Source organism: Microlunatus sp. YIM B11417, assembly GCF_059617205.1.
Genome location: NZ_JCAMPJ010000008.1, coordinates 56,315 through 113,139 on the forward strand (window position 1 = coordinate 56,315; position 56,825 = coordinate 113,139).

Genomic DNA, 56,825 nt, shown 5'->3' on the forward strand with positions numbered 1-56,825 from the left:
CAGCATCGACTCCTCCGGTCACGCCGTACGGCTCCAGATCTCAGATCGACACGTACGGTACGGCACTCCCCGAGCCGACGGAACGTTTCCCGCTTCCCGGCTTTACGAAGGCCGGCGATGCGGCGTCGGGGCCGAGGAAGGTCTGCGGACGATGGGTTGCTGTCGCGTGGACGTACCCGCTCGTGCTGATCATCACCCACCGGCGGCCGGCCGTCGCGAGCAAGGCTCTACTGACCATGATCGCGATCCTGAACGCGTCGTTCGGGCTCCCTCCCCCGGAACCGCCCGCGGGACCCTCGGCCTGAACGCCTGGTTCCGGAGAGCTGCCCTCGTCGCCGGCCCGAAGCCTCCGTGGACGGACCCGACGCCCGGTCTCCAGAGGCCAGCGTCGGGGCGCTGTTGATCCGCGACCGGATCCGTCAGTTCCCGGATGCTGGCGTGACCGGCACTTACCACGCGGTCCCCTGGTCCAACCTGATCCTGTGTGCGGATTCCACCACACCGCCGTCCAGGAGAGCGGCATGAACATCCGCACCGTCGGAGGCGGCGAGGGCTTCAACCTGCGCCGCCTCCGACGCGGCACCTCCGCTCAGGCGCGAGCCCAACCTCCCTTGCGGGCCCAGTTGAGGTAGCCGATCCCCAGGGCGTGGGAGCCCTGGTTGGGCACGAGCTGCACGGCGTCGTAGACGCGCAGGCACTGCGCGTAGATCTCCTGGTCATAGCGGGCGTACGGCATCCAGCGGGCCGCCTGGACGGCGTTGCCGGGCACCGCGTCGGCGGTCCCGTCAACCCGGAACCAGACCTCGGTGGCGGACCTGATCACGTTCTTCACGAAGGTCCGGGCGATCGCGGTGAGATCAAGATCAGGATGCCGGATCCCGGCTCGTTCGGCGGCTTCCAGGAACTCGATGGTGATCGCCGCGTGGCTGATGTCCTCGATCGAGCGCACCGCCGAGTAGGCCGGGGTGTAGCTGGACAGGTCGTCGGCCTTGGTGTAGCCCGAGTAGAGCTCGCTGTGCACCGGCCAGTAGTTCCAGACGTACGCGCCGTCGGCATCGGTCCGGACACCGTGGGCGTAGCTGTTGATCATGGCCGCGACCCGGTCCCGGTAGCCCGGGTCGCCGGTGACCCGGTAGAGCTCGACCATCGCCTGGCCGGGGCCGTGGCTCTGGTTGTACGGCTGGATCAGGCCGTCGAACGGGATCGGAGCGTTGCGCGGCCAGACGTAGTCGCCGAGGCCGGCGTCGTTGATCACGAACTCGTCGTCGTGGAAGGCGATCGCGGCCGCGGCGGCTGCGGCAGCCCGCTTCCCCGCGGCGCCGTACTTCTTCTGCAGTCCCTTCGTCTTCGCGACGACCCGGGCGAACAGGGCCAGCGGGTAGGCCACCATGCCGGTGTGCACGGCGAACACGTAGTACTGCGAGGCGAACGCGATGGTGCCCGCGGGCGGCGGGTCGGCCGGGCCGGGTTGGTCGCGCAGGTCGACCGCGGTCCAGCGCAGGCCGGTGGTGTAGGCGGCGTTGATCACCGATACGGCGTAGTTCGCCGCCGCCGGGTCGAGGGACAGTCCGGTCCGGGTGATCACCGTCGCGGTGGCGGGATTGCGCAGGGTGAGCGTGAAGGTGCCGCCCGTCGACTCGGTGATCACCGCCGTCGACTCCGCCCCGCGGGTGCCGGCCCACCGGACCTGGATCGCGGGCGTTCCGGCGGCGTCGGTGATCACTCCGTGCGCCGCCGTGTAGTTGCCGGCCGTCCGCCAGACCGGACCGGACCGGCCGAGGTAGTCGGTCACACCGCGGCCCTGGTCGGTGGTCGCGATCAGGTGATCGAGCCGGTCCACCAACGTGTCCAGGTAGCTGGTCTCGCCGTACGCCTGGTACATCCGGACCAGGCCGAGCAGGAAGTACGACTCGCCCCAGGCATAGCCGCCGGCCTCGTTGTGCTCGAAGCCGATGGCGAGGTAGGCCTGTTGTGCCTCCGTGAACGCCGGCGGCAGGTCGTAGCCCCCGGCCGCGCCGGCCCGGGCCGCCGGCAGGGTCAGCGCGGCGGCGATCCCCGCCGCGCCGGCCAGTGCGGTCCGGCGGCCGAACGTCGGTCCACCATGTGTGATCATTCTCTTCTCCTCCATGCCCTGCGACGGGCTCAGGACGCCGGTCAGCCTTTGACCGCGCCACTCATGCTGGCCAGGATGTGCCGTTGCAAGATCAGGAAGACGATGATCACCGGCACCAGGGAGATCACCGTTCCGGCCGCGAGCCCGCGCACGTCGGTGCCGCTGACGCCGGTCAGGTACGCGATGCCGAGCGCGATCGGGAACTTGGACTGGCTGGTCAGCACCACCAGCGGCCAGATGAAGCTGTTCCAGACCGAGATGAAGCCGAGGATCGCGAGCACGGCCATGGTCGGCGCGGCGATCGGGACAGCGATCCGGGCGAAGATCATGAACTCGTTCGCACCGTCCACCCGGGCCGCCTCGATCACTTCGTCCGGGATCTGCAGGAACGTCTGCCGGAGCAGGAAGATGCCCAGCGAGGACAGGATCGCCGGCAGGATCACCGCGGTGTAGCTGTCGGTGAGCTGCAGCTGGCTCATCACCAGGAACCGCGGGATCAGCATCAGCTCACCGGGCAGGAACATGATCGACAGGAAGAGCAGGAAGAAGAATCCCCGGCCCCGGAAGTCGATCCGGGCCAGCGGGTACGCCACCAGGGCGCTCACCACCAGGTAGACCGGCACGATGATCACCACGTAGATCACGGAGTTGATCAGGAACTGCCCGTACGGGATCGTCGTCCACGCCTCGACGAAGTAGTCGGCCACCGGCGGCCGCGGCAGCAGGTCCGGCGGGAACGAGAACACGTCCTGGGTGGCCGGCTTGGTGGCCGCCGAGAGCAGGATCAGGAACGGCCCGATGAAGACCGCGGCCAGTGCGAGCAGCAGGACGTACAGCAGCACCCGGCGCACGTGGAAGCCGGTACTCCTGGCCCGCCTCTTCGACAGGCTCGGGGCGCGTCCGCCCGCGGCGCTCATCGGTCCCGCCGACGGGTCATCAGCAGATTGGCCATGGCCAGAATGATCATGATGGCCCAGAGAATCAGGCCCATCGCGCTCGCGTACCCCATGTCGTAGTCCTGGAAGGCCTTGGACCAGATGTAGTACCCGAGAGTCAGGGTCGAGTCGAGCGGTCCGCCGCGGGTGAGCACGTAGACCGACTCGAATGCCCGCATCCCCTCCAGCATGCTCAGGGTCAGGGTGACCGCGAAGGTCGGCAGCAGGCCCGGGATGATCACGTGCCACAGCCGGCGGACCGCCGAGGCCCCGTCCACCCGGGCCGCCTCGATCAGCTCCCGCGGCACCGCCTGCAGCCCGGCCAGGTAGATCATCATGAACAGCCCGGCGCTCTTCCAGGCCTCCAGCAGCACCACGGTCGGCAGCGCCCAGGCGGTGTCCAGCAGGAAGTCGATCGGCCCCAGCCCGACCAGGCTGAGCAGCCAGTTGACCACGCCCTCCCGGTTGAACACGTACCGCCAGCCGACGGCGACCGCCACCATCGACGTGATCACCGGCAGGTAGTAGGCCATCCGGAACGCCTGGATCCCCCGCAGCGGGATGTTCACCAGCAGCGCCAGCAACAGCGGAACCACCACCGAGAGCGGCAGGAACATGATCAGGAACAGCAGCGAGTTGCCCAGCGCGTGCCAGAACCGCGGATCGGCACCCATCGCCTGGAAGTTCTGCAGGCCGACGAACGCGATCGGGTTGATGATCGTGTAGCGGGAGAACGCCAGCTGGATCGCGATCACTGCCGGCCAGGCGAACATCGCCGCGTAGAGCACCAGCCCGACCGCCAGGAACAGGTAGGGCGTCCACCATCGCTGGCCGACCACCCGACCAGGTCCGCCACTGCGCCGGGCCAGCCCTGCCGCGGTCAATGCCATGCGCACTCTCCCGATCTTTGTTACGTGCCCGAAACATATGGTTCAGGAATGACCGAAACGCTAGGTAGCCCGGTCGCCCGGTGTCAAGAGTCGTGCAGGTAAATACACATTCGGCCTTGACTTCGCTACGGGCTCGGTTCAACACTGTGTCCGTAACCTATCTTGAGGACATCACTCACAACCAGGAGGGACGCCATGTCCGCGCCCACCGCCATCTCCCGCCGCCGCTTCTCCGCGGCCGCTGCCCTGCTGCCCCTGTTGGGCGCGGCGGGCTGCCTGTCCGGGAACCCGGCCACCGGTCCGCAGGCTCCGGCCGGCGACAAGTTCGCGGGTGACGTCGAGTGGTGGACGATCAACCTGCAGAAGAACTACGCCGACTACCTGAACGGCATGATCAACAGCTACACCTCCGAGCACGGCGAGGTGAAGATCAACTGGGTCGACGTGCCGGGCCAGGACATCACCACCAAACTGCTCGCGGCGATCGCCTCCGGCAAGGTGCCGGACGCGGTCAACTTCACGTCGGCCACCACCGGGCTGTTCGCCGGCCAGATGCGTGATCTCGGCGAGTTCTTCAGTGCCGAGGACCTGGCCGCCTACGCGCCCGGCCTCACCGAGCCGCTGAAGAACGCCCAGGGTCAGCAGATCGCGATCCCCTGGTACAACGGCGGCACCTCGCTCGGCTTCTACAACACCGCGTTGCTGGAGCCGACCGGCTTCGATCCGGAGCAGCCGCCCAAGACGTTCACCGAGGCGCTGACGCTGGCCACCGAGTACCACAAGGCGACCGGCAAGTCGGCCACCAACCTGATCCCGACCAGCGCCGTCCTGCAGCAGAACGACATCCAACTGCTCAGCGAGGACAAGAAGACCGCCGCGTTCAACACCGACGAGGCCCGCGAGTTCATCGCCACCTTCAAGCCGCTGTACGAGTCCGGCGCCATCGCACCGGGCGCGATCAGTTCGGACGTACGGAACCTGCCGCAGAACCTGGAGAACCAGCTGATCGCGTTCTCCCCGATCACCGTGTCGTCCAACCTGCTCAACGTGCAGAAGAACGCACCGCAGGTCTACCAGAAGATCGCGGTCACCCCGCCGGTGACCGGCGCCTCGGGCAAGTACATGATGCCCGGCCAGCAGATCTTCGGCATCCCGGCCAAGTCGGACAACCCGGCGGCCGCGGCCGAGTGGCTGAAGTTCGTCACCTCCGCGGCCAATCAGGTCGCGTTCTGCAAGCTGGTCGCGATCTACCCGTCGGCGTCGAAGGCGCTCGAGGACCCGTTCTTCACAGCGAAGACGACCGACGCCACCGAGCCGGCCGACGCCGCCATCGCGACCTTGATCAAGACGTTCCCGAACAGCGCCGACGCGTCGCTCGGCTCCGGCAACGACGAGCAGTTGCGGTTGATCTTCGACACCGAGATCGTCGCCTTCCTGACCGGGAAGAAGTCCGCCGACCAGGCTCTGGCCGACGCCGAGAAGTCCTGGAACACCGAACTGGCCAAGCCCCGGTGACCGCGCCACTGCGGGCCGAGCCGCTGCGGATCGGGATCATCGGCGCCGGGATCATGGGCCGCGGCAATGCCGTCGCCCTGTCGCGCGAGCCCGGCGTCACGATCACCGCCTGCGTGTCCCGGACCCGGGCCAGCGCGGACCGGCTGGCCGATGAGATCGCCGGACGCGGTGCGCCCCGACCGCGGGTCCATGATCATCCGGACGCGCTGCTCGCCGATGACGAGGTCGACGCGGTCGTGATCACGACGCCCGATCACCAGCACGCCGACCTGGTGGTGGCCGCCGCCGAGGCAGGTCGCCATGTGCTGGTGGAGAAGCCGTTCGCGACCTCGGTCGAGGACGCGGACCGGGCGCTCGCCGCCGTCCGCTCGGCCGGCGTGATCGGGATGTGCCTGTTCAACCACCGTTGGGTTCCCGCCTACGCCCAGGCGTACGACGAGCTCGGTACGATGGGTGACGCTGCGGTGGCGTACGCCCGCAAGAACGACACGATCAGCATCTCCACCGAGATGATCAACTGGGCCGGCCACACGACGTCGGCCTGGTTCCTGTCCAGCCACGACATCGACCTGGTCTCCTGGCTGATCCGGGACCGGGTGGTCCGGGTGTACGCGACCGGGCGCTGGGGTGTGCTGCGCGCACGCGGCATCGACACGCCGGACGCGATCCAGATCCACGCCGAGTACGCACGCGGCACGGTCGCCACCTTCGAGTCGGCCTGGATCTCGCCGGCCAGCTTCCCCACCCCGGTCGACTCCTACATCGGGATCGTCGCCGACGGCGGCGTGATCCAGCTGGACCGGCAGGCCGAGAACCTCGTGGTCTCCCGGCCGGAGGGGCTCACGTACCCGCGGACGCTGCTGCAGCGGGTCGTCCACGGAGTGCCGGCCGGTGCCTACCGGGACGCGATCGTGCACTGGATCGATTGTTGCCGGACCGGCGCCGAACCCCTGGTCAGCCTCGAGAGCAGCCGGGACGTGACCGCCGTGCTGGCCGCCGCGCACGAATCGCTGCGGACCCGGCAGCCGGTCGACGTACCGCCGCCCGCGGAGGCGGGCCGATGACCACCGCGCCGGTGCGGGGACCGGAGAAGCCGCGCCACATCGACGCCAGGATCACCACGCTGACCGACGACGACCTGATCGCCGCGTTCGGCCGGCCGGACGGTGTCGTCGACGTGGCGACGCTGCGTTCCTGGGTCGGCACACGGTTGCGCCCGGTCGCCTGGCCGTTGTCCGAGTGGGCCGACCGGGTCCGCGGCAGCGACGAGGCCACCAAGATCATCACCGCGGCCGACCGGCTGCTGGACGACCATCTTGACGTGACGGGAGCCGACCAGGGCCGCTCGCAGCGGTACGGCTGGCACTATCTCGGCTGGCTCGCCGAGGGCATCCAGGCCTGGCTGCTCAGCGGTGATCAACAACGGCTGCGCGCCGTGGACCGGCATCTGGTCCGCTGGGCCGAGACCCGGGACGCGGTGGTCGGCGAATGGCCCGGCCTGGATGTGATCTGGTACTCGCTCGGCACCTGGGCCCGCTGCCGCAACCTGCTCCCGGCACTCGAGGTGCTGACCCCGGCGGCGCTCTCCGATCAGGCCTGGCGGGATCTGGTGGCGGCATTGATCGGCGGGGCTCGCTGGGCGTACGACGAGCATGATCGTTTCCGGCACGGCAACTGGCAGCTGGTCTCGGCCACCCAGCTGATCCAGCTGGCCGCCGTCCTGCCGGACCTGACCGAGGCCGCCGACTGGGACCGGCGCGGCCGGGAACGGCTGCTGGAACACCTCGAGCTCGACGTCTATCCGGACGGAGGCCACTACGAGCGCTCCCCCGGCTATCACGTGATGTGCCTGGACGCGGTCCAGCTCGCGGCCAAGATCGACCGGGAGTACGGCGACGGCTCGATCCTCCGGCATCCCCGAGTGCGGGCGATGCACGACTGGCTGGTGACGCTGACCAGTTCCGGCGGCTGGGTGCCGCACCTGCAGGACAGCGGGATCGTCTGGCCGGCCGACTGGCTCCGGCGCGGCGGCGAGCTGCTCGACGCCCCCGAGTTGATCACCGCCGCCGAAGCGGTTCCGGTGCCCGGCCCGGCGATCGACCTGCTGCCGGACTCCGGCTACGCCGTGCTCCGCGCGGCGGATGATCTTCGGGCTGTGATCAACGTCGGGCCGCACATCGAGCACGAGCTGGAGTCACACTCGCATCGCGCGGTGCTGGATCTGGTGCTGGACGGCTGGGGCGGGCCGCTGCTCTGGGAGGCCGGCGGGCCGGCCAGCTACGACGTGCCGGACTACCTGACCTGGTACCAGGCCGGGCGCGGCCACAACACGGTCACCGTGGACGACACGGATCTCGCCGACGACCGCGGTGCGCGGCTGCTCGGCTCCTGGACCGCCGGCCCGGTGCTCGCGTTGTCCGCCGAACACCACGGCTACGGAACATCTCAGCGCCGGGACGTGATCATGGCCGGCGTCGACCCGGCGGTGATCGTCGTCCGGGACCGGGCCGAGGAGACGGCACCGCGGCAGTTCCGCTGCCACTGGCACGCGGTGGAACCGTGGGCGGCGTCCGGGACGGGCTTCCGTTCCGGAACGCCGGGCGGGCCGGGACTGGCGATCACCGTGCTGCCGAGTCCGGACGAGACCGTACGGTTCACCGAGGGTGTCGCCCGGCGGCCCGCTCCGGCCACCGGAACCGCCGACCCGGCACCGCTGTACGGGCTCGTGGTGGAACGTTCGACGGGGGCCTTCACCACCGTGCTCCGACCCGGACGCGACACGGATGATCTTGAGCTTTCGGCCACTGCCGACGAGCTCGGCCGGGTCGTGGTGCAGACTGCCGACGTGGTGGACACGATCGAGGAGACCCGCTGGGTCCGTCGGGGCGCCTCGGGGGCGCTGCACTGGGCGGCTGCCTGGGCCGGTGCCGATCTCGACCTGCCCGAACTGTCGGTACGGCAGCGGGACCCGCGGGCCGGCACGCTGGCCTCGATCGGACTGACCGCCGGGGCCGACGGGATCACCGTCGATGTGATCAGCACCGGGCGCTCCGGCCTCCGGATCGCCGGGCTGGCAGCGGCGGCCGAACTCCGGCTGAACGGGATCGGGATCGACCCGCACCGGGACGGCGACGTGATCATGATCGGCCTGCCGATGGCGGGACGGTGGCGCATCGACGGGCTGAGCCGATGAGCGCCCGGTCCGAGCAGACCGGCTGGTTCGACGCACACGTCCGGTCCGGCCGGCATCCCGAGCGCCCGTTCGGCCGCGGCGACGCCGCCGCCATCCGTGATCATCTGACCCGGTTCGGCCTCGCCGGCGCCCTGGTCGGCTCCAACCTGTCCTGGCTGCACGATCCGCTGACCGGCAACGCCGAGGCGTCCGCGATCGCCGCCGAGCTCGCCGACCACGGCGTGCTGGCCTGCTGGACCGCCGTGCCCGCGACGCCGGGCGAGTCGGCGGACCCGGCAGCCCTGGTCGACCGGGCCGTCGCCGAGGGCGTGGCCGCGTTCCGGCTGTTCCCCGACACTCACCGGTTCACGCTGACCGATCCCGGGCTGGACGGCTTCTACGACGCACTGGTACGGCAGCGGCTGCCGCTCTGGCTCGACCTGGACGAGACCGGCTGGGCCGCCGTGGACACCCTGCTGAGCCGCCGCCCGGAGTTGGTCGTCGTGATCAGCCAGGCCGGCTATCGCGAGCTGCGGTACGCGGCGCCGCTGCTCGCCCGCCACCCCGGGCTGCGGCTCGATCTGGTCAACCTGGCCACCCACCAGGCGCTGGAATGGCTGTACCAGAACGGTTTCGGCGATCGGATGATCTTCGGCAGCGGCCTCGGGCTGCGGGATCCGGCCGAGGCCGTGTTCCGGTTGGTCGGTGCCGGACTGGACGACGACACGATCACCACCATCGGCCGCGAGAATGCAGAACGGCTGTTTCCGCAACGATCCCTGAGCTCGTCGAAGGGCGAGCCGGATCGGGCCCTGCCCTTCGACAGGCTCAGGGATCGTCGAGCCGTGGACGTGGTGGATGCGCACGCGCACCTGGGCCCGTACTCGCGGTTCTTCATCCCCGATCCCGACGCCGGCACCATGGTCGCCGTGATGGACCGGGTCGGCACCTCGGTCGCCGTCCTGTCCTCGAACCTGGCCATCCAGCTGGACGCCGAACGCGGCAACGACGCGACCCTGGCCGCGGTCGACGCGCACCCGGACCGGCTCGCGGGCTACGCGGTGATCAACCCGTGGCAGGACCCGGATGATCAACTGGCCCGGGTCGAGTCGGACCGGCGGTTCGTGGGGATCAAGCTGCATCCCAGCCTGCATGCATATCCGGTGACCGGCCGGCGCTACGCCGCCGTGTGGGAGTTCGCCGACCGCACCGGCTGCCCGGTCCTCTCGCACACCGCGCAGGGCTCGCCCTGGGACGCTCCGGCGGCCTTCGACGAGGTGGCCTCGGCCCATCCGCGAGCCAAGATCATTCTCGGCCACTCCGGCATCACCCCGGCCGGCATCGACGAGTCGATCATGGTCGCCGGGCGCCACCCCGGGCTGCACCTCGAGCTCTGTGGATCCCAGCTGGTCGGCGAGCTGATCATGGACCTGCTCGCCGCGCTGGGACCGGACCGGGTGCTGTTCGGCTCCGACTTCCCGTTCATCGACCACCGGCTCTCGCTCGGTCGCGTCCTCGGCCTGCCGGCCCCGGACGACGTCAAGCGCGCGGTGCTGGGCGGTTCGGCCCGCCGGCTGTTCGGCTGGCGTCCGCTACCCGGATCGGGAGGATGCTCATGAGCGAAGAGCCGAAACGGCCGCAGAACGGTCCCGACGTCACGGTCGGGCTGGTGGGCCAGCGCCGGCTGCTGCGGGAGATGCAGTCCTGTGCCCAGCAGGTGGTCGAGCGGTACGCGCCGCAGCGGCTCAAGTTCGTCACGGCGCCGACCGACGACGCCGACGAGGAGTCCGCGATCGAGCGGATCGCCGACCGGATCGACGCTGCGGTGTTCCCGGGTCCCTGGCTGTACGACCGGATCCGGAGGACCGGCTGGCTCACGGTCCCGGCCACCCACGTGGCGCTGAGCGGTTCGGCGCTCTACTCCGCCCTGCTCCGGGCCCGGCTGGCCGACCCCGCGGTCGATCTGACCCGGCTCAGCATCGACTCGCTGCGCCGGTCCGACGTCACCGAGGCGTACGAGGAACTCGGGCTGTCCGCGGACCGGGTCCGCTGCCTGGCCTACACCGGGCCGGAGTCGGTCGGCCAGTTCGCCTCCTTCCACGCCGCGGCGCTCGAGTCCGGCGAGGCAAGCCTGGCCCTGACCACGATCCTCTCGGTCGAGCGAGAGCTGCGTGCCGCCGGGCACCCGGTGCTGCGGCTCTCCCCCACCCGGGCCACGGTCCGGGACGCGATCGAGACCGCGGTCCTGCTCGGCCAGGGCACCCGGCTCGGCGCGAACCGGATCGCCATGATCGCGGTCCGGTTGATCACCGCCCCCCGCTCGGCGGCCCAGGACACCGACTACTGGCAGCAGGAACTGGCCCTCGCCGCCCAGCAGCGGCTGCTCACCCACGGCCGGCGGGCCGGTGCCACGGTGACCCGGCGGTCGGACACGCTCTTCCTGGTCACCACCACCCACGAGGGTCTGGATCTGCTCACCGAACGGCTGCAGGTGGCGCCCTTCATGTCCATGATCACCGCCTCGCTCGGCGTACCGGTCGCGGTCGGCGTCGGCGTCGGCCCGACGGCGCGCAGCGCCGAGGCCAACGCCCTGGGGGCGGTCGAGGAATCCCTGGCCGGCAAGGGAACCTACGCCGTCTACCGGGACTCCGGCGGCGACCGGATCGACCTGCCGCCGGGCTCGTCCGACACCGCCCGGGACGAGTCCGTCCCCGACAACGGGTCGAGCCTGGACGACCGGCTGCGGGCGATCATGGACCGGCTGGTCGAACGTGCCGACGAAGATCAACCGGTGATCGCCGACGTCGAGACGGTCGCCGCGGCCATGTCGGTGACGCCGAGGACCGGCCGCCGGATGTTGAAGGATCTGGTCGCGGCCGGTCTCGCCTGGCCGCTGCCGTCGGCACCGTCCGCGGGCGGCGGCCGGCCGCGGCAACTGTTCCGCCTGCTCACCGAGAAACTGGAGTGATCATGAATGCCACGCCCGCACCGGAACGGCCCTCGCCCGGCCAGCGATCGGTCTCGGCGTACGAACGCGCCCGCCGGGTGATCGCCGGCGGCGTGTCCAGCGACGCGCGGCGCAGCGCCGGCGTCCCCCTGTTCGTCGACCACGCCGCCGGCGCCGAGCTGTGGGACGTCGACGGCCGGCGCTACCTCGACTACGTGCTCGGCCAGGGCCCGAACCTGCTCGGCCACGCCGCCCCGCTGGTCGCCGAGGCCGTCGCCGCCCAGGCGAAGCGCGGCGTCGCGTACGCCGCGCAGCACGAGCTCGAGGCGTCGGTCGCGGAACGGCTCTGCGCGATGATCCCGTGCGCCGAACTGGTGCGGTTCAACAGCGTCGGTTCCGAGGCCGTGCACGGCGCGATCCGGCTGGCCCGCGGGCACACCGGCCGTTCCTTGATCGTCAAGTTCGAGGGCAACTACCACGGCTGGCTGGATCCGGTGCTCTACAGCGTGCACCCGGATCTGGCCGCCGCCGGCGACGCCCGCCATCCGGCCACGGTCGGCGGCACCGCCGGCCTGCCACCGGAAGGCGCGAACGGCCTGCTCGTGCTGCCGTACAACGATCTCGAGGTGCTCGCCGAGACCTTCGCGTCCCGCGGTGCCGAGGTGGCGGCGGTGATCATGGAGCCGGTCCTCTGCAACACCGGCTGCATCACCCCGGACCCCGATTTCGTCGAGGGAGCCCGGGAGCTGACCGCGGAGCACGGTGCGTTGTTGATCTTTGACGAGATCATCACCGGCTTCCGGGTGGCTCCCGGCGGCGGCCAGGAACTCATCGGCGTGACGCCCGACCTGGCCACCTTCGGCAAGGCGCTGGCCGGCGGCATGCAGGTCTCGGCCCTGGTCGGCACCCGTACCGTCATGGACACGATCAGCAACGGCACCGTGGCCCACGCCGGCACCTTCAATTCGCATCCGGTCGCCATGGCCGCGGCCGATGCCGTCCTCGGCCATCTCGCCGACCATGCCGACACGCTCTACCCGCGGCTCCGGTCCGTGGGCCGCACGCTGATGGACGGCCTGCGCGAGATCGCCGGCCGGCACGGCGTGCCGCTCCTGGTCGACGGACCCGGCCCGGTCTTCCAGACCTACATCACCGACCGGCCGGCCGTCCGCGACTACCGCGACTTCGCCGCCTGCGACCGGGCCGCGATGGCTCGGCTGCACGAACTGCTGCTGGCCGGCGGGATCAACATCGTGCCGCGCGGCCTCTGGTTCCTCTCCACCGAACACACCGAGCAGCACGTCGCCGAGACGCTGGAGGTCGCCGAGACCGCCTTCGCCCGCCTCTGACGAGGGACGGCGGCGCAGGACGCCGGCTCCGAGCCCGATCTCACGATGCGGCCCCAGGGCTGTGATCGGGCTCCGGCGTTCCGTAGGTTAAGCGCTTAGATGCCTCAAGGCGGAGGCTCGTTCTCGACCTTCGGGGAAGTCGGGGACGAGGTGAGCAACGCGTTCCGTCGCCGAGGACGACAACGACGTTGGAGGCCCCGATGTACGACCCGACGATCTCTCGACGCAGACTCCTCTACGGCTCCGCCCTGTTCGCCGGCGCCGCCGCCCTGAGCGGCTGTTCCGGCGGGGACCCGAACACCGGAAGCTCCGACCAGCCCCGCTCGGAAGCCCAGGGTTCGGTGACCGAGCCGCTGCCCGCCCCGGACTCGTACCGCCAAGCACCGGCGCTGGAGGGCCAGGACCTGCCGCCGGTGCAGGAGCGACTCCCCGAGCAGCCGTACGTGATCCCGCACCGCTGGGTGACTCCGGGAAAGTACGGCGGCCGGCTCAACATGAACGTCTTCGCCACCACGGGTGCGGCCGGCGCGGTCTCCGACTTCGAGTTCTTCTACGGCAACTCGCTGCTGCGTTACCTCAACGACGGCCAGGATGTCGGCCCGGGCCTGGTCGAGTCGTGGGAGTCCAACGACGACGCCTCCGAGTGGACCTTCCATTTCCGCAAGGGACTGAAGTGGTCCGACGGCGAGCCCTGGACCACCGCCGACGTGATGTTCTGGTGGGAGGAGTTCGTCCTCGAACAGAAGATGGCCGTCACTCCCCCGGACGAAGCACGTTCGGGCCGGGGCACGCTGGCCACCTTCACCGCCGTGGACGAGACCACGCTCAAGATCAGCTTCGACACCCCGGCACCGCTGACGCCCGACCGGATCGCGATGTGGGTGAACGGGCCACGGGTCGGGCCCTTCTGGTCCATGCCGAGCCACTACCTCAAGCAGTTCCATCCCAAGTACAACAAGAGTGTCGCGGCCGACTGGGACGCGGTCGGCGGGCTGATGGCGACCCGCTCCGACTGGCACCGCAACCCCGAGTGCCCGACCATGACCGGCTACCGGTGCAAGTCGTTCGACAATGCGCGGGGCGTCGTCCTGGAGCGCAACCCGTACTACTGGGCCGTCATGCCGAACGGTGATCAACTTCCCTACATCGACGAGATCCAGATCAGTGTCGTCACCGATGATCAAGTCGGCAAACTCCAGCTCCAGCAGGGATCCGTCGACTACTGCCACGGCCCGTTCAACCGCGTCACGCTGAACGACATCCAAGGCCTGAGGGACGCCGCCGCCAAGTCCGGCACCGAGATCATCCTCTGGGACAGCGGCTCCGGCACCGGGTCGATCTTCTTCTTCAACTACGACTACATCGACGATGATCTTCGAGAACTGATCCGCACGCCGAAGTTCCGGCAGGCGATCTCGTACGCGTTCGACCGCGAGGCGGTCCGCAAGTCGGTCTACTTCAACACCGGCGAACCGACCACCGGCACACTCAGCCCGAAGGCGATCGAATACCTGGTCAACGACACCGGCCGGCAGGCCTACACGGGCTGGCGCGACTCCTACGTCGTCCACGATCCGGAGCGGGCCAAGCAGCTGCTGGACGAGCTCGGGGTGGTGGACTCCGACGGCGACGGGCTCCGGGAACTGCCCGGTGGCAAGAAGCTGCGGCTGCGGATCGACAGCCAGGCCGACTCCTCGCCCGAGCACTCCACCAAGGACAACCAGCTGGTGACCGACCTGAAGGCGGTCGGGCTGGACATGACGATCAACCCGATCCCACCGCAGAGCTTCGACGATCAGTGGAAGACCGGCAAGCTGATGTCGCGCAGCAACTGGGAGGCGAGCGACGGGCCGAACCTGCTGGTCAACCCCACCTGGATGGTCCCGATCGAACCGACCCGGTGGGCTCCGCTGGAGGGTCAGTGGTACCAGCAGACCGGCACCAAGACCGCCGGCACCGAACTGGACCTGGACCCGTGGCAGCGGCACCCGCCGCGACTGGAGCCCGACCCTGACGGACCGATCCAGAAGATCTGGGATCTCTACAACGCCAGCAAGATCGAGCCGGACGAGCTCAAGCGGCACGAGCTGGTCTGGGAGATGATCAAGATCCATGTCTCCGACGGACCGTTCTTCATGGGCTGCGTGGCCAACTATCCGCAGATCACGGTGATCAAGAACGACCTCCGCAACGTGCCGCGCAAGGAGAATCTGACGCTCGGCGGTTTCGTCAACACCTGGATCCACCCGACCCCGGCGGTCTACGACCCGGAATGCTACTTCTGGGAGCACCCCGATCAGCACGGGTGACCGGGCTACGACTCCCAGGGATTGATCACCCGACGCGCGACCCGGGACAGGTGCTTCTCGTTCCGGGTCACGACGGTCATCTTGTGATGATCGGCGATCGCGCCGATCATGCAGTCCTTCATGTCGATGTTGGTCCGCTTGTGTGCCCCGGCGGCTTCGGCAGCGGCCAGTGCGTCCAAAGGCAGCACTCGATCCCGGAACCTCTCCATGACCTGGCGGAACCAGTGCTCAAAGGCCTCCGTCTGGCGGCGATCCCGACCGGGAATGTTCAGGATCCCGAGCTTGATCTCGAAGATGGTCAACGCCGTGGTGTAGACGGCTTCCTCGTCCTGGTTGCTCAACCATCGGACTACCGAGGGATCGGCGTCGTCCTTCTTCCTAATCTCGGAGATGACATTCGTGTCGAGCACGAACATCAGAACGTGGCTCCCTTGATATCGATCTTCACCGGGGGAAGCTCCACATCGTGATACTCGTCCATTTGGAGGGCCGTGACCAGGTCCGACTTGGGTTCGCCCTTGAGCCTCCGGTACTCGTCGATGCTGATCACCACATACGCGGGCTTCCCGTGCTCGGTCACGTACACGGGCCCCTCGTCGGCCTTACGCTTGGCCGAGGTGGGGTTGCGGTTGAACTCCTGCGATGACATGGTGCTCATGGCCACCTCCAAGTAGTTAGCTAACTACCAGTGTAGGCCCTCGACTCCCCAGCGTGCCATTGAGTGTTGTGCATATGTTCAGTCCACCATGCGCATCACGCATTGCCAACGTGTGCATGCTGGCCTTACCTTCTCCGCCATGGGGGAATCAACGAAGTTCACCGCCCGCACCTCGTTCCGCCGGCTCGACAGCGAAAGTCGCCGGCGCTTCCTTGCTCTCGCCGGTGGCGGCGCCGCCGGCCTGGCCTTCGCGCTCCGCCGGCCCGACCCGGCCCAGGCGGAGACGACCACCAAGATCAACTCCTATCCGTTCCGGGCCGGCGTGGCCTCCGGCGACCCGCTGCCGGACTCCGTGGTCCTCTGGACGCGGCTGATCACCGATCCGTTCGACTACACCGGCGGGCTGCCGGCCACCGGCCGCTACCGGCTGGACTGGCAGGTCGCCACCGACGAGAGATTCACCAAGATCGCCCGTAGTGGGACGGTCACCGCCTTCGCCGAGAACAGCTACGCGGTGCACGTCGAGGCCGGCGGACTGCAGCCGTCCCGGCGCTACTGGTACCGCTTCCGGATCGGTGACCACGTCTCCGAACCCGCCAGCACCCAGACCGCACCGGCACCGAACGAGTCCCGGGCCCTGCGCTTCGGCTTCGCGTCCTGCCAGAACTACCGGGCGGGCTACTTCAACGCGATGCGCGACGCGGCCAGTGCCGACCTGGACGCGATGCTCTTCCTCGGCGACTTCATCTACGAGTACGGCATCGTCCAGATCAACGGCGGCCGGCCGGTCAGCGGCATCCCGTCGGAGGCCGAGGTCACGGCGACCGACCTCGCCGACTACCGGTTCCGCTACGGCCTCTACCGCAGCGAGGACGACCTGCTGGCGGTCAGCCAGAACACGCCGTTCATCTCCACCTGGGATGATCATGAACTGGCCAACGACTACGAGTCCAGCCCGCTCGACCTCGATCGGCGCGCGGCCGCGTACCGGGCGTTCTGGGAGAACATGCCGCTGCGCCGACCGCAGCAGCCGCGCGGCTCCGACGCCCGGATGTATCGCCGGCTGCGGTACGGAACGATGGCCCAACTCGACGTGCTGGACACCCGGCAGTATCGCGATCCGATGGTCGGCGGGACCGTGCCCGACGAGGGCGGCCGGCGGGATCCCGACCTGGTCATGCTCGGGGCGGAGCAGGAGCAGTGGCTGCTGGACGGGCTCGGGGCCAAGCGGGTGCGCTGGAACCTGATTCCGCAGCAACTGCTGCTGGCCCGGCTCAACACGGCCTCCGGCCCGGACCAGCCGACCCAGTTCTCGGGCGGCACCTGGGACGGCTACCAGGCCACACAGCAGCGCGTCTTCGGTGCGATCGGCGATGCCCTGGACGCCGGCCGGGTGCGCAACTTCGTTGCGCTCGGCGGCGACGTGCACCGTTGCTACGCCTCCACGGTGCCGCGCGACACGCTCGATCCGGAAGGCCCGACGATCGGGGTCGAGGTGACCAGCCCGTCCATCTCGAGTGCGCTCGACTTCGATCCGGAGGCCAACGAACGCGCGCAGATCCGGCGCACCATGAACCCGCTGCTGGCCTGGGCCGACCTGCATTGCGGCTACGGGATCTGCGATCTCGACTCCGACCGGATGATCATCGAGGTCCGCGGTTCCGACAAGGTCAGCGTCCGGGACGAGGTCCGCACCCTGGCCCGGTTCACGGTCGCGGACGGCGACCGACGGTTCAGCTCCGTCGATATCTGAAGATATTCATAGCCAACCCCTGTACATGCGCTATTCGCATACCTAAGGTGTACCCATGCACACGCCGCCGACGTCGTCCAGCACCCGCACGGGCCAGCTCTACGTGGCTCCGTCCGAGCCACGCCGCGATTTCCGTACCGAACAGCTCGAGGCCGGCCTCGTCGTCGTCGGTGGCGGCATGGCCGGTACCTGCGCCGCGATCACCGCGGCCCGGGCCGGTGTCCGGGTGATCTTGGTCCAGGACCGGCCGGTGCTCGGCGGCAACGCCTCCAGTGAGGTACGGCTCTGGGTGCTCGGCGCCACCGCGCACATGGGCAACAACAACCGGTGGGCCCGCGAGGGCGGCGTGGTCGACGAGATCATCGTCGAGAACACGTACCGCAACAAGGACGGCAATTCGATCATCTTCGACACCATCCTGCTGGAGAAGGTACTCGAGGAACCCAACATCACGTTGCTGCTCAACACGGCGATGGTCGGGTCCGAGGTGGCCGACGGCAAGATCAGCTCGGTCTCGGCGTTCTGCAGCCAGAACTCCACCCGGTACGAGATCACCGCTCCCCTGTTCGCCGACTGCACCGGCGACGGCGCGCTCGCCTTCTCGGCCGGCGCCGGCTTCCGGATGGGCGCCGAGGCCGCATCCGAGTTCGGCGAACTGTTCGCGCCGACGGAGGAGTACGGGCCGCTGCTGGGCCACTCGATGTACTTCTACAGCAAGGATGTCGGCCATCCGGTCACGTTCACTCCACCGTCGTACGCGCTCGCCGACCTGTCCTCGATCCCCCGCGCACGCAGCTTCAACACCAAGGAGGACGGCTGCCGGCTCTGGTGGATCGAGTGGGGCGGCCGGCTCGACACGGTGCACGACACCGAGACGATCAAGTGGGAACTGTGGAAGGTGATCTACGGGGTCTGGAACCACCTGAAGAACTCCGGCGAGTTCCCCGACGCGGAGAACCTCACGCTGGAATGGGTCGGCCATGTGCCGGGCAAGCGTGAGTCGCGCCGGTTCGACGGGCTCTACCGGCTGTTGCAGAGCGACATCCTCGAGCAACGGCAGCACCACGACGGCGTCGCGTTCGGCGGCTGGTCGATCGACCTCCACCCGGCCGACGGCGTGTTCTCCGAGCATCCGGGCAGCAATCACCTGCACGCCCGCGGCACCTACCAGATTCCGTACCGCTGCCTGGTCAGTGCCGACGTGGACAACCTGTTCCTGGCCGGCCGGCTGATCAGCGCCAGCCACGTCGCGTTCGGCTCGACCCGGGTGATGGGCACCGGCGCGCACATGGGCCAGGCGGTCGGCGTCGCCGCCGCGCTCTGCCTGCGGGACGAACTGGCGCCGGCCGCGCTCGCCGCCGAGGACCGAACGCCGGAACTGCGCCGGGAACTGCTCCGGCGCGGCCAGCACATCCCCGGCGTCCTCCTGGACGACCCGGACGACCTGACCCGCACCGCGGTGATCACCGCATCGTCGCAGGCCTCCTTGGCGGAACTCCCGGACAGCGGCGCCGCGGTCCCGCTGGATCGGTCCCGCGGCCAGTTGTTGCCGCTCGCCGCCGGCCCGGTCCCGCAGTTCCAGTTGATCTTCGACGCCGACCAGCCGGCGACGGTACGGGCCGAGCTGCGGATCGGGCAACGCCCGGACGACTACACCTGTGACGTCGTCCTGGCCGGCACCGAGATCGAGCTGGCGGCCGGGTCCGGACAGCCGGTCAAGATCGACTTCGACGCCGAGCTGGACCAGCCCGGCTACGCTCAGCTCAGCCTGCTCGCCTGCGACGGCGTCGCGGTGCACGTCAGTGATCAACTACTGACCGGCACGGTCGGCCTGCGGCACAAGGCGACCCAGGAGGAGGACGCCGCCATCGGCCGGCCTCGGCTTGAGTTCTGGACGCCGGAGCGCCGCCCCGAGGGCCGCAACCTGGCGCTGCGACTGGATCCCGCGCCGGCCAGCCACCCGGCGACCAACGTCGCACTGGGGTCGGACCGGCCGACCTCCGGCAGCAACGCCTGGGCGGCCGCCTTCGACGACCCGGCCCCGCGGCTGGATCTGGCCTGGCCCGCCGAGCAGCGGATCGGCCGGATCGAGCTGTCCTTCGACACCGATTTCGATCATCCGATGGAATCGGCGCTGTTCGGACACCCGGAGGCCGAGATGCCCTTCTGTGCCAGGGACTTCCGGGTCACCGCCGGCGACCGGGTGCTGGCCGAGGTGACCGGCAACCATCAGACCCGGCATCAGCTGGTCCTGGACCCGCCGGTCGCGACGGACCGGATCGGCGTCGAGGTGCTGGCCACCAACGGCAACGCGCCGGCCGCGATCTTCTCGGTCCGCTGCTATGCCGATCCCGACCCGCGGATCCTGCGGTCCGCCGAACCGGCATGAAGCTGAGCCATGATGCGGGGATGACCGACACTCGCGCCTCCGCGGGCGGCGTCCAGTCCCTCGCCCGTGGCCTGCAGATCCTGCGCACCCTGATCGACGAGGGTGCGCCGCTCACCGGCACCGAGATCGCCCGGCGGTTCGGGCTGCACCAGAGCTCGATCTCCCGGGTGCTCGCGACCTTGATCGATCTGGGGTACGTCCGCAAGGATCCCAGCGGCAAGTTCGTACCCGACTACGGGATCCTCACGTTCGCACCGGCCATCCCGCAGTTCCCGCTGGTGATCGAGCCTCGCGCCACCATCGAGCAGATCGCCGCCGAGCATCCCGGCTTCACCGTGCACCTCTGCCTGCTCTGGCGGACCGAGATGATCTATCTCCTGCGTACCGCCATGGGCAATCAGACGATCACGTTCTGGGGCTCCCCGTTCCCGTTGCACGTGTCCTGCCCGGCGCTGCGGCTGCTGCTGGATCTGCCGCGCGCCGAGGCCACCGAGATCCTGAACGCCTCCAAGGAGCGCCTCGGCTGGACGCTGACGACGCCCAACGTCCCGGCCACGGTGCCGGCGACGCTCACTGCGGCCCGCAAGCTGCTCGAGCACGACGTGTTGATCTTGGACGAGTGGTTCGAGCTGGGCGGGGTCGGCGGTGCGATCCCGCTGCACACCAGCGAGGACGTGCCGGTGGCCCTGGCCATCACCGGAGCCAGCGACAAGGTCGATCACGCCACCCTGCGGCTCTGGTTGCACGATGCCCGACGGAGGGTCGAGGCCACCCTGGCCTGACCCACGAGACTCAATGGGGAGAAAGAACATGATCAACACAACGACCGGCCCACTGTCCGAGCGCGCCGCGGTGCCGCGCCGCGCCGTGCTGGGCGGACTGGTGGCCGCTGCCGCCGGCGGCCTCGCCGGCTGCAACAACGGCGGCACCGGCAATCCCGGTGGCGGCGGGGGCAAGGGCGGCGTCCTCAACGTCTGGGGCGGGGTGCCGGCCGAGTCCGGCCCGGACGACCTGATCAAGGCGTTCAACGAGGAGCACCCGAACATCAAGGTGACGTACACCCGTTACGTCAACGACGACCAGGGCAACCTCAAGTTGGACACCTCCCTGCAGGGCGGTGTCCCGATCGACGTCTTCTTCTCGTACAGCCCGGCCAACGTGAAGAAGCGCAGCGGTCTCGCCCTCGATCTCACCGAGCGGATCGCCGCCGACCCGGACCTGGCCAAGTTCACCGCCGACGCGGATCCGGTCAACAACTACCCGATGGACGGGAAGCTGTTCTGCGTCCCGGCGGCACTGGCCCCGCTCAACGTGTACGTCAACGAGACCATGATCAACAACGCCGGGATCACGCTGCCGGAGAACTGGGACGTCGACGAGTTCGTCGAGATCGCCCGGAAGCTCACCGTGAAGGACAAGACCTTCGGCTCGCTGAACGCGCCCCTGCTGGCCCGGCCGACGCTCGGCTCGAACTCCAGCTACACCGAGGCCGGGAAGTCGAACTTCGGCGACCCGCTCTTCGCCAAGGAGCTCGAGCTCGCCCTCACCCTCCAGAAGGAGGGCACCACGATGCCGCAGGCCCAGATCCTGGCGGAGAAGCTCAAGACGTTCCCGCACACGCCGTTCATCGCCGGCCGGGTCGCCATGGTGATCCAGTCCGGGCACCTGGTGCGCTACATCGGCGACACCAAGGAGTACCCGCACGACTTCAAGACCATCTGCATGCCGCCGCCGGCCCCGACGAAGGGCAAGCCCTACTGGAACACCGGCGGCATCGGCGACCTGATGTCGATCAGCGCGAAGTCGAAGAACGCCGACAACGCGTGGACCTTCATCCAGTTCTGGGTCAAGAACGCGGCCAAGTACATGATCAAGGGCGGGCGGCTGCCGTCGCTGGTCGGCGACGCGAAGCCCGCCGACATGATCGCCCAGCTGCTCGGCCCGGAGCGCGACAAGCTCTACGACCCGGCCTCCTTCGAGAGCTTCCTCTTCTCGCCGGAGCTCCAGGTGGCCGTCGACACGAAATTCGCCGGCGCGACCCAGATCGCCCAGATCCAGGAGAAGCTCACCGACGAGGTGCTGCTCGGTGACCGTACCGTGGAGAGTTGGGTGACCGAGGCCGTCAAACAGGCCGACGCCGCGATCGCCACAGCACCGTGAGCACGATGACCGAAGCCACCGTCGACGGGTCGAGGACCACTCCGGCTCGGCCGGCTCCGCCGACCCGGCGCCGGGCCCGCGGCCCGGGCGGCATGTCACCCCGGGTCGGCTGGCTGTTCATCCTGCCCAACCTGCTCGGCTTCGGCCTGTTCACGCTGATCCCGCTGCTCTCCGGGCTCGCGATCGCCTTCACCGACTGGGATGTCGTGTCCGGCCTGGAGGGTCTCAGCTTCGTCGGCGTGGCCAACTTCGCCGAGCTGGCCGCCGACCCGGCCTTCTGGTCAGCGGTCCGGCGGACGATCACGTACGCGGGTCTGGGCGTCCCGCTCACCATGGCCGGCGGAATGGCACTGGCGCTCGCCCTGAACGGGGAGGTGCCCGGCCGGGCCGCGCTCCGGGTGATCTTCTTCATCCCGCACATCGTCTCGTCGATCGCGATCGGCTTCGTCTGGCTGCTGCTGCTCAACCCGTCCAGTGGCCTGATCAATCTCGGGCTGCGCGCGATCGGCATCAGCGACCCGCCGACCTGGCTGGTCTCGCAGGACTGGAGTCTGCTGTCGCTGGTCCTGATCGCGGTCTGGTCCGGCGTCGGTTTCCACGCCGTGATCTATCTGTCGGCACTGCAGAGCATGCCGGCCGATCTGCACGAGGCTGCGGCGATCGACGGAGCCGGACCGCTCCGCCGGTTCTTCACCGTGACCTGGCGGTCGCTGATGCCGACCACGACGTTCCTGTTGATCACCTCGATGATCAGCCAGTCCCAGGGCTTCGGGCTGATCGCGTTCCTGACCCAGGGTGGCCCGGGTGACTCGAGCACGACGATGTCGTACCTGATGTATCAGAACGGCTTCCAGTTCTACCGCTTCGGCTACGCGGCGGCGATCGGTGTCACCAGCTTCCTCGGCGTGTTGATCTTGAGCGTGTTGTTCTGGCGACTGCAACGAAATCAGGGGCTGTACTCATGACCGCGACCACCGCGCTCCCCCGTCCGACCGCGCCGGTCCGCCGCACCCCGGCGCGGAACCGGCCCGCCGCGCGCGCCCGGCGTTACGTCAAGACGATCGTGCTCTGGGCCCTGGCGGTGGGGTTCCTGCTGCCGTTCGTCTGGATGCTCTCGTCGTCGTTGAAGCGCAATCTCGACGTGTTCTCCATCCCGGTGCGCTGGATCCCGGATCCGGTGCAGTGGTTGAACTACGCCGACGTGTGGATCGGCGACGCGTCGATCGCCCGCTACTTCGCGAACTCGCTGATCGTCTCGCTGATCGGCGTGGTCGGCGACCTGACCACCTCCTCGATGGCCGGGTACGCGTTCGCCCGGTTGTCGTTCGCCGGCCGGGACAAGATCTTCCTGCTCTATCTCGCCACCGCGATCGTCCCGACCCAGCTGTTGTTGATCCCGCGCTTCATGTACTTCCAACAGCTGGGCCTCTACAACACGCTCTGGGCCCTGATCCTGCCGGGGATCTTCACGGTCTTCGGTACCTTCCTGATCAGACAGTTCTTCGTGGCGGCCCCGCCCGAGCTCGGCGAGGCGGCGCGGATCGACGGCGCGAACGAGTGGCAGGTCTTCTGGCGGATCTACCTGCCGTTGGCCCGCCCGGTGCTGGCGGCGCTCGCGATCATCAGCTTCGTCGGCTCCTGGAACGACTACGAGACGCCGTTGATCATGCTCTCGGACCGGACCAGCTACACCGTGCCGCTGGGGCTGACCCAGTTCATCGATTCCGACGGCGGTCTGTCGGCCGGGTTGGCGATGGCGGCCTCGGTGTCGTCGGTGGTGCCGATCATGATCGTGTTCCTGATCTTCCAGCGGAACTTCATCGCCGCCCTGGCGCACAGCGGTCTCAAGTGATCACCAGGAGCTGAGGATCTCCCGGACCCGGGCGGTCAGCTCGAGGGCGGTGCCGAGCGATGCGGCACCGTACGGGATCGGCCGGACCCGCCCGGCCCGGACCGCCGGCAGGGTCGCCCAGAGCGTCGACCCGGTCAGCGGCTTCGTGTCCTCGGCAGCGGTCCGGCCGTCCGGGCCGGCGTTGATCAACAGCAGCGAGGAGTCGGTGAGCACGTCCAGCCGTTCCAGCGAGTACTCGACCGTCGCCGTCTGCTGCGAGGCGGACGGCTCGGCCAGCCGTACCCCGCAGTCGAGCAGCACCGAGGTGTCGGTCCAGGCCGGCCCGTGGGTCCAGAACGTCGTCTCGCCGGCCATCGCGACATAGCTGACGGTGGTCGCCCGCAGCAGCTCGGCGAAGTCCCGGCCGATCGCGGCCGTCTCGGCCCGGTAGCGGGCGGTCAGCTGGTCCGCCTCGGCGATCCGGCCGAGTACGGTCCCGATCCGGTTCGCCACCTCGACCAGCGACAGCCGCTGGAACGAGATCACCACGGTCGGAGCGATCGCGGTCAGCCGCCGGTAGAGATCGGGTTCGGTGTCGATCGTGCGCAGAATCAGGTCCGGCCGCTGCGCCGCGACCCGTTCCAGGTCCGGCGCGGTGAAGTCGCCGATCGACGGCACCTCCGCCAGCCGCTTCGCGTACGTCGGGCCCGTGCCGGCATACCCGTTACTCGCCCGTTGTCGTGGTGAGCAACACGATCTGTCCGAACAGACCGCCGGGTGCAGGCTCGGCGCCGGTGACCCGGCCGAGGCCGAACTCATCGGCCACGGCCTGCAGTTGATCAGGTTCGATGATCCCGAGCGGCTCGGAGTACCTGCGCGATGCCAGGCTCATGGGATCCGACCCTGCCACGAGTCATCCCGCCACGCCTTCGAATAATCCAGTGGCCTCGGAGGACCCGACCCCCGGACCCGTCAGCGGCGGGAGGGATCCAGGGGTGCGGGCGGGATCGGCTGGTCGTTGGCGGTCAGGTCGATGCCGAAGTCCTTGGCCCAGACCATGTGGGTGTCGACCTTCACGTCGTCGCCCTGCTCGGTCAGGGTGAAGACGCGGGCACCGCGGAGCCGGTTGCGGTCGGCGCCGGACAGGCCGTAGGTGCCGAAGCCGGTGTTGCCGGCGTAGCCGAGCAGGACGCCGTAGTAGTCGCCGACGTAGGTGTTGACATGATCATGACCGCAGAAGACGCCCTTGACGTCGCCGCGGTCCAGGATCGCCGAGAACATGCCGCTGTTGATCGGGCCGGGGCACTCGTCCTCGTTCCGCTCGCCGATGATCTTGTGCCGGGCGACGGCGCGTTCATGATCGGCAGCCGTACGGCCGTCGACGCTGCCCCACCACATGAACCGGTACTCCCACAGCGGGATGTGGATGAACATCAGGGCCGGCACCAGCCGGCGAGCCTGCCGCTCCACCCGGCGCGAGGTCTCGGTGTACCAGTGGACCTGATTCATCCGGAGCCAGTCCCAGGTCGGGTAGCCCTCGAAGTCCTGCCCGGCGATCTTCTCCGGCGCGTACCGGCCGCTGTCCAGCAGGAACAGGTTGAAGGCCGGGCGACGGCCCTTCGAGCCGTTGATGATCAGGTTCATGTTGCCGGTGCCGGTGACGTCGTCCGGGCCGGGGCGGTTCAGGTTGTGGGCGTACGAACGGTAGAAGGCGAGCATGTCCGGCTCGTCCAGGCCGGTGTCCGGCGTCGAGTCCTCGTCGTGGTTGCCGAACGTCACCGCCCAGGGGATCTTCCGGCTCTCCATCGGCAGCACCACGTTGTTCATCGCCTGCCGCATCGCCAGCGCGTTCTCGCAACCGCCGGTGATGTTGTCGCCGTTCATGATCACCAGATCCGGCTGCACCGAGTCGAGCGTCTTCTCCATCAGCTCGATGGTCCGGCGATCGATCTGTTCGTCGTCCTGGGTGTCGTTGAACTGGACGATCGTGAACGTGCCGTCCTTGCCGAAGCTGAGTGGACGGGCGCTCTGCGGCTGGGCCTGAGCCGGGATCGTGTTCATCGCCGCCGCTCCGAGTCCCACCGCGGCCGCCGCGCCGCCGATCCCGATGAACCGGCGCCGATCGATGCCGGGAGCCGCCTCCACGTCAGGCAGGTCTTGATCATGGTCAGTCACAGTAGTCCCCCGTCTGGTTGTGGCTCCGTCGCGGGGACCGTAAGCAGTCAAGACCTCCGCCGCGGGTCACCCACGCGACGTCCGGGTGACCAATGGATGACCAGCGGGTTCGGCACGCAGCAGCCGCCAGCACAGGTAGAGGCAGCCCGCCATGGCCGGCAGGGCCAGCAGCGTGCTGGCGACGGCGAGCCCGACCACGCTCTCCCCCAGATACAAGGGGATCATGATCGCCGCGGCGACGCTGAACTTGATCAACCACACCCCGCTGCAGAGTTGGTACGTACGGCGCAGCCGTCGATCCCGTCGCCACGCCAGGCGCTCGCCACGTTCTCGGCCGAGTCCCTCGACGACCACACCGATGATCGGGAACCGGACCAGCATCGACGCCAGGACGACCGGCCAGAGGACCAGGTTCAGCAGGAGATCCGGGAGGTAGAACCCGACCGCCCGGCCGGTGCCACCCGCCAGGACGGCGGACAGGACGACGACGGCCAGCGGAACGGCCACCTGGTACCACTTCTTGCGGCGGGTCAGCAGCCGGACGACCGCCAGCACGAACACCAGACCCACCGCCGCCAGGACCGCCGGCACCATCTCGCCGGTGATCACCGAGACGACGACGAACACGGCGTTGGTCGCCACGGCCTCGGCGAGCGTACGCCAGCCGCCGACACGATCGAGCAGAGCCCGCACCTTGGGGGCAAGACTGCCGACCATCCGCGCCTCACCGACCCCGGGTCTCGTCGAGCGGACGTTGCCCCGACACCGGTCGGTCGACCTGCCGCACGTGATCACCGAAATCGGTCAGCGCCGGGAGCAGCGACTGCTGCCCACGGTCGACCTCGACGAGCGCGTCGCGGAGCCGGTGCGCGTCCTGCATCGCCAGATTGCCACCGAATCCGGGAGCGGCGTGCACGGCGTCACCGATCACGGTCACCGGGCCGTCCGGGAAGGCGGGCAGCGGCGGAATCTGCGCGATCCGCAGGGCGATGGTCGCCGCGGGCCAGGCCTGGTCGATGATCGACTTCAGCTGTCCCGGAAGGTCGCCGGACAGGGACCGGGCGCGCTGCCAGAGCTCGTACGGCGCCGTGGCCGCCCCGAGCTCCTGACCGCTGAGCGACAGGGCCCACATCACGTAGTCCTGGGCATCGGTGAGGGCGGACGACTGAAGATCGGGCACCCATCGATCGCGGGCCGCCGTCGGCCGGACGGTGTGGCGCAGCACGCCCAGGGCCAGCATCCTGCCGGCGGTCGCACTGGTGGGGTTGTCACCGATCAGCGCGAGCAGCCCCGTGTCGGCGGCGGCCCGCAAGGGCGCCGCTCCCATCAGCATCCGGCGGCCCGAATCGAGGACCAGCGCCTGCGGCAGGTACTGGCGGCGAACGGTCGAACCGATGCCGTCCGCACCGACCAGCACGTCGCCCGTGTCCGTACTGCCGTCACCGAACCAGGCCTGCACGGTGCCGTCGGCGCGGGTCCGGTACCTGGTGAACGGAACCTCGAACCGCACGGCGCCTTCCAGACCGTGCAACAACACGGCGCGGAGCAACGGCCGGTCCACCTGCCGGCCCGGCCGGGCCTTGCTGGTGGCGGCCGTCAGCGGTTCGGCCCGCACGAGCGTCAGCGCCCCCTCGACCTCGGCCAGGACCTGTGCCTGGACGCGCGGCCGCCCCATCGTGGCCTCGACCATCGCCAGCAACGCCGGCGGCAGGCAGCCCCGGAGCGCCGACAGTCCACGGTCGTCGACGTGCAGGCTGATCCCCTGCCGGCGCCGGCCCGCCGGATCCCGTTCGTACACCGCGACCTCGATTCCTGCCTGGCGCAGCCCCAGAGCCAGGGTCAGTCCGCCGATTCCTGCGCCGACCACGATCACGCGCACAGCACTCACCTCTTTCTTCATCGCTTGGTGAAGTTCAGAGTAGCGAGCCCCTCCGAGAAACACCATCGGCTGATGAAGAATTTGGTAGGCTCGGGCGATGACGACCCCGGAACCTCCCACCCGCCCGGGGCGCTGGCGTTCGGGGGCGGAGAGCAAGCAACGCATCCTGGACGTCGCCGGTGCCCTGTTCCGGGAGCGTGGCTATCGCGGCACCACGGTGCGCGCCATCGCCGCGGCGGCGGACGTCGATCCGGCGATGGTGTTCTACTTCTTCGACACCAAGCAAGGGCTGCTGGCGGCCACACTCGAGATCTCGCCGCACATACCGCCCGCCTTCGAGTTGATCTTCGAGGGCGGGCTGGACGGGATCGGGGAACGTATCGTCAGGGCGCTGCTCGAGGCGATGGACCAGTCCGACCGGGTACCGTTCGCGATCTTGACCCGGACCGCTACAGACCCGAACGACCAGGCCGAATCGGTGCTGCACGACTTCATCGACGGCGAGCTCACCAGCCGCCTGATCGCTTTGCTGGACGTGCCCGACGCCGCCCTGCGCGTCGCGGAGGTCAACACCTACATCCTCGGGCTGGCCGTTGCCCGCTACGTGGTCAAGCTCGAACCGATCGCCGCGGCGTCCGTCGACGAGCTGGTCGCCCGGATCGGGCCAATCCTGCAAGGGATTCTCACCGGAGAGTCCCTGGCCGGCACGACCGACCAGGGACCGTCGGCCAAGCCTTAGACGCGTTCCAGGATCCGTCCGGTACGGACCTCACGCAGGGCCGCCGACCAGGCCGTGAGCTGGTCCAGCATCCGGCCCAGCGCCGCGGTCTGCACCTCACCGGCCCGGAGCACCGTGAAGTCCTCGAAGTCGTTGTACAGCGACAGCGTGACCTGCTCGCGTACCGTCGCGATCTGGAGCTCGGCGGCGACCAGCCGCAGGTGCTCGACGGCGCGGGCCCCGCCCACCGCGCCGTAGCTGACGAAGCCCGCGGCTTTGTTGGTCCACTCCTGATACAGGTAGTCGATCGCGTTCTTCAGGACGCCGGACGTGGAGTGGTTGTACTCCGGCGTCACGAACACGTAGCCGTCGAACCGGTCGATCGTCTCGGCCCACCGGATCGTGTGCTCCCCCGCGTACTGGCCGGCGGAAGCCGGGATCGGCTCGTCGAGATGCGGCAGCGGATGGTCGAGCAGGTCGATCACCTCGTACTCGGCGTCGGTCCGGCTGGACGCCTGCTCCAGGACCCACTGGGCGACCGCCGCGCCGTTCCGCCCGGGCCTGGTGCTGCCGAGGATGATGCCAATCCTGATCATGAGTTCTCCTGAGGTCACGGGAAGAAGCCACGCCTCCTCCCTGTTGTCGTCTCCAGAACGTGGCGTACGGGTGCGCGCATTTCGGCTCGCTCATTCGCACTTTGAAGTGCGTCACGCACCTGAGCGGAAGAGAAGGGATCGAGCATGACGGAGGCGGAACAGGTCAGGCCTCGGGACTGGATTCTCTGCACCGACGAGCGGGGCCAGCAGCACGTCCGGGACCGGCTCCGGATGGTCGGCGACAAGTGGTCCCTGGTCGTCGTCTCGCTCCTGGTCCCCGGGCCGCTGCGGTTCACCGAGCTGATGCGCGAGGCCGAGGACATCTCGCACCGGATGCTGACCCAGACGCTGCGCGGGCTGCAGCGGGACGGTCTGGTCGCCCGAACGGCCTACGCCGAGGTGCCGCCGCGCGTCGTCTACGAGCTGACCGACCTCGGCCGCACCCTGCTCGTCCCGCTCAACGCGATCACGGCCTGGGTGGAGACCCACCAGGACGCCGTCGACCGGCATCGCAGGGAGTACGACTCCGACCCGACGTCGTGATCATCCGATCGCCACGAACCGCCGCAACCCGTCGGCGATCTCCGCGACCTCGATCTCGCCACGAGCCGCCGCGAGGACCAGAGTCTCGGCCGTGTCGACGTCGAGCTCCTGGTCGAGAGCGATCCCGTTGACCTCCAGAAAGACCCACGCTGCTGCCCACGCGATGCGCTTGTTCCCGTCCACGAGCCCGTGGTTGCGGACGAGCGACTGCAGCAGCGCCGCAGCCTTGGTCAACTCATCCGGGTAGGCGTCCTGCCCAAATACGGTTGTCCGCGGGCGCGCGACTGCCGCCTCGAGCAGTCCGAAGTCACGCACCTCCACCGGATGGCCGACGGCGTGACTGCCCGCGGTCAACACATCCTCGAGGTCGAGGAAATAGGTCACCGAGCGAGCCGGTCGTTGAGTTCCGCGCTGATGGCCGCGACGCGCGCGGACGCCTGCTCGACCAGGTGCTTCCGCGACGAGACGGCGTTGACCACGGCATCGTGAGCCAGCGACTTGAGCGACTTGTCCTCGCGCTCGGCGGCAGCCCGAAGGTCGGCCATTTCCTCGTCGGTGAACTGCAGGTTCAGAGCTGGCATGAAGCAATGGTACCTGATTTGGTACCAAGGACCAGGTCAGCCGGTGGAGTCGTTGTAATTGGCGATCGTGATCGCGACGTTCTCCTTGACCTGACGCATCGACGCCGCCGGGTCCTGGCCGATCAGGACACGTTCCAGGCCGTCCTCGGAGGCCTTCCGGATCTGCGGCATCGAGCCGGCCACGCAGCCCGTGCTGGCCGGCCGGACCTCGGTCGCGTTGAGCGAGTCGATGGCGACCTGGAACTGCGGGTTCTTGGCCAGGTATTCCTTCTCCACCGGGAGTTCCAGGGCTTCGGGATTCACCGGGAAGTAGCCGGTGTTGGTGTGCCAGAAGGCCTGCGACTCGGGCGTGGAGAGGAACTGGACGAACCGCCAGGCGGCCTCCTTCTCCTCCTCGGTGTGCCCGGGTCCGGAGATCCACAGGCTGGCTCCCCCGATCGACGGTCCGGCTCCCGGCTGGAGGCTGCCGGACACGACGGGGTACGGAGCGACGCCGACCTCGAACTTGCCCTCGGCGGCGGCCAGGAACGACTTCAGCGAGCCGGTCGACTCCAGCGTCATCGCGGTCTGCCCGGCCTTGAACGCGTCCTGGGCGTCCTTCGTCGCGCGGCCGGTGTTCACCGCGAGCCCGTCGTCGATCATGGACCGCCACCACCCGACCGTCTCGATCAGCAGCGGCGAGTCGAGGTTGACGCTGCTGACCCGCTCGCCGGACCGGCCGTTGTCGGCGTCGCAGTAGAGCTGATTCGCGGTCGAGGTGAACTGTTCCAGCAGCCAGCCGTAGATCGCGGCGCCGAACCCGTACTGGATCGGGCCGCCACGGGACTTGGACAGCTTCTCGGCCGCCGCCCGGATCTCGGCCAGGTTGCTCGGCGGGTCGTCCGGGTCCAGTCCGGCCTCGCGGAACGCGGTCTTGTTGAAGTACAGCAGCGGAACCGAGCTGTTCAACGGCATCGACCACTGCCGGCCGGCCACCGTGTAGTAGCCGGCGATGTTCTTCTGGATCTTGGACAGGTCGTAGTCGTCCCGTTCGGCGAAGCCGGCGATCGGCACCACCTGCTGGGAGTCGATCATGAACTGGGTGCCGATGTCGTAGATCTGCACCATGGACGGCGTGGTGTTGGATTGTACCGACGCCTTGTACTTCGTGATCGCGTCGTCGTAGGCACCCTGGAACGTGGCCTTGACCTCGATCTTGCCGCGGTGCTCGGCGTTGAACTGATCGACCAGCTTGTTCAGGGCGACGCCGTTGCTGGCATCCATCGAGTGCCAGAAGCTGATCGTGGTCACGCCGTTGGCGCGGTCCAGGACGTCCTTCGCCGGCACGTTCAGGTTGCCCTCCGGCCGACCGCCGGCACAGCCGGCCAGCAGCAGGACCATGATCAGCAGGTACGCGAGCCTCCGTTGCATGATCATCACTTCCCGGACCCGGCGGTCAGCCCGCGAACGATGAACCGTTGCCCGAACAGCACCAGCAGCAGGGTCGGGATCAAGGCCAGGACGACGCCGGCCAGCACCATGCCCGGATCGCCGGCGTCCACCGACTGCAGCTGGGTGATGCCGATCTGGATCGTCTGGTTCTCCGGCGCCTGCGTGATCAACAACGGCCAGAAGTACATGTTCCACGCGGACAGGAAGGACCAGACGCCCAGTGCGGCCAGGGTGGGCCGGGTGAGCGGGATGACGATCCGCCAGAGGAACCCGAAGTCGCTCACCCCGTCCACCTTGGCCGCGTCGCGCAGCTCCATCGGGAACGCCAGGAACGCCTGCCGGACCAGGAAGACGCCGAATCCGGCCGCCAGGTACGGCAGCGCCAGTGCCCACACCGTGTTGACCAGTCCCAGCTCCGCCATCGCCAGGTAGTTCGGGATGATGATCGCCTCCCAGGGGATCATCATCGTGCTGAGCAGCAGGAAGAACCAGAACCGCCGGGCCCGCAGCTTGAGGAAGACCAGGGCGTACGCCGCCGCGACGCTGGTGATCAACTGGCCGAGCACCACCAGGACGGCGACGGCGAACGAGTTCCCGTACTGCTGGACGAGCGGGATCACGTCCAGGGCCGAGGCGTAGTTCTGTGGCGTGAAGCCGTTGACCGGCCACAGCTTCGGCGGGAACGTGTTGATGTCGGCCGGCGACATGAAGCTGCCGATGATCACGTAGTAGACCGGGAACAGCAAGATCAGGAACAACAGGCCCAGCGCGATGTAGGTACCGACGCCGGCGCGGGTGTGCTGGGCACCGCCGCGGCGTCGGCGGCGTGGCTGGGTGGTGGTCGGCTCGACCGTCGCGATGGCCATCAGCTGTAGTACACCCGCCGTTCGAGGACGCCGAACTGGAACGCCGTGATCGCCAGAACCACGATCAGCAGCACGATCGCCTGGGCCGATCCGTACCCGAAGTTGGAGTTGTTGTTGGCGAAGGCGACGTCGTAGATCGAATAGACCAGCGTGGTCGTCGTCCGGTCCGGCCCGCCCCGGGTCAGGATGTGGATCTGGCCGAAGCTCTGCAGGGCCTGGATCGTGCCGGTGACGGCCAGGAAGAACAGCTGCGGGCTGATCAGCGGCATGATCACGCCGAACTGCAGCCGCAGCCCGTGCGCGCCGTCCAGCCGGGCCGCCTCCAGCACGTCGTCCGGCACCGCGCCGAGACCGGCCGACAGCACCAGCAGGTTGTAGCCCAGCTGCATCCAGACCGCGGTGATCGCCACCGAGATGAGGGACCAGCGCGGATCGGTGAGCCAGCCCACCGGGGCCACGTTGATCATGGACAGCAGGCCGTTGAGCACGCCGGTGGCCGGGTTGAACATCACCCCGAACAGCACCGCCGCGGTCGCCACCGAGAAGGCGAACGGCAGGGCGAACGCGGTCCGGAACAGCCGGATCGCCCTGATCTTGTCCTGCAGCAGCAGGGCCAACAGCAGTCCGATCGCCATACTCGGGATCACCGTCAGCAGGACGAAGCCGAGCGTGGTGAGCAGGATCCGGCCGAACTCCGGATTCGTGAACAGGTTCGCGTAGTGGGCGAACCCGACCAACCCGGTCGGCCGGCCGAAGATGTCGCTCCGCGTGAACGACAGGTAGATCGAGCGGCCCAACGGAATGAAGAAGAACGCGACGAACACCAGCAGCGCCGGAATCAGGTACGCGAACGCCGCCAGGTTGGTCCGCAGGCTCGATCGGGGTGCCCGGCCCACGCCGATCGGGCCAACCGCAGCGTCGGCCATGTCCCGAACCCTAGACCGAAACCTTGCCTGCGGGCGGGTGCGCACGCCGGTGTGTCGGGCCGGTTAGCATCGCAGCGTGGAGCCGATCCCCAGCACCACCCGAGCCGCGTACGTCAGCGAACCGGGACCGGCCGAGTCGATCATGGTCGGCCCGGTGCCGGTGCCGCCGGTCGGCGATGATCAGGTGCTGATCCGGGTCGAGGTGGGGGCCGTGAACCACGTGGACACCTTCATCCGCTCGGGTGCCTATCGGACTCCCCTGCCGTCGCCGTTCGTCATCGGTCGTGATCTTGCCGGTACGGTGGTCGAGGCCGGGCCGGCGGTGGCCGACCTGGCACCGGGCAGCCGGGTCTGGTGCAACAGCCTGGGGCACGGTGGCCGGCAGGGCTCGTTCGCCGAGTACGCGGTCGCCGACGCGGAGCGAGTCTATCCCTTGCCCGACGGGGTTTCCGGCGAGCGGGCCGTCGCGGTCGCCCATGCAGCCGCCACCGCCCAGCTCGGGCTGCACCGGGAGGCTCGGCTACGGCCCGGCGAGACCGTTCTGGTCGACGGCGCGGCCGGAGCGGTCGGATCGGCGGCGGTCCGGCTCGCCACCGCGGCCGGAGCCCGGACCATCGCGGTCAGCTCGGCGGGCGGCCTGACCGCCAGCACCCGGTCGGGCGCCGACCGGGTGCTGGCCCGCGATGAACTCGAGCAGCTCGACGAGGGCATCGACGTCTGGCTGGACGCCTCCGGACAACTGGACGCCGCCCGGGTGCTGCCGGCGATGAACCTCCGCGGCCGGATCGTGGTGATCTCCGGCCTGGACGTCGTCGCCTCTTTCCCGCTCGGCGCCTTGTACACCAGGGATCTGAGCGTGCACGGCTTCGCGATCAGCAACGCGTCCGTGCCCGAGCTCGCTGCTGCCGCCGAGATGATCAACGCGCTGCTGGCCGCCGGACGGCTGGACACCGACGTGTACGCGACGCTGCCGCTGGACCGGGCCGCTGAAGCGCACCGGCTGGTCGAGCAGGGTGTGCGCGGCAAGGTCCTGGTCAGCCTCGTCTAGTGGCGCAGGGTCAGCAGGGCGGCCCGGGCGATCGCGTCCGTCTCGCGCAGGAAGCGGGAGTTCGTACCGGCAATGGGGCCGAGCTGGGTACCGTAGAGGAGACCTTCCAACGGGACGCCACAGGCGAAGATCCTGGGCTGCTCGGAGCCGTCCGCGCCGATCAGCCGGTACGGGTCCGGGCCGACCTCGACCGCGCCGGAGTCGAACGGCTGGTCATGATCGGGGATCAGGTAGCTCCGCGCCAGACCATGATCACGGAGCCCGGCCAGCAGCGGATCGGCGGTGGTGCGCAGGTCCGGCGGCGGCAGGTAGGCCTCCACGAACGCCGGTGCCACGACCTCGCTGTCCAGCACCTGCGCGGACGAGGCCACGAAGCCGTCGTCCTGGTCCGCGATGATCATGCCCGGACCGACCGGCCGGATCAGGCCCGCCTCCGTGAGTGCGATCAGTTCGGCGATCCGCCGGGCCGGCGGGCCGCTGGCCAGCGAACCGGCGAAACCCTTGTACCAGCGGTCGACCTCGGAGTCGTAGGAGTGCCCGAGCAGGCCGCCGTAGCGGACCAGGGTGCGCAAGCAGGTGCGGCCCTGGCCGAACATCACCGACGCGACCTTCAGCGGGCTGTCCAGGCCCAGCTCGGCCTCGGCCAGGTCCCGCCGCAGATCACCGAGCCACCAGTCCCGGAACGATTCCGGCGAGTCGAAGCTGCGGCCGGCCAGCGGCCGGTCCCATTCGGCCAGGTCGGCCCGGTCGGCCGGGTCCGGGACCACCGACTCGAGCGTCTCGGCCAGGTCGGCGCCGTCCCAGGCGCACTCCCGGAGCGCCTTCATGATCAGCTCCGGGTCGCCGGCGAACGCCTCGGGACGGACCCGGTTCAGCGTCGCGTAGTAGACGGCGAGGGTGTCCTTGACGATCAACGGCCACAGGTCGGTCCGGAAGTCGATCCTGCCGCGGCGTTCCAGCCGGGCCACGACTTCGTCGGTCAAGAAGGCGTGCGGCAGCTTCGGCGTCATGGTGCCGAAGATCGCCTTGGCCCGGTACGGCGTGCCACGGCCGGACCCGACGGCCATGATCGGCTCGGCGCCGCTCGGGCGGTAGACCAAGCCGGCCGCGGAATCCTCGAACCGGCCGCCGCGCCCTTCGGTGAGGAGCGAGACGTAGTCGAAGAAGTTCATCCCGAGACCGCGCAGGATGACCGGCTGCCCGGCCGCCACCCCGGACAGGTCCCGGTCGATCGGATTCGTCGGCCGGCCGTAGAAGCGACCATGATCGCGGGCGTGTTCGATCCGGTGCCGCTCCCGCTCGCCGGCCACCAGGTCCGCGTGGCCCGTGGCCAGCAGCACAGCGGCGGCGTCGATCACCGTGCCGTCGGCCAGCTCCACCGTGACGCGCTCGGGCCCGGTGTGCAGTGCGACGGCCGCCTGCCGGTGCTCGGCCACCCGCATCGTCGGCGGCAGCCGCTCGAGATCGGTACGGAAGCACCAGTCCAGATAGGCGCCGAGCAGCCGGCGCGGCGGATGCGAGTGCGGCTTCATCGAGGCCGCCATCGCGGCCAGCTCCGGGTCGGCGGCGTCGAGCTCGCCGTCGACGATCCGGCGGCACCATTCGTACAGCGTCGGTCCGGGCACGATCGGGCCCTCGCACCGGACCGAGGGGTCGGTGAAGTGGGTCGCGTCGTCGCACAGGGTGTTCATCAGCAGGTGGCCCGGCTGGTCCGGCCGCCAGACCCGGCCGCCGACCGGCGCCGGGTCGACCAGGTGGATGATCACCGGCGTGGCCTCGGCCAGGGCGGCGTTCGCGATCAGGCGCTCCACCAGCGACACGCCCCGGGGCCCGGCGCCGATGATCACGATCGCGCGCGGTGTCGCGACTTCGCTAGCCATGCGCACGTTCCGCCCGACGATAGCCGCGCAGGTAGAAGTAGGCCGCCCCGGTGAGCAGGATCGCCGTACAGACGGCCAACGCGGACGCCTGGCCGATGCTCTGCGAGTCGAACGCCAGCGACCTGATCTCCAGCGGTACGGTCACGGCGGCCCGGTCCGGCCCGCCGCCGTTGGACAGCAGGAACGGCAGGTCGAAGTCGTACGCGGTCCAGATCGTGCGCAGCAGCGCGCCGGCCAGCACCACCGGGACGATCGCCGGGACGGTGACCGTGGTGAACCGGTGCCGTGCCCCGCCGCCGTCGACCGAGACCGCCTCGTACAACTCGCTCGGCACGGTCTGCAGCCGGGCCAGCACGATGATCACGAAGAACGGCGTGTACTTCCAGACGTTGACCACGATCACCGTGCCCAGCAGGGTGGACGGATCGCTGAGCCAGGACACCGGGGCGTCGATCAGGCCGATCGTCTGCAGCAGATAGTTGATCAAACCGGTGACGTCGTTGAACATGAACCGGAAGATCAACGCGACGACGATCGCCGGCACCATGTACGGGAACAGCACCAGCCCGCGAGCCAGGCCCTGGAACCGCAGCCCGGCATTCAGCAGCAGGGCCACCCCGACACCGAGCACCACCTGAAGCACCAGGTTGGCCAGCGTCCAGACCACGCTGCGGCCGATCGACGCCACGGTCTCGGGAGAAGAGAAGATCGCCACGTAGTTGCCCAACCCGGCGAAGCTGGCGGCACCCGTGTTGATGTCCACGTCGTTGAACGAGTTCCACGCAGCCATCGCGAACGGATAGAAGGCGAACACGATGATCAACACCGCGGCCGGAGCGGCCATCGCCGCCGCGAGCTGCCGATCGGACAATCCTGACCGGCGCGGCTTCTCCGGGCCCCGGCCCTCCGCCCGGGCCCGCTCCCGCGAACTGACGTAGGCGCTCATCCGCGCACCGCCCCTTCCCCGATCCCGGAGATCAGCCAGCGCTGCGCCACCAGGAACAAGATCACCACCGGTGCCACGATGGTCAGCGCGGCCGCCATCAGCAGACCCCACGACTCCGTCCCCATGTGGCCCATCAGCAGGAAGATCGCGGCGTTGGCCGGCAGCTTGGAGTTGGTCGTCATCAGCGTGGAGGCGAACAGATACTCGCTCCACGCCGCGTTGAAGGTGAAGATGCCGGTGCTGATCAACCCGGGCGCAGCCTGCGGCAGCACGACGCGGAGGAAGGCACCGAAGCGGGTGCACCGGTCGATCATGGCGGCCTCCTCGATGTCCACCGCGATGCCGGTGAAGTAGGACCGGAGGATCCACAGTGCGAACGGCAACAGCGTCGCGGTGTAGAGCACGGCCAGCGCCACCCGGTTGTCGCCGAGACCCGAGCCGAACAGGATCTGGGTCACCGGGACCAGCACCAGGATCGGCGGGATCAGGTACGCCACCAGGGAGAGCTCGCCCAGCACCCGGACCAGTCGGTAGTCGAACCGAGCCATCGCGTAGGCCGCCAGGGTGCCGAAGACCAGCGCGCCGAGCGTGGCGACGGTCGAGATCACCAGGCTGTTGATCACATAGGTGCCGAAGCCGTACAGCGTGAACAGCGACACGAAATGATCACCGGTCAGCTGCTGCGGGAACAGTGTCGGCGGGTAGGCGGCGATCTCCGAGTCGGGCCGGATCGCGTTGATCAACACCCAGACCAGCGGGCCGGCCGAGATCACCAGCACCAAGATCAACAACAGGTACTGCAGGATCCGGACCGGCCGCGGCCCGCGGCGTCGGCCCTTCGACCGGCTCAGCGCGGGCGGAGCCGCCACTACCGGCTCACCTCGGGCTTCCAGTCGGGGTTCTTGGCCCGCCAGGCGTCGGCCTTCTCCCCCATCAGCTTCGCGGTCTTCTGCCAGGCGGCGTCCACGGACTCGCCCTTCAGCAGGATGTCCTGGAACATGGTGCCGTCCAGCGGCGGCGACGGCCAGATGTCCGGCGCCCACGGGCACATGTTCAGGATCTTGCCGTCGAACGTCTTGCCGGTCACGGCACCCATCGACACCGACGACGTCATCGCGTTCGGCACCTGCTCGATGAAGGTCTGCAGCCACTCCTTGCGCTTGGCCAGGTAGCCCTCGGTCGCGCCGGCGATCTTGTCCTGCATCAGCTTCAGCACGCTCTTCATCGGCGGCAGCAGGTGGCCGGGCACGGTCAGCGCAAACGCCAGTGCGTCCTCGCCGGTGGTCAGCCGGCGCAGGAAGTCCTTGGCCAGGTCCGGATCGGAGGTGCGCGCGTAGAGGCCGTACTGCTGGCCGGAGCCGAAGTGCAACTGGCCGGTCATGAACGGCCCGGCCGGGATCGGCATCACGCCGGTGTTGTCGGCCACCTTGGCGGCCCGGTCGTCGATCGTCACGCCGAGCCGGCCCGGGAAGGTGGCGAACGCGGCCTGGCCGGCGCTGTAGATCGTCACGATGTCGCCGTACGCGGCGTTGTAGAGCGACTTCGGCGCGTACTTCATGATGTCGGTGAACCGCTGCACCGCGTCCCGGACCTCTGGCTGGTCGAAGGTGAGCTTGCCCTCGGGATCGAAGTAGTCCCAGCCGGACTGGTAGATGTACGGCGCGAAGAACTGCAGAGGCAGCTGGGCCGTCGCCCCGACCGCCATCGCGATGCCGACCTGGTTCTCACCTTCCCTTTGGTGCAAGGCCTTCACGGCGTTCAGGTACTCGTCGTACGAGGTCGGCACCGGCAGCCCGGCGGCATCCAGCAGGTCCTTGCGGTAGTAGACCAGCGACGAGTTCGACTGCAGCGGAATGCCGTAGTCGTGCCCGCCGATCACGATCCGAGTGCCCGGCAGGAAGTCGTCCTTGCCGATCTCCTCGACAAGATCATCGAGCTCGGCCAGGTGGCCGGCCTGCTGGAAGTCGGAGAACGAGCTGACCGCCGGCGAGAAGATGCCGACGTCGACGTTGTTCTGGAACGCCGTGGTCAGGTACTGCAGCTGATTCGCGTCCGCGTAGACGGTCACCTTGACCGTCTTGCCCGGATGGTCCTTCTCGAACTTGGCGATCACCATGTTGTAGAAGGCGAGCGTGGCCGGGTCGTTCTCCACGGTGTAGAGCGGGATCACGTTCGGATCGCCGTTGCGTTCCGAGGCCCCGCCGGCCGGCTGCTGGGTCAGACCGCCGCCACAGGCGGTCAGCAATGCTGCCGAGGAGAGGCCCATGGCTGCGGTCAGGAAGCCGCGCCGGCTGATGTCGCCGGCGACCAGCTGCCCGCGCAACCGCCGTAGTTGATCAAGATCATTCCGTACCGACGACATCACAATCCTTTCGAATACTGCGGGATTCGACCCGGCGCCAGGCCCAGCCACCGGCGGCGGCGACGGGTGCCGCGGCCTCCAGGAAGGGGTCGACGACCGAGGAGATTTCGGCCCGCAGCGATCGGCCGAGGAGGTCCTCGGCCGCAGTGATCACGGCATTGATCCGTGGTACGTCGATGCCGAGCCGCTCGGCCACGGCCGCATAGCCGGCCAGACCGTACGGCACGTCGTCGGTGAGGTAGCGGTAGTCCGGCGACGGTGGCGACGGCACGTCGGCGAAACCGGGGAAGCTGGCCAGGCACTCGTCGATCGAGCCGCCGGTCATGCCTTGATCACGGTAGAAGCGGAGCAGCCAGTCGGTGATCGACAACGGCTCTCCGCCCAACTGCTCGACCAGGGCCAGCCGCTCCGCGTCCGCCGCGGCCAGCCGGTCCACCAGCTCGGACAGGCGGCCGTCCCGGTAGAGCAGGAACGTCTCACCGGCGACGACCCGGTCCGCGTTGAGCAGGGTGATCACCGGGTGCAGCAGGTGGTTGGTGTTGGAGAGCGAGGTGGTGGCCAGGTCGCTCGGGACCAGGTCGGGCAGGTAGCCGCGGAGGGCGCGGTACACCTCGTCGGTCGCGGCCGCGTCGATCCCGGCCAGCGGCATCGACCGCTTGATCCCGCGCAGCGCGACGGTCCCCTCGCCGCCGCCCAGAGCCGGGAAGCCGGTCGCCTCGGCGACCACGGGAGGCTCGACGCCCCACTGCTCGAACAGCCGCCGGACCCGTACCACCGCGCCGAAGCCGCCCGGCGCGACCAGCAGGACGCGGCCGGCCAGCAGTTGGCGATGCTCGGCCAGCAAAGATTCCAGGCGCCCGCTCGTGGTGACCGCGACGTACACATCCGCGGTCGGACGGTCGACCACGCAGACGTCGACCGGACCGGAGCTGAGCCCTTCGATCCGTACCGCTCCGCGGGTGCGGCCCGGCCCGGGACCGAGCAGGACCGTACGTCCGCTGCAGTGGGACGCGAGTCCCGCGACGACAACGGCCTGGCTGTCACCGATTACGGCGAGTGGCACGCAAACCTCCCCTACAAAGGTTAAGATGCGACAGGAACGCTACTAGAATTTCAGGCCGAGGACTAGCTCCCCCGTGAGCGCGCGGCCCACAGGCACCCGCACCGAGGAGGCAGGGCGGCGCATGGAACTGTTGGCCGAGAAGGCGTACGTCACGATCAAGCAGGCCATCCTGTCCTGCACCATCGCCCCGGGCGAGGTGATCAACGAGAAGGCCTTCGCGACCCAACTCGGCACGTCCAAGACACCGATCCGGCACGCGATCAACAAGCTGGCCGCCGACGGACTGGTCGAGGTTTTCCCGCGCCAGGGCACGATCGTCCGGCACATCTCGATCCGGGACATCAAGAACGTCTATCTGGTACGGGAGCTGACCGAGCCGGGCACCTCGGCGCTGGCGGCGGCCCGGGCCACCGAGGCGGACATCCTGCGCCTGGAGCAGCTGGACGACCTGCTGCTCGCCACCGGCACCGACTCGATCGACCTCGAGCAGCACGCCGCGTTCCACGTCGCCGTCGCCGAGATCACCCGGGTCCCCCAGCTGGTCACGATCATCGCCGGGATCCATGATCAACTCCGCTGGTTCCTCGCCGCCCAGGCTGCCGATCACGGACCCAAGCCACGCAAGCGGAACCACCGCCGGCTGCTGGATGCCATCCGCGAGCACGACGCCGATCAGGCTCGCGCGATCACCGCCGAGACCATCGCGATGTCCCGCGACTGGATGCTCCAGAGCATGATCAAATACGGCGACGACTGACCCGATCTCACCCCGCCCCGGCAGCCGCGACCGTTCCTCGCATCCGCGACTCGTGCAACGGTCGCAGCTGCGTCGAACGGTCGCGGATGCGCTGGGCGCAGGGCACAAGGGGCTCGACGCGGGAGGCTCGGGGGGTCACGGCGCGCGGACACCTCGGCCTGGCAGGCACCACGCTCGGACCGATCCCGCTGCCGACCCGTCACCACTGCAGCGACACGCCGCCAAAACCGCTGCTTTTGTGCCGAGTCGGCGAGGTCTTCAGCGGAGGGCGGAGAGTTCCTGCAGGCGGGCGAACATGTCCGGGTCGGTGGTGTTGCAGCCGAGGTCGTGGTCGACCTTGCCGACGCCGTGGTAGTCGCTCGAGCCGGTCATGATCAATCCCAGCCGCGCGCCGAGCCGGCGCAGTTCCCTGCGTTCGGCCGGATCGTGATCTTGGTGGTCCACCTCGACGCCGTCCAGGCCGTGCTCGTCGACCAGGCGCTCCAGCACCTCGGGCGGTAGCAGTCGCTTCCGGCCGCGGCCCCACGGGTGGGCGATCACCGCGACCCCGCGAGCCTGGTGCACCAGGTCGATCCCGCGCTCCAGCTCGACGGTGTAGCGGGCCACGTGGGCCGGGCCGCCGTCGGCCAGGAAGCGGTCGAAAGCCTCGGTCCGGTTCGCCACGTGGCCGGCGGCGACCAGGGCGTCGGCGATGTGCGGCCGGCCGACCGACGGGCTGGTGCCGACGTGCAGCAGCACCTGCTCCTCGGTGACCGGAACGCCGAGCTCGGCGAGCTTGGCCAGCACCGGGGCCAGCCGGCCGGACCGGCCCTCCCGGATCTTGATCATCTCGGCGGTGAGCGCCGGATCCTCCTCGTCCACCCCGTACGCCAGCAGGTGCACGCTGTGACCGCCCCGGGAGGTGGACAACTCGGCTCCGCGGATCACCCGGACCCCGAGCCGCTCCCCGGCCGCGGCCGCCTCGTCCAGGCCGTCGAACGTATCGTGATCGGTCAGGGCGACCACGTCGAGGCCGGCCTCGGCGGCCCGGGCCACCAACTCGGCCGGCGCGTCGGTGCCGTCCGAGACCTTGGAATGCGTGTGCAGATCGATCCGCATGCGTCCAACCGTATTGGGCCCGCTCCGCCGCTCGGATCCGGGTGCCTGGCCGATCATTCGGCAGCGGGCAGCAGCGAGCGGACCAGCCGCAGGCCGACCGACATCCGGGCCAGGTCCGACCGGCCCTCGGTGACCAGCCGGAGCTCGCGGACCACCTCCCGGACATGCGGATTGGTCGATTCCCACTCCTCCAGCAGCGACTCCGGCTCGGCCCCACCGCTGCCCAGCACCAGAGCCGTCAACTGCGCGTGCACGGTGTGCAGGTCGTCCCGCAACGCCGCCCGGGCCATCGTCTGCCACCGGTCCGACCGGGGCAGCCGGATGATCTGGCCGAGCAGCCGGTCCAGCCCCAGCCGCTGCGCGACCAGGAAGTGCAGCCTGGCCACCCGATCAAGATCATGATCATCGCGCCGCGCGGTCTGCACGATGGTCAGCGCAGCGTAGGCCGGCGGCAGCGCCGCGATCGCCGAGGCCAGATGCTCCGGCACCCCGGCCGCGGTGTAGCTCTCCAGCCGGTCCCGGTAGGCCTTCAGCTCCCGTTCCGCCAGCAGGTCGGGCACGGCCGCGGTCACCTGCCGGACCCCCTCGCGGAGCTGGTCGACCGCCGCGGTGATGTCGACCGGCCGGCGCCGGTTGTTCACCAGCCAGCGGGTCGCCCGCTCGACCAGGGTGCGGATCTCCAGCCGCAGCGCGGTCTGGGTGGTCGCCGCGACCTTGAAGTCGAGCTCGGCGATCCCGCGCTGCAGTTCGTCGGTGCCGAAGATCGCCCGGGCCGCGATCTGGGCCCGCAGCAGGTCCGCCGCGCCGGCGCCGGTCTCGGCCGACAACCGGTGATAGCAGGTGGTGCCGGAGATGTTGACGAAGTCGTTCACCACGACGGTCGCCACGATCTCCCGGTGCAGCCGGTGCCCGGACATCTGCTCCCGGTACCGTTCCCGCAGCTCGGACGGGAAGTAGGTGATCAACTTCTCGGTCAGGTACGGGTCGTCCGGCAGGTCGGACGCCGTGATCTGCTCCTCCAGAACGATCTTGGTGTACGCCATCAGCACCGACAGCTCCGGCGCCGTGAGGCCGCGCTTGTCACCCCGCCGCTGCGCCATCTCCTCGGTCCCCGGCAGGAACTCGATGTCGCGGTCCAGGTGTCCCTCGTCGGCCAGCCGCTCCATCCAGTCCTCGTGCACGCCGGCCATCGAGTAGGCCTGGTGGACGCCGTTGGCGAGAGCCAGGTTCTGCTCGATGTTGTTGGCCAGCACCAGGTCGGCCACCTCGTCGGTCATCGAGGCCAGCAAGGGATCCCGGTCCGCCTCGGCGAGCCGGCCGGCCGCGATCTCCGCCTGCAGCAGGATCTTGATGTTGACCTCGTGGTCGGAGGTGTCCACGCCGGCCGAGTTGTCGATGAAGTCGGTGTTGATCTTGCCGTACTCGCCGGTGTGGGCGTTCTTCGTCGACGCGTACTCGATCCGGCCCAGCTGGGTCAGGCCGAGGTTGCCGCCCTCCCCGACACAGCGGGCCCGCAGCTCGGCGCCGTTCACCCGCAGCCCGTCGTTGGCCTTGTCGCCGACCTGGGCGTTGGTCTCCGAGGTCGCCTTCACATAGGTGCCGATGCCGCCGTTCCAGAGCAGGTCGACCGGCGCCCGCAGGCAGGCACTGATCAACTCGCTCGGCGTCAGGTGCTCGGTCTTGGCCTTCAGGCCGAGAGCAGCCCTGATCTCCGGCGTGATCGGGATCGACTTCATGGTGCGCGGGAAGATCCCGCCGCCCGGCGAGATCAGGGACGCGTCGTAGTCCGCCCAACTCGACCGGGGCAGCCGGAACAGCCGTTCCCGCTCGGCGAAGCTGACCGCCGGGTCCGGGTTCGGGTCGAGGAAGACGTGCCGGTGGTCGAAGGCCGCGACCAGCTTGATGTGCCGGCTGAGCAGCATGCCGTTGCCGAACACGTCGCCGCTCATGTCGCCGATGCCGACCACCGTGAAATCCTCGGCCTGGCAGTCCAGGCCCAGCTCACGGAAGTGCCGGCGGACCGACTCCCAGGCGCCGCGGGCGGTGATCCCCATCGCCTTGTGGTCGTAGCCGGCCGAGCCGCCGGAGGCGAACGCGTCGCCGAGCCAGAAGCCGCGGTCGACCGAGATCGCGTTGGCCACGTCGGAGAACGTGGCGGTGCCCTTGTCCGCGGCGACCACCAGGTACGGGTCGTCGGCGTCGTACCTGATCACGTCGCGGGGCGGCACCACGGCGCCGTCGACGATGTTGTCGGTGACGTCGAGCAGGCTGGAGATGAACAGCCGGTAGCAGGCGGTCCCCTCGGCCAGCCAGGCGTCCCGGTCCGACGGATCGGGCAGTCGCTTGCAGACGAAGCCGCCCTTGGCGCCGACCGGGACGATCACCGTGTTCTTCACCATCTGCGCCTTGACCAGGCCGAGGATCTCGGTCCGGAAGTCCTCCGAGCGATCGGACCAGCGCAACCCGCCGCGCGCGACCGCGCCGAACCGGAGATGGACGCCCTCCAGCCGCGGCGAGTAGACGAAGATCTCGTACGCGGGCCGCGGTTCGGGAAGATCGTCGATCTTGCGCGGCAGCACCTTGAACGCGAGCGCGTCCCGGTTCGGCTGGAACGCGTTCGTCCTGATCATGGCGCCGATCACGGCGAGGTAGGACCGGACGATCCGGTCATGATCAAGACTGGCCACGTCGTTCAGCGCGGCGGTCAGCTGCTCGGTCAGCTCGGTGACCCGGGCGGTCCGAACCTGATGATCATCGCGCTCGCCGTCGGCGACCGGTTCGAACTTGGCCTCGAACAGCCGGCTCAGGCCGCGGGCGAGATCCACGTTCGCCGCGAGCGCTCGGGCGATGTAGGTCTGGCTGTACGGCGAGCCGGCCTGCCGCAGGTAGCGGCCGATCGCCCGCAGCACGGCGACCTGCTGCCAGGTCAGCCCGGCGCCCATCACGAGCGCGTTGTAGTCGTCGTGCTCGCTCTCGCCGAGGTACGACGCGGCGAAGGCGTCGGTGAACCGGTGCCGGGCCTCCCGCGACCACCGGACCCGGCCCTCCCGGCCGCCCGGGATGGTCAGCCCGAAGTCGTAGATGAAGGCGCGTTGATCACCGGCCAGCTGCAGCTCGAACGGCCGTTCGTCCACGACGTCGACGCCGAGCACGGACAGGTGCGGCAGCACCTTGGTCAGCGACAGCGGCTCCAGCCGGAAGATCTTGAGCCGCAGGTCGGCCGGGTCGTCATCGTCGTCGGGGGCGTACACCACCATCGACATGCCGATCGACGGGTCGATGCCGTTCAGCGCATCGAGGTCCATGATCGCCTGGCGCGGCTCGTACTCCTCCTTGTAGCCCTCCGGCAGCGCGCCGACCAGCGTGGACAGCGCCGGCTGGCCCTGGCCGCCGACCAGCAGGTCGGCGAACTCGTCGTTCCATGATCGCGTCGCCGCGGTGAGTTCGCGTTCCAGCGAACGGACGTCGATCTCGCCGACCGTGGTGCCGACCCGCATCCGCATCACGAAGTGCAGCCGGGCCAGCACCGACTCGCTGACCCGGGCCGTGTAGTCGATCGAGTCGCCGTCGAAGGTGTGCAGCAGGGTCTGCTGCATCCGGCTGCGGACCGCCGTCGTGTACCGGTCGCGAGGCAGGTAGACCAGGAAGGAAACGTAACGACCGTAGGGATCCCGGCGGACGAACAGCCGGACCTGGCGGCGCTCCTTGAGGTGCGCGACCTTCTCGACGGTCTGGTAGAGCTCGGCGATCGAGGACTGGAACAGCTCGTCGCGCGGGTACGAGTCGAGCACGTCCATGATCGCCTTGCCGCCGTGGCTGTCCGGGTGGTAGCCGGACCGGCGCAGGATCTCCTTGGCCTTCTGGCGCAGCACCGGGACCCTGGTCACCGCCTCCGAGTACGCGGTCGAGGCGAACAGCCCGAGGAAGCGGCGCTCGCCGGTGACCGTACCGTCGTCGGCGAAGGTGCGGATGCCGATGTAGTCGAGGTAGGCCGGCCGGTGCACCCGGGAACGATGATCATCCTTGGTGATCACCATCAGGACCGGCCGGCCACGGCCGGCCAGCGGCAGCGCGTGGAACGTGTCCGGAGCGTCGGTGTCGGCGCGCAGGATGCCGAGGCCGGTGGCCGGGACCGGCCGGTAGGTCGGCTGATCACCGGGGACGTAGGTGTATTCGCGGTAGCCCAGGAAGGAGAACTGGCCGTCGTTGAGCCACTGCAGCAACTCCCGGGCGCGAGCCGCCTCCGGCTGCTCGTCGGCGTCCAGCTCGTTCAGCATCCCGATCGTCTCGGTGGACCGCTGCACCATCTTGCGCCAGTCGGCGACGGCCTCGTCGACCAGCCGGAGCACCTCGTGCAGTCCCTCGACGAGGCGTTCGACCGGATCGCCGTCCTGCCCGGCCGGCGCCGGCGGCAGGATCTCCAGGTGCATCCAGGACTCGGCGATCACGCTCGGGTCCCGCTGCGCCTCGGAGTCGCGGACGATGTCGATCAAGCTTCCGGCCAGCGTGCGCCGGACGGTGAACTGCGGGTGGAACACCTCGCGGATGCTCCAGCCCTGCCGGAGCACCTCCATCGTCACCGAGTCGACCAGGAACGGCCGGTCGTCGGTGACGATCTGGACGACGGTCGTGCCGCCGGTGGTCCAGCCGCCCTGCTCGGGCGCCGGCGCGCCGGCCTCGTTCGGGGAGCGGACCGTGATCACCGCGCGCGACGGCGGCCGGTCGGTGGCGAGCCGGAAGTGGCTGACCACGAGGCCGAGCAGGTCCTCGGTGCTGCGCTCGTCGATGTCGACCGCGTCGACGTGCCGGAAGTAGTGGGTCAGGAAGCCACGGACGGCTTCGGCATCGTGGCCGAACTTGGCCCCGATCGTCGCCCCCCGTTCGGCCAGTCGAGCGATCTTCGCCGCTTTCTCCCGCTCGAGCTCGACCTCGAATGTTGTCACCGCACCGCCCTTGTTCACCTGTTCGTCGTACCACCCTCAAGGGTGGTCTTACCCAGACTGTAATCCTCCCCCATCTGTTTCGCCGACCCGTCACATCTACGGCCGGAGCGGGAGCGTGTCGCAGCACTTATGACGGTGAGGTGCCTCGGAAGCCAGACTGCGGTGAATTTCCGCCGGTCAGTCGCGGCGGAAATCCACTCCGGTCGTCGCCGGGCTCAGAGCAGGGGCGCGAGTTCGGTGAGGCAGGCCTGGGCGGCGGAGGTCGAGTAGCCGTCCCACCAGTTCAGCGCGTTCACCTGGTGGGCACGGCCGGCCTTGACGGCCGGCAGCCGGCGCCAGAGCGGGCCCTCGGTGACCTCGGCGAACAGCTCGCCCGACTCCTTGGCGAAGCCACCACCGCCGCTGAAGTAGAGGATGGTGTCGGCGTCGGCCAGCACCGGTACGGTCTCGCGGGTCAGCGAGATGTAGGTGGCGTCGGCCTCCTCCGGCTCGTTCGAGGCGGGCCGCCGGACGCCCAGCTGGGCGAGCAGGTCGGACGGGAAGATCACGCCGGTGAGGATCCGTACCTCCTCGGCGGTGAACCGGACCAGGGCGACCGACCGCTGCCGCAGCGCCTCGCCGTGCTGGTCGGTGAACTCCCGCACCGCCGCGTCGAAGCCGGTCAGCCGCCGCTCCAGTTCCGGCCGCGCGCCGAGCAGGTCGCCCACGGTGAGGGCGGTGTCGCGCCAGCGGACCCGGTCCGCCGTGTTCAGGTACGCGACGGTCGGCGCGATCTTGGTCAGCTGCGGGTAGAGCTCCTCGACCCGGCTCCGGCTGCCGATGATCAGGTCCGGCGCGAGCGCGGTGAGCCGTTCCAGGTCGATCTCGTTGAAGCCGAGCGGCTGGAAGCCCTCCGGCGGCTTCGGCAGGTAGTCCGGGATCGCGGTCTCGCCGGCCAGCGTCTCGGCGGCGATCAGCGGCACGCCCGCCTCGAGCGAGGTCTGCAGCCCCGCGCCGGCGTCCAGCGCGATCACCCGCTGCGGCCGGGCCGGGATCTCCGCGGTGCCCAACGGATGTTCCACGGTACGGGTCCCGCCGGCATCGGCCGCCTCACCACCCGGTGACGCACAACCGCCGACCATCGCGGCGAATCCGGCAAGTCCCGTCATACCGAGCGCGGCCCGGCGGGTGAGCACCATGACCCGGAATGTTACCAAGCCTTGCCTTACCTGGTCGGCGACGGAGAGCCGGACTGCCCGGTGTCGTGACCGCGACTCTCGGGTCGTGAAAGACTCCCGGTCATGGAGATCTCTGCCCGGGTCGAATTCACGGCCGACCCCGACCGCGTGTTCACCATGGTCACCGATCAGGCCTACCTCGAGCGGGTCTGCCAGGCCAGCCACGCGGAGGCGTACGAGGCGTCCGTGGACGGCCTGACCACGCACACCAGCCGGACCCTGCCCGCGCCCGAGATCGCGGCCCGGTTCACCGGCCCGACGCTGACCGTGCAGGAGCGGATCGAGTGGGGCGAGGCGGGGCCGGACGGCTCCAGGACCGCAACGGTGACGCTGAACGTGCCCGGCCAGCCGGTCGAGATGAACGGCCGGCTCGCCCTGTCCCCCGGCGGTCCCGGCACGGTGATCGAGCTGACCGGCGAGCTGAAGGTCTCGATCCCCTTGCTGGGCAGGAAACTCGAGCAGGCCGCGGCGCCGGCCGTGCTGGCCGGGTTCGACGTCCAGCAGAAGGTCGGTTCGGAATGGCTGGCAACGCCCGCCTGATCAGTTCCGCCTGATCAGTTCCGGCGGAGCAGGACGACCGTGTCGTCCAGCGTCGCCGGCCGGCCCTCCGGGTCGGTCACCGACCGCTGCCGGGTCTCGGACAGCTCGACGGTCCACTCACCCGGTGCGAGCCGGAGATCGGCGATCTCCTCGGCCGGGCTGCGGAACCGGTGGTCGGCATGATCATGATGGCCGGCCCAGGACGGCGCGCCCGCATGCGAGATGATCGACAGCCGCCCGCCGGGCACGACCAGAGCGGCCGCGCGGCGCAGTGCCCCGGCCCGGTCCGGCTCCACCGGCGAGTGGAAGAAGGACGCCGTCACGAGGTCGTACGGGCCTTCGCCGACCCAGGAGCCGAGGTCGGCCACCACCCAGTCGATCCGGTCGGCGATCCCGGCCGCGCTCGCGGCGGCCCGGGCCCGGTCGATCGCGATCGACGACACGTCCACGCCGGTCACCCGCCAGCCGCGGCCGGCCAGCCAGATCACGTCGCCGCCCTCGCCGCAGCCGAGGTCGAGCGCGCGCCCGGCGGACAGCTCGGACACCACCTCGACCAGGGTCTGGTTCGGCCGGCCGGACCAGACCCGCTCCGTGGCTCCGTAGTGGGCTTCCCAGTGTGCGGCCAGGTCGGCCGCCTTCGTCGTCTCCATGCCGTCCAGCGTCGCCCGACCTCGCCGATCAAGCAAGTCCGGTTGCCATACCGGCAAAAAGGTCAGAGCTCGGCGACGAGTTCGTCCAGGGTCCGCCGGCTGTCCGGCGCCTCGTCGCCGTCGCGGATCGCCCACGCGACGCCCGACAGGGCCTTCCAGAGTGCCCAGCCCCGACCGCGCTCCCAGGTCGCGTCGTCCACGCCGAGCCGGTCCCGGAACGCGGCCCGACTGGGCCGGTCGAGCAGGGTCCAGGCCACCGCAAGGTCGCAGGCCGGGTCGCCGACGCCGCAGGTGCCGAAGTCGATCACCGCACCGAGGCCACCGTCGCGCAGCAGCAGGTTGCCGGCCGCGATGTCGCCGTGGAACCAGACCGGGCGGCGATCCCAGTCGGCCGCCAGCGCCGACGCCCAGACGGCTCGGACCGGCTCGGCCAGTTCGCCGGGCAGGACGGGCAGATCGCCCTCCACCATCGAGGAGAACGTGGTCAGCGGCCCGCCGCGGTACCAGTTGTGCAGCCCCGGTCCGGGACCGTCCGTCGGGTCGACCGCCTGCAGGGCCGCGAGGAAATCGCCCAGCTCCGAACCGAACGCGGTCAGGTCGGCGATCTGGTCGCGCTCGGCCGGCGTACCGGGCAGCCAGCGATACACCGACCAGGGGTGCGGATAGCCGGCTCCCGGCTCGCCCAGTGCGACCGGCTCCGGGATCGGCCGCGGGAGTTGCGGCCGCAGGATCGGCAGCCAATGGTGCTCCTTGATCACGGCGAGCGCGTACGGTTCCGCGCTGGGCAGCCGCACCGAGAGACCGTCGCCCAGGTGGAAGGTCCGGTTGTCCCATCCCTCCTCGGCGACGCGCCGGATCGGCAGCTCCGACCACTGCGGGAACTGGGAGTCGATCAGCCGACGGACCACGTCGTCGCCGATCGGCGGCCGGTCGGGCACCGGCCCGAGATCGAAGCCGCCGTCGCCGCTCGGTTCCTGGGTGTGGGACACGGTCGCGATCGTGCCAGGCGCGGGCCGGCCGGGCAACGCGATTTCGCCGTCGCCCGGCCCGGGTCGCGGTGATCATCTTGTCCTCGGCGTCGACCGCTGCTATTAATAGACCGACGGTCGGTTTATTGCAGAGAGGACCGGTGGCGATGGCACGCAGCCGCGACGACGAGGTGTTCCGGCGCAAGCGGGACGCGATCCTGGACGTCGCCGACCGCCTCATGATCACCAAGGGGTACGAGAGCCTGGCGATCACCGACCTGATGACGGAGGCCGGGATCTCCAAGGGCGCGCTCTACCACTACTTCACCTCCAAGCGGGACGTCCTGGCCGCCCTGCTCGACCGCCGGCTGGACCGCTGGGAGGCCACCCTGGCACCGCTGGCCCAGGGTTCGGCTCCGGCCGCCGAGCGGCTGCGGACGGTGCTCGGCGCCCTGGCCATGATCAAGGCCGAGGACCGCAGCTTCTTGATCAGCGTGCTCCGCGGCCTGTACAGCGAGGACAACGCGATCGTCCAGACCACCGCCCGGGCCGGCATGGCGGAGCGGCTGCTGCCGCTGCTGACCATGATCATCACGGACGGCCGCGCCGACGGCAGCTTCACGGTGACCGCGCCGGAACCCACCGCCCGGGTGGTGATCTCGCTGCTCCAGGAGTGCTCGGACCGGATCGCCCGGCTGTTGATCGACCTCGCCGACGGCCACAGCTCGGCGCGCGCCGTCGAGGCCCAGGCGGCCGCCTACGTCGAGGCCCTGCACCGGGTCCTCGGCGCCGAGCCCGGCACGCTGGACTTCGTCGAACCGGCCGACCTGCGCCGTTGGGTGCGGGCCGCCCGGACCGCCAGGAAGGTCGTGGCCGACCCGACCCCTGAGCCGGTCGAAGGGCAAGGCATGATCGGGCTCGGCACTTCGACGGGCTCGGTGCGCGTTCGACAGCAGTCCGTCAACGACCCGAACCGGTCGGCGCAGTCTCGGGAGCCGGCTCGGCGAGCCCCACGTCCGGCCCGCCGGCCAGCGGGGTCGGGTCGAAGTAGCGGATCCGATACTCCCGTTCGGCGAACCGCCAACCGTCCGCCGTCCGCCGGTAACGGTCGTGGAACGTCCCGTAGTTGACCATCGAGCGGCCGTCCCGGAGCCGGCCGAGCTCGAAGGTCGGCACCCGGCCGGTGGCGGTGTCGCCCTCCAACCGGATCGTGCCCTGATGGGTGTCCTGCACGAAGAACTCCCAGGCCGAGGCCAGCTGCGACTGCCCGGCCCGGAGCCGGTCCCGGCCCACGTGTTCGACGCCGGCGTCCGGGATCCGGTAGATCCCGTCCTCGGTGAACAGCGCGATCAGCCGGTCAAGATCGCGTTCCGTCGCGGCGTCGGTGTACTCGACCCGCAACGCCTCGATCGCCAGCCGGTCGGCGAGCTCGTCCAGGTTGGTCATGATCATGTCTCCTTCGCTCGATGGTCGGTCTCGGCGGTCCGACGACGTACCGGTGCGAAATGTCTGTCCGGCCGGTCCGGTCACATCCCGGCCGGATGTCTCGTCGGTCCAGTGAGAGGACGGAGGTCGGGCAGGTGAACGACGCTGCTGCGGACGAGGAGTTGGACGCGCTGCTCGACGGGCGGCGGCAGGTGATCAACATCGCCTACCGGCTGCTCGGGTCGCTGGCCGATGCCGAGGACGCGGTGCAGGACGCGCTCGCCCGCTGGTACGCCCTCCCGGCCGGTCAACGGGCCGGCATCGAGAAGCCGGGTGCCTGGCTGAGCACGGTGACCAGCCGGATCTGCCTCGACCAGCTCCGCTCCGCGCGGGTCCGCCGGGAGCGCTACGTCGGCCAGTGGCTGCCGGAGCCGCTGCCCGAGCCGGCGGAGTGGACCGACCGCGGGCCGAACGCCACCGCCGACCCGGCCGACCGGATCACCCTCGACGAGTCGGTCAGCATGGCGTTCCTGGTGGTGCTGGAGGCCTTGTCGCCGGCGGAGCGGGTCGCCTTCGTGCTGCACGACGTGTTCCGGTTCAGCTTCGCCGATGTGGCCGAAGTGACCGGCCGGACGCCCGGAGCCTGCCGGCAGCTCGCCTCGACGGCCCGGCGCCGGGTCGCCGACGCGCGGGCCGCGGCGGCACCGACCGCGCAGCAGGCCCGGGTCGTGCGGAGGTTCCGCCGGGCCTGGCAGGCCCAGGACCTGCGCGCCCTGGTCGGGCTGCTCGACCCGGACGCGGTCGCCACCGGTGACGGCGGCGGCGTCGTGCCCGCCCTGCCGGACCCGTTGCACGGGGCCGTGCCGATCGCCCGGCTCTACCGGGACCTGGTCCGGTATTCGACCGGCACCGCGATCCTGGAGCGCACCGTGAACGGCCGGCCCGGCCTGGTTGCCGAGCAGGACGGCGTCATCGCGACCGTCTTCTCCTTCCAGGTCGCCGAGGAGCGGGTCACCCGGATCTGGGCGGTCCGCAACCCCGACAAGCTCCGCCCCTGGCTGGCCATTGCGGGCTGACCGGTCCGGACCGGTTCAGCCCTGGTGCGGGTAACCGTGCGTGGTCGGCGGGACCAGGGTCTCCTTGATCGACCGCGGGCTGACCCAGCGGATCAGGTTCCACGGCGAGCCGGCCTTGTCGTTGGTACCGGAGCGTCGGGAGCCACCGAACGGCTGCTGGCCGACGACCGCGCCGGTCGGCTTGTCGTTGACGTAGAAGTTGCCGGCCGAGAACCGGAGCGCCCGGGCGGCCTCGGCGACCGCGGCCCGGTCGTCGGCGATCACGGCCCCGGTCAGCCCGTACGGTGCCGCCTGGTCGACTTCGGCGAGCGTCGCGGAGTAGGCGTCGTCCTCGTACACGTGGATGCCGAGGATCGGGCCGAAGTACTCGGTGGTGAAGATCTCGTTGCGCGGGTCGGTCGAGGCGATCAGGGTCGGTCGGACGTACCAGCCGGTCGAGTCGTCGGTCCGGCCGCCGGCCAGGATCTCGGTGGCGGCGTCGCCGCGGGCGCGCTCGATCGCGGCCACCTGCTTGGCGTACGAGCGCTGGTCGATCACCGCCGAGGTGAAGTTGCCGAGATCGCGGACGTCGCCGACCGGCAGCGCCTCGGTCTGCTCGATCAGGTCGGTCTTGATCTTGTCCCAGACGCTGCGGGCGACATAGGCGCGCGACGCGGCGGAGCACTTCTGCCCCGAGTACTCGAAGGCGCCCCGGATCAGCGCGGTCCGCAGCACGTCCGGGTCGGCGCTGGCGTGCGCCACCACGAAGTCCTTGCCGCCGGTCTCGCCGACGATCCGCGGGTAGGCGCGGTAGCGCGGCAGGTTGGTGCCGACGGTCCCCCACAGCTTCTGGAACGTCGCCGTCGAACCGGTGAAATGGATCCCGGCCAGGTCCGGGTGGTGCAGCGCGACCGCGGAGACGTCGATCCCGTCGCCGGGCAGCAGGTTGATCACACCGGCCGGCAGGCCCGCTGCCCGCAGCAGCTCCATGGTGAAGTGGGCGGCGAACTGCTGGGTCGGGCTCGGCTTCCACAGCACCGTGTTGCCGAGCAGGGCCGGCGCGGTGGGCAGGTTGCCCGCGATGGCGGTGAAGTTGAACGGCGTGATCGCGTACACGAAGCCGTCCAGCGGCCGGTAGTCGGTCCTGTTCCAGACACCCGGCGAGCTGTTCGGCTGCTGCTCGATCAACTTCCGGGCGAACGAGACGTTGAATCGCCAGAAGTCGATCAACTCGCAGGCCGAGTCGATCTCGGCCTGCTGCACGGTCTTGCCCTGGCCCAGCATGGTGGCCGCGTTGACGGTGTCCCGCCACGGCCCGGCGAGCAGGTCGGCCGCGCGCAGGAAGACCGCGGCCCGGTCGTCGAAGCTCGCCGCGGCCCAGTCATGCCGGGCCCGCTGGGCGGCCTCGATGGCGGCAGTGGCGTCGGCCTGGCTCGCCGCCGCCGAACGGCCGAGCAGGTGGCCGTGGTCGGAGGGCATCCGGACCTCGAAGGCAGCCCCGCCGGGGGTCCGCGCCTCGCCGCCGATGACGGCCGGCAGGTCGACCGGCCCGGCGTCGGCCAACTCGGTCAGGCGGGCGACCAGGGACTCTCGCTCGGGGCTTCCCGGGGCGTAGCTGCGGACCGGTTCGTTGACCGGATCGGGCACAAAAGTTACGGCGTCCACGGCCGCGAGGCTACTCCACGGATCGCGCCGGGACCTTGTCGCCGGGAATCATTCGCCACGACGCGGTTCGGCCGCCCCGCCGAACTCACATCGCCTTCTTCTCCTCCGCTCCCTCACGCCGCTTCTTGGCCGCCTCGACCGACGCCCGCAACGCGGCCACCAGGTCGACCACCTCGGCCTCCTCCGGCGCCTCGGTCTCGACCGGCAGCTCGACCCCGTCCAGCTTCGACTGGACCAGCTCCTCGATCGCCTCCCGGTACGCATCCGTGAACTGGGACGGGTCGAACTCGCCGGACAGCGCGTCGATGAACGAGCGCGCCATGTCCACCTCGGCCTCCGAGACGGTCACCTCGGCCGGCGGCGCCGCGAACGCGCCGTCGCGCAACTCGTCCGGCCAGAGCATCGTGTGCATCAACAGCACGCCGTCCTTGGGCCGGATCAGCGCGATCGCCTCCCGGGAGCGCAGCGCGACCTTGACCACGGCGCTCTGCCCGCTCTGGATCAAGGCGTCCCGGAGCAGCACGTACGGCTTCACGCCGGGCCCGTCCGCCTCCAGGAAGTACGTCTTCGCGAAGTAGGTGGGGTCGACCTCGTCCTCCGCCACGAACTGGACCACCTCGACCGACTTGGTCGTGGTCAGCGGCAGCGCGTCGAAGTCCTCCTTCTCGAGGATCACCATCCGGCCGTCGGCCGTCTCGTACCCCTTGGCGATCTCCGCGAACGGGATCTCCTGGTCGCACTTCTCACAGACCCGGCGATACTTGATCCGGCCCCCGTCTTCGGGGTGCACCTGACGGAAGCTGACGTCCTTCTCCTCCGTCGCCGAATACAGCTTGATCGGGATGGTGACCAGGCCGAAGGAGATCGCGCCCTTCCAGATTGAACGAGGCATGGGGCCAGTCTGCCCGATTCCACTGACAGGTTCAGGAAGCCGATGACTCCACGAAGGAGCGGATCGGCTCCGGCCGGTGCGACCGGGTCGAGGCCATCGCCTGCAGGGTCATCACGGTCGCGTACAGCCCGTCGGTGACATCGACCGGCGACGGCGCGTCCTCGCGGAGCGCCCGGAGCAGGTCCCGGCTCTCCTCGTGGAAGCCGGACTCGGTGCCCCGGAGCCGCAGCCTCTCCTGGCCACCCTCGGTGTAGACCAGCGTGGTCAGCCGGTCGGTCAGAGTGACCGCGCGGCCCTCCGCGAACAGTTGCAGGAAGAACTTGCTGGTCACCTGCGGCGTGTCACTGTCGCCCTGGATCCAGTTGCCGGCCACGTCGCCGTCGAACCGGAACACCGCGGACAGGTTGTCCACCACGCCGGTCGGCTGGTAGAAGTTGCCGCCCGTCGCGTACACCTCGATCGGGTCTCGGCCGGCCAGGAACCGGATCAGGTCCGTCGCGTGACAGCCCTGGGCGAGCACGTTGCCGCCGCCGCGGACCGGGTCGTTGGCCCAGAGTTGATCACCCCAGCGGACGTCCAT

General features: G+C 69.5%; 49 protein-coding genes and 1 pseudogene (1 of these 50 cut by a window edge). 20 read left to right on the forward strand and 30 right to left on the reverse strand.

All coding sequences use genetic code 11. From position 1 onward, the window contains the following. Positions 1 to 589 precede the first annotated feature (589 nt). The 3 genes from AC6CCG_RS27800 to AC6CCG_RS27810 form a co-directional block, all read right to left on the reverse strand. Positions 590 to 2,113, reverse strand: coding sequence for a hypothetical protein (locus tag AC6CCG_RS27800; RefSeq protein ID WP_496658014.1), 1,524 nt, complete (start codon positions 2,111 to 2,113; stop codon positions 590 to 592). A 41-nt stretch (positions 2,114 to 2,154) separates the two neighbouring features. Then, the gene (locus AC6CCG_RS27805) at positions 2,155 to 2,964 is read right to left on the reverse strand and encodes a carbohydrate ABC transporter permease (protein ID WP_496658015.1); all 810 of its coding nucleotides are present in this window, start codon (positions 2,962 to 2,964) and stop codon (positions 2,155 to 2,157) included. A gap of 62 nt (positions 2,965 to 3,026) precedes the next feature. Continuing rightward, positions 3,027 to 3,938 (reverse strand): carbohydrate ABC transporter permease, encoded by a 912-nt coding sequence (locus AC6CCG_RS27810; protein WP_496658016.1) that lies wholly within the window; start codon positions 3,936 to 3,938, stop codon positions 3,027 to 3,029. Positions 3,939 to 4,133: 195 nt separating this feature from the next. Between AC6CCG_RS27810 and AC6CCG_RS27815 the strand changes: the two genes are divergently transcribed. The 7 genes from AC6CCG_RS27815 (at position 4,134) to AC6CCG_RS27845 (ending at position 15,230) form a co-directional block, all read left to right on the forward strand. Continuing rightward, positions 4,134 to 5,453: an ABC transporter substrate-binding protein gene (locus tag AC6CCG_RS27815; RefSeq protein WP_496658017.1), complete on the forward strand. Its 1,320-nt coding sequence runs from the start codon at positions 4,134 to 4,136 to the stop codon at positions 5,451 to 5,453. Beyond that, positions 5,450 to 6,517: a Gfo/Idh/MocA family protein gene (locus AC6CCG_RS27820; RefSeq protein ID WP_496658018.1), complete on the forward strand. Its 1,068-nt coding sequence runs from the start codon at positions 5,450 to 5,452 to the stop codon at positions 6,515 to 6,517. Before AC6CCG_RS27815 ends, AC6CCG_RS27820 begins: the two co-directional genes overlap by 4 nt. After that, positions 6,514 to 8,646, forward strand: coding sequence for a heparinase II/III domain-containing protein (locus AC6CCG_RS27825; protein WP_496658019.1), 2,133 nt, complete (start codon positions 6,514 to 6,516; stop codon positions 8,644 to 8,646). The genes AC6CCG_RS27820 and AC6CCG_RS27825 overlap by 4 nt, the downstream gene beginning before the upstream one ends. Then, positions 8,643 to 10,244: an amidohydrolase family protein gene (locus AC6CCG_RS27830; RefSeq protein WP_496658020.1), complete on the forward strand. Its 1,602-nt coding sequence runs from the start codon at positions 8,643 to 8,645 to the stop codon at positions 10,242 to 10,244. The genes AC6CCG_RS27825 and AC6CCG_RS27830 overlap by 4 nt, the downstream gene beginning before the upstream one ends. Then, positions 10,241 to 11,593, forward strand: coding sequence for a hypothetical protein (locus AC6CCG_RS27835; protein ID WP_496658021.1), 1,353 nt, complete (start codon positions 10,241 to 10,243; stop codon positions 11,591 to 11,593). The genes AC6CCG_RS27830 and AC6CCG_RS27835 overlap by 4 nt, the downstream gene beginning before the upstream one ends. A gap of 2 nt (positions 11,594 to 11,595) precedes the next feature. Further along, a complete protein-coding gene (locus AC6CCG_RS27840) occupies positions 11,596 to 12,921 on the forward strand; it encodes an aspartate aminotransferase family protein (RefSeq protein ID WP_496658022.1) in 1,326 nt (441 codons plus the stop codon). 200 nt (positions 12,922 to 13,121) lie between these two features. After that, positions 13,122 to 15,230, forward strand: a complete 2,109-nt coding sequence (locus AC6CCG_RS27845; RefSeq protein WP_496658023.1) for an ABC transporter substrate-binding protein — start codon at positions 13,122 to 13,124, stop codon at positions 15,228 to 15,230. 5 nt (positions 15,231 to 15,235) lie between these two features. On the opposite strand, the gene AC6CCG_RS27850 is transcribed toward AC6CCG_RS27845, so the two are convergent. Beyond that, complete coding sequence (locus tag AC6CCG_RS27850) at positions 15,236 to 15,646, reverse strand: type II toxin-antitoxin system VapC family toxin (protein WP_496658024.1); 411 nt, start codon at positions 15,644 to 15,646, stop codon at positions 15,236 to 15,238. Continuing rightward, a complete protein-coding gene (locus AC6CCG_RS27855) occupies positions 15,646 to 15,888 on the reverse strand; it encodes a type II toxin-antitoxin system Phd/YefM family antitoxin (protein WP_496658025.1) in 243 nt (80 codons plus the stop codon). The genes AC6CCG_RS27850 and AC6CCG_RS27855 overlap by 1 nt, the downstream gene beginning before the upstream one ends. Before the next feature lie 139 nt (positions 15,889 to 16,027). Here AC6CCG_RS27855 and AC6CCG_RS27860 point away from each other — a divergent pair, with 139 nt between their 5' ends. From AC6CCG_RS27860 to AC6CCG_RS27885, 6 genes are read left to right on the forward strand one after another with little or no spacing between them, the layout of a single operon-like run. Further along, on the forward strand, positions 16,028 to 17,641 hold the full coding sequence (locus AC6CCG_RS27860) for an alkaline phosphatase D family protein (RefSeq protein ID WP_496658026.1): 1,614 nt from the start codon (positions 16,028 to 16,030) through the stop codon (positions 17,639 to 17,641). A gap of 55 nt (positions 17,642 to 17,696) precedes the next feature. After that, the gene (locus AC6CCG_RS27865; protein ID WP_496658027.1) at positions 17,697 to 20,030 is read left to right on the forward strand and encodes an FAD-dependent oxidoreductase; all 2,334 of its coding nucleotides are present in this window, start codon (positions 17,697 to 17,699) and stop codon (positions 20,028 to 20,030) included. Between the two features lie 20 nt (positions 20,031 to 20,050). Continuing rightward, positions 20,051 to 20,812 carry an IclR family transcriptional regulator gene (locus AC6CCG_RS27870; RefSeq protein ID WP_496658028.1) on the forward strand — a complete coding sequence of 254 codons (762 nt, stop codon included), beginning with the start codon at positions 20,051 to 20,053 and terminating at the stop codon, positions 20,810 to 20,812. 28 nt (positions 20,813 to 20,840) lie between these two features. Beyond that, positions 20,841 to 22,190: an ABC transporter substrate-binding protein gene (locus tag AC6CCG_RS27875; protein ID WP_496658029.1), complete on the forward strand. Its 1,350-nt coding sequence runs from the start codon at positions 20,841 to 20,843 to the stop codon at positions 22,188 to 22,190. A gap of 5 nt (positions 22,191 to 22,195) precedes the next feature. Next, entirely contained in the window at positions 22,196 to 23,155 is a 960-nt protein-coding gene (locus AC6CCG_RS27880) for a carbohydrate ABC transporter permease (protein WP_496658030.1), read from the forward strand. Continuing rightward, positions 23,152 to 24,042 (forward strand): carbohydrate ABC transporter permease, encoded by an 891-nt coding sequence (locus tag AC6CCG_RS27885; protein ID WP_496658031.1) that lies wholly within the window; start codon positions 23,152 to 23,154, stop codon positions 24,040 to 24,042. Before AC6CCG_RS27880 ends, AC6CCG_RS27885 begins: the two co-directional genes overlap by 4 nt. Here the strand turns inward: AC6CCG_RS27885 and AC6CCG_RS27890 are convergent, their stop codons facing one another. The 5 genes from AC6CCG_RS27890 to AC6CCG_RS27910 form a co-directional block, all read right to left on the reverse strand. Beyond that, entirely contained in the window at positions 24,043 to 24,804 is a 762-nt protein-coding gene (locus AC6CCG_RS27890) for an ABC transporter substrate-binding protein (RefSeq protein ID WP_496658167.1), read from the reverse strand. Next, positions 24,746 to 24,913, reverse strand: coding sequence for a hypothetical protein (locus AC6CCG_RS27895; RefSeq protein WP_496658173.1), 168 nt, complete (start codon positions 24,911 to 24,913; stop codon positions 24,746 to 24,748). The genes AC6CCG_RS27890 and AC6CCG_RS27895 overlap by 59 nt, the downstream gene beginning before the upstream one ends. 80 nt (positions 24,914 to 24,993) lie before the next feature. Continuing rightward, positions 24,994 to 26,196 (reverse strand): metallophosphoesterase family protein, encoded by a 1,203-nt coding sequence (locus AC6CCG_RS27900; protein ID WP_496658032.1) that lies wholly within the window; start codon positions 26,194 to 26,196, stop codon positions 24,994 to 24,996. Positions 26,197 to 26,262: 66 nt separating this feature from the next. Further along, on the reverse strand, positions 26,263 to 26,913 hold the full coding sequence (locus tag AC6CCG_RS27905; protein WP_496658033.1) for a DUF3159 domain-containing protein: 651 nt from the start codon (positions 26,911 to 26,913) through the stop codon (positions 26,263 to 26,265). 7 nt (positions 26,914 to 26,920) lie between these two features. Further along, positions 26,921 to 28,084, reverse strand: coding sequence for an FAD-dependent oxidoreductase (locus AC6CCG_RS27910; protein ID WP_496658034.1), 1,164 nt, complete (start codon positions 28,082 to 28,084; stop codon positions 26,921 to 26,923). Positions 28,085 to 28,172: 88 nt separating this feature from the next. Here AC6CCG_RS27910 and AC6CCG_RS27915 point away from each other — a divergent pair, with 88 nt between their 5' ends. Continuing rightward, positions 28,173 to 28,814 carry a TetR/AcrR family transcriptional regulator gene (locus AC6CCG_RS27915; RefSeq protein ID WP_496658035.1) on the forward strand — a complete coding sequence of 214 codons (642 nt, stop codon included), beginning with the start codon at positions 28,173 to 28,175 and terminating at the stop codon, positions 28,812 to 28,814. Here the strand turns inward: AC6CCG_RS27915 and AC6CCG_RS27920 are convergent. Then, positions 28,811 to 29,389 carry an NADPH-dependent FMN reductase gene (locus tag AC6CCG_RS27920; RefSeq protein WP_496658036.1) on the reverse strand — a complete coding sequence of 193 codons (579 nt, stop codon included), beginning with the start codon at positions 29,387 to 29,389 and terminating at the stop codon, positions 28,811 to 28,813. The genes AC6CCG_RS27915 and AC6CCG_RS27920 overlap by 4 nt on opposite strands. 144 nt (positions 29,390 to 29,533) lie before the next feature. Here AC6CCG_RS27920 and AC6CCG_RS27925 point away from each other — a divergent pair, with 144 nt between their 5' ends. Continuing rightward, positions 29,534 to 29,932: a winged helix-turn-helix transcriptional regulator gene (locus AC6CCG_RS27925; RefSeq protein ID WP_496658037.1), complete on the forward strand. Its 399-nt coding sequence runs from the start codon at positions 29,534 to 29,536 to the stop codon at positions 29,930 to 29,932. On the opposite strand, the gene AC6CCG_RS27930 is transcribed toward AC6CCG_RS27925, so the two are convergent. Genes AC6CCG_RS27930 through AC6CCG_RS27950 form a run of 5 tightly spaced genes read right to left on the reverse strand, consistent with a single transcriptional unit; the run spans position 29,933 to position 33,736 of the window. Further along, positions 29,933 to 30,316 (reverse strand): type II toxin-antitoxin system death-on-curing family toxin, encoded by a 384-nt coding sequence (locus tag AC6CCG_RS27930; RefSeq protein WP_496658038.1) that lies wholly within the window; start codon positions 30,314 to 30,316, stop codon positions 29,933 to 29,935. Then, the gene (locus AC6CCG_RS27935; RefSeq protein ID WP_496658039.1) at positions 30,313 to 30,513 is read right to left on the reverse strand and encodes a hypothetical protein; all 201 of its coding nucleotides are present in this window, start codon (positions 30,511 to 30,513) and stop codon (positions 30,313 to 30,315) included. Before AC6CCG_RS27935 ends, AC6CCG_RS27930 begins: the two co-directional genes overlap by 4 nt. Before the next feature lie 36 nt (positions 30,514 to 30,549). Continuing rightward, positions 30,550 to 31,923, reverse strand: coding sequence for an ABC transporter substrate-binding protein (locus AC6CCG_RS27940; protein ID WP_496658040.1), 1,374 nt, complete (start codon positions 31,921 to 31,923; stop codon positions 30,550 to 30,552). 5 nt (positions 31,924 to 31,928) lie between these two features. Next, positions 31,929 to 32,810: a carbohydrate ABC transporter permease gene (locus AC6CCG_RS27945; RefSeq protein ID WP_496658041.1), complete on the reverse strand. Its 882-nt coding sequence runs from the start codon at positions 32,808 to 32,810 to the stop codon at positions 31,929 to 31,931. Further along, positions 32,810 to 33,736, reverse strand: a complete 927-nt coding sequence (locus AC6CCG_RS27950; protein WP_496658042.1) for a carbohydrate ABC transporter permease — start codon at positions 33,734 to 33,736, stop codon at positions 32,810 to 32,812. The genes AC6CCG_RS27945 and AC6CCG_RS27950 overlap by 1 nt, the downstream gene beginning before the upstream one ends. Positions 33,737 to 33,812: 76 nt before the next feature. Here AC6CCG_RS27950 and AC6CCG_RS27955 point away from each other — a divergent pair, with 76 nt between their 5' ends. After that, on the forward strand, positions 33,813 to 34,784 hold the full coding sequence (locus AC6CCG_RS27955; protein WP_496658043.1) for an alcohol dehydrogenase catalytic domain-containing protein: 972 nt from the start codon (positions 33,813 to 33,815) through the stop codon (positions 34,782 to 34,784). Here the strand turns inward: AC6CCG_RS27955 and AC6CCG_RS27960 are convergent. The 5 genes from AC6CCG_RS27960 to AC6CCG_RS27980 are packed head-to-tail and all read right to left on the reverse strand — an operon-like array spanning position 34,781 to position 41,035. Next, the gene (locus AC6CCG_RS27960) at positions 34,781 to 36,664 is read right to left on the reverse strand and encodes an FAD/NAD(P)-binding protein (protein ID WP_496658044.1); all 1,884 of its coding nucleotides are present in this window, start codon (positions 36,662 to 36,664) and stop codon (positions 34,781 to 34,783) included. The two genes, AC6CCG_RS27955 and AC6CCG_RS27960, sit on opposite strands and share 4 nt — an antisense overlap. Beyond that, complete coding sequence (locus tag AC6CCG_RS27965; RefSeq protein WP_496658045.1) at positions 36,657 to 37,610, reverse strand: carbohydrate ABC transporter permease; 954 nt, start codon at positions 37,608 to 37,610, stop codon at positions 36,657 to 36,659. Before AC6CCG_RS27965 ends, AC6CCG_RS27960 begins: the two co-directional genes overlap by 8 nt. After that, positions 37,607 to 38,479, reverse strand: coding sequence for a carbohydrate ABC transporter permease (locus AC6CCG_RS27970; protein WP_496658046.1), 873 nt, complete (start codon positions 38,477 to 38,479; stop codon positions 37,607 to 37,609). Before AC6CCG_RS27970 ends, AC6CCG_RS27965 begins: the two co-directional genes overlap by 4 nt. Then, positions 38,479 to 39,972: an ABC transporter substrate-binding protein gene (locus AC6CCG_RS27975; protein WP_496658047.1), complete on the reverse strand. Its 1,494-nt coding sequence runs from the start codon at positions 39,970 to 39,972 to the stop codon at positions 38,479 to 38,481. Before AC6CCG_RS27975 ends, AC6CCG_RS27970 begins: the two co-directional genes overlap by 1 nt. Further along, a complete protein-coding gene (locus AC6CCG_RS27980) occupies positions 39,953 to 41,035 on the reverse strand; it encodes an NAD/NADP octopine/nopaline dehydrogenase family protein (RefSeq protein WP_496658048.1) in 1,083 nt (360 codons plus the stop codon). The genes AC6CCG_RS27975 and AC6CCG_RS27980 overlap by 20 nt, the downstream gene beginning before the upstream one ends. A gap of 121 nt (positions 41,036 to 41,156) precedes the next feature. On the opposite strand from AC6CCG_RS27980, the gene AC6CCG_RS27985 reads away from it, so the two are divergent. After that, positions 41,157 to 41,792: a GntR family transcriptional regulator gene (locus tag AC6CCG_RS27985; RefSeq protein WP_496658049.1), complete on the forward strand. Its 636-nt coding sequence runs from the start codon at positions 41,157 to 41,159 to the stop codon at positions 41,790 to 41,792. Positions 41,793 to 42,050: 258 nt separating this feature from the next. Here AC6CCG_RS27985 and AC6CCG_RS27990 read toward each other — a convergent pair whose 3' ends face one another. From AC6CCG_RS27990 to AC6CCG_RS28000, 3 genes are all read right to left on the reverse strand, one after another. After that, entirely contained in the window at positions 42,051 to 42,890 is an 840-nt protein-coding gene (locus AC6CCG_RS27990; RefSeq protein ID WP_496658050.1) for a PHP domain-containing protein, read from the reverse strand. 53 nt (positions 42,891 to 42,943) lie between these two features. Further along, positions 42,944 to 47,833 (reverse strand): NAD-glutamate dehydrogenase, encoded by a 4,890-nt coding sequence (locus AC6CCG_RS27995; protein ID WP_496658051.1) that lies wholly within the window; start codon positions 47,831 to 47,833, stop codon positions 42,944 to 42,946. Positions 47,834 to 48,048: 215 nt separating this feature from the next. Then, entirely contained in the window at positions 48,049 to 49,011 is a 963-nt protein-coding gene (locus AC6CCG_RS28000; protein WP_496658052.1) for an ABC transporter substrate-binding protein, read from the reverse strand. Positions 49,012 to 49,113: 102 nt separating this feature from the next. Between AC6CCG_RS28000 and AC6CCG_RS28005 the strand changes: the two genes are divergently transcribed. Continuing rightward, a complete protein-coding gene (locus AC6CCG_RS28005) occupies positions 49,114 to 49,590 on the forward strand; it encodes a DUF2505 domain-containing protein (protein WP_496658053.1) in 477 nt (158 codons plus the stop codon). 14 nt (positions 49,591 to 49,604) lie between these two features. Here AC6CCG_RS28005 and AC6CCG_RS28010 read toward each other — a convergent pair whose 3' ends face one another. Both AC6CCG_RS28010 and AC6CCG_RS28015 read right to left on the reverse strand, forming a co-directional pair. Further along, positions 49,605 to 50,240 (reverse strand): class I SAM-dependent methyltransferase, encoded by a 636-nt coding sequence (locus AC6CCG_RS28010; protein ID WP_496658054.1) that lies wholly within the window; start codon positions 50,238 to 50,240, stop codon positions 49,605 to 49,607. A 62-nt stretch (positions 50,241 to 50,302) separates the two neighbouring features. Further along, entirely contained in the window at positions 50,303 to 51,229 is a 927-nt protein-coding gene (locus AC6CCG_RS28015; RefSeq protein ID WP_496658055.1) for an aminoglycoside phosphotransferase family protein, read from the reverse strand. 146 nt (positions 51,230 to 51,375) lie between these two features. Here AC6CCG_RS28015 and AC6CCG_RS28020 point away from each other — a divergent pair. Further along, positions 51,376 to 51,552, forward strand: a pseudogene (locus tag AC6CCG_RS28020) (helix-turn-helix domain-containing protein); the annotation flags it as partial. Between the two features lie 616 nt (positions 51,553 to 52,168). Here the strand turns inward: AC6CCG_RS28020 and AC6CCG_RS28025 are convergent. Further along, positions 52,169 to 52,660, reverse strand: coding sequence for a nuclear transport factor 2 family protein (locus AC6CCG_RS28025; protein ID WP_496658056.1), 492 nt, complete (start codon positions 52,658 to 52,660; stop codon positions 52,169 to 52,171). A 128-nt stretch (positions 52,661 to 52,788) separates the two neighbouring features. Between AC6CCG_RS28025 and sigJ the strand changes: the two genes are divergently transcribed. After that, positions 52,789 to 53,709, forward strand: coding sequence for an RNA polymerase sigma factor SigJ (gene sigJ, locus AC6CCG_RS28030; RefSeq protein WP_496658057.1), 921 nt, complete (start codon positions 52,789 to 52,791; stop codon positions 53,707 to 53,709). Between the two features lie 15 nt (positions 53,710 to 53,724). Here the strand turns inward: sigJ and pruA are convergent, their stop codons facing one another. The 3 genes from pruA to AC6CCG_RS28045 form a co-directional block, all read right to left on the reverse strand. After that, the gene (pruA, locus tag AC6CCG_RS28035) at positions 53,725 to 55,353 is read right to left on the reverse strand and encodes an L-glutamate gamma-semialdehyde dehydrogenase (protein WP_496658058.1); all 1,629 of its coding nucleotides are present in this window, start codon (positions 55,351 to 55,353) and stop codon (positions 53,725 to 53,727) included. Positions 55,354 to 55,438: 85 nt separating this feature from the next. Next, complete coding sequence (gene ku, locus AC6CCG_RS28040; RefSeq protein ID WP_496658059.1) at positions 55,439 to 56,245, reverse strand: non-homologous end joining protein Ku; 807 nt, start codon at positions 56,243 to 56,245, stop codon at positions 55,439 to 55,441. A gap of 31 nt (positions 56,246 to 56,276) precedes the next feature. Next, positions 56,277 to 56,825, reverse strand: partial view of a Gfo/Idh/MocA family protein gene (locus AC6CCG_RS28045; protein ID WP_496658060.1) — the 3' portion only. The gene runs 441 nt beyond the window's last position; 549 of the gene's 990 nt are visible here — the last part of the coding sequence; its start codon lies off the right edge, out of view; its stop codon occupies positions 56,277 to 56,279.

Bases quoted from the DNA above. Each gene is read 5' to 3' on its own strand.
- AC6CCG_RS27800 (WP_496658014.1), bottom strand. From the start codon at position 2,113: ATGATCACACATGGTGGACCGACGTTCGGCCGCCGGACCGCACTGGCC.
- AC6CCG_RS27810 (WP_496658016.1), bottom strand. From the start codon at position 3,938: ATGGCATTGACCGCGGCAGGGCTGGCCCGGCGCAGTGGCGGACCTGGT.
- AC6CCG_RS27815 (WP_496658017.1), top strand. From the start codon at position 4,134: ATGTCCGCGCCCACCGCCATCTCCCGCCGCCGCTTCTCCGCGGCCGCT.
- AC6CCG_RS27825 (WP_496658019.1), top strand. From the start codon at position 6,514: ATGACCACCGCGCCGGTGCGGGGACCGGAGAAGCCGCGCCACATCGAC.
- AC6CCG_RS27830 (WP_496658020.1), top strand. From the start codon at position 8,643: ATGAGCGCCCGGTCCGAGCAGACCGGCTGGTTCGACGCACACGTCCGG.
- AC6CCG_RS27835 (WP_496658021.1), top strand. From the start codon at position 10,241: ATGAGCGAAGAGCCGAAACGGCCGCAGAACGGTCCCGACGTCACGGTC.
- AC6CCG_RS27840 (WP_496658022.1), top strand. From the start codon at position 11,596: ATGAATGCCACGCCCGCACCGGAACGGCCCTCGCCCGGCCAGCGATCG.
- AC6CCG_RS27845 (WP_496658023.1), top strand. From the start codon at position 13,122: ATGTACGACCCGACGATCTCTCGACGCAGACTCCTCTACGGCTCCGCC.
- AC6CCG_RS27850 (WP_496658024.1), bottom strand. From the start codon at position 15,646: ATGTTCGTGCTCGACACGAATGTCATCTCCGAGATTAGGAAGAAGGAC.
- AC6CCG_RS27855 (WP_496658025.1), bottom strand. From the start codon at position 15,888: ATGAGCACCATGTCATCGCAGGAGTTCAACCGCAACCCCACCTCGGCC.
- AC6CCG_RS27860 (WP_496658026.1), top strand. From the start codon at position 16,028: ATGGGGGAATCAACGAAGTTCACCGCCCGCACCTCGTTCCGCCGGCTC.
- AC6CCG_RS27865 (WP_496658027.1), top strand. From the start codon at position 17,697: ATGCACACGCCGCCGACGTCGTCCAGCACCCGCACGGGCCAGCTCTAC.
- AC6CCG_RS27870 (WP_496658028.1), top strand. From the start codon at position 20,051: ATGACCGACACTCGCGCCTCCGCGGGCGGCGTCCAGTCCCTCGCCCGT.
- AC6CCG_RS27875 (WP_496658029.1), top strand. From the start codon at position 20,841: ATGATCAACACAACGACCGGCCCACTGTCCGAGCGCGCCGCGGTGCCG.
- AC6CCG_RS27880 (WP_496658030.1), top strand. From the start codon at position 22,196: ATGACCGAAGCCACCGTCGACGGGTCGAGGACCACTCCGGCTCGGCCG.
- AC6CCG_RS27885 (WP_496658031.1), top strand. From the start codon at position 23,152: ATGACCGCGACCACCGCGCTCCCCCGTCCGACCGCGCCGGTCCGCCGC.
- AC6CCG_RS27895 (WP_496658173.1), bottom strand. From the start codon at position 24,913: ATGAGCCTGGCATCGCGCAGGTACTCCGAGCCGCTCGGGATCATCGAA.
- AC6CCG_RS27905 (WP_496658033.1), bottom strand. From the start codon at position 26,913: ATGGTCGGCAGTCTTGCCCCCAAGGTGCGGGCTCTGCTCGATCGTGTC.
- AC6CCG_RS27915 (WP_496658035.1), top strand. From the start codon at position 28,173: ATGACGACCCCGGAACCTCCCACCCGCCCGGGGCGCTGGCGTTCGGGG.
- AC6CCG_RS27920 (WP_496658036.1), bottom strand. From the start codon at position 29,389: ATGATCAGGATTGGCATCATCCTCGGCAGCACCAGGCCCGGGCGGAAC.
- AC6CCG_RS27925 (WP_496658037.1), top strand. From the start codon at position 29,534: ATGACGGAGGCGGAACAGGTCAGGCCTCGGGACTGGATTCTCTGCACC.
- AC6CCG_RS27935 (WP_496658039.1), bottom strand. From the start codon at position 30,513: ATGCCAGCTCTGAACCTGCAGTTCACCGACGAGGAAATGGCCGACCTT.
- AC6CCG_RS27940 (WP_496658040.1), bottom strand. From the start codon at position 31,923: ATGCAACGGAGGCTCGCGTACCTGCTGATCATGGTCCTGCTGCTGGCC.
- AC6CCG_RS27945 (WP_496658041.1), bottom strand. From the start codon at position 32,810: ATGGCCATCGCGACGGTCGAGCCGACCACCACCCAGCCACGCCGCCGA.
- AC6CCG_RS27950 (WP_496658042.1), bottom strand. From the start codon at position 33,736: ATGGCCGACGCTGCGGTTGGCCCGATCGGCGTGGGCCGGGCACCCCGA.
- AC6CCG_RS27960 (WP_496658044.1), bottom strand. From the start codon at position 36,664: ATGGCTAGCGAAGTCGCGACACCGCGCGCGATCGTGATCATCGGCGCC.
- AC6CCG_RS27965 (WP_496658045.1), bottom strand. From the start codon at position 37,610: ATGAGCGCCTACGTCAGTTCGCGGGAGCGGGCCCGGGCGGAGGGCCGG.
- AC6CCG_RS27975 (WP_496658047.1), bottom strand. From the start codon at position 39,972: ATGTCGTCGGTACGGAATGATCTTGATCAACTACGGCGGTTGCGCGGG.
- AC6CCG_RS27985 (WP_496658049.1), top strand. From the start codon at position 41,157: ATGGAACTGTTGGCCGAGAAGGCGTACGTCACGATCAAGCAGGCCATC.
- AC6CCG_RS27990 (WP_496658050.1), bottom strand. From the start codon at position 42,890: ATGCGGATCGATCTGCACACGCATTCCAAGGTCTCGGACGGCACCGAC.
- AC6CCG_RS28000 (WP_496658052.1), bottom strand. From the start codon at position 49,011: ATGGTGCTCACCCGCCGGGCCGCGCTCGGTATGACGGGACTTGCCGGA.
- AC6CCG_RS28005 (WP_496658053.1), top strand. From the start codon at position 49,114: ATGGAGATCTCTGCCCGGGTCGAATTCACGGCCGACCCCGACCGCGTG.
- AC6CCG_RS28010 (WP_496658054.1), bottom strand. From the start codon at position 50,240: ATGGAGACGACGAAGGCGGCCGACCTGGCCGCACACTGGGAAGCCCAC.
- AC6CCG_RS28025 (WP_496658056.1), bottom strand. From the start codon at position 52,660: ATGATCATGACCAACCTGGACGAGCTCGCCGACCGGCTGGCGATCGAG.
- ku (WP_496658059.1), bottom strand. From the start codon at position 56,245: ATGCCTCGTTCAATCTGGAAGGGCGCGATCTCCTTCGGCCTGGTCACC.